Origin of the sequence: Mycoplana rhizolycopersici (genome assembly GCF_013378445.1) — a bacterium.
Taxonomy (GTDB): domain Bacteria; phylum Pseudomonadota; class Alphaproteobacteria; order Rhizobiales; family Rhizobiaceae; genus Mycoplana; species Mycoplana rhizolycopersici.
The window spans coordinates 1-55,983 of the sequence record NZ_JABXYK010000022.1; the positions used below are offsets into that span (position 1 = coordinate 1).

Annotated in this window: 54 protein-coding genes and 1 pseudogene (1 of these 55 only partly in view); 18 read left to right on the top strand and 37 right to left on the bottom strand. The window is 62.9% G+C overall.

Features of this window, described 5'->3' with window-relative positions:
* Positions 1-3,196 (bottom strand): cadherin domain-containing protein (locus HV823_RS23475; RefSeq protein WP_176952103.1); only part of this gene is annotated, 3,196 nt, incomplete at its 3' end.
* Positions 3,197-3,312: 116 nt separating this feature from the next.
* Entirely contained in the window at positions 3,313-4,083 is a 771-nt protein-coding gene (locus HV823_RS23480) for a heme acquisition protein HasA (protein ID WP_210270913.1), read from the bottom strand.
* Between the two features lie 855 nt (positions 4,084-4,938).
* Between HV823_RS23480 and HV823_RS23485 the strand changes: the two genes are divergently transcribed.
* Complete coding sequence (locus HV823_RS23485) at positions 4,939-5,895, top strand: sugar-binding transcriptional regulator (RefSeq protein WP_176952105.1); 957 nt, start codon at positions 4,939-4,941, stop codon at positions 5,893-5,895.
* 9 nt (positions 5,896-5,904) lie between these two features.
* Here the strand turns inward: HV823_RS23485 and dhaL are convergent, their stop codons facing one another.
* From dhaL to HV823_RS23510, 5 genes are all read right to left on the bottom strand, one after another.
* Positions 5,905-7,671: a dihydroxyacetone kinase subunit DhaL gene (dhaL, locus tag HV823_RS23490; protein ID WP_176952106.1), complete on the bottom strand. Its 1,767-nt coding sequence runs from the start codon at positions 7,669-7,671 to the stop codon at positions 5,905-5,907.
* A 37-nt stretch (positions 7,672-7,708) separates the two neighbouring features.
* Positions 7,709-8,671, bottom strand: coding sequence for an ABC transporter permease (locus tag HV823_RS23495; RefSeq protein ID WP_176952107.1), 963 nt, complete (start codon positions 8,669-8,671; stop codon positions 7,709-7,711).
* The gene (locus HV823_RS23500; RefSeq protein WP_176952108.1) at positions 8,661-10,160 is read right to left on the bottom strand and encodes a sugar ABC transporter ATP-binding protein; all 1,500 of its coding nucleotides are present in this window, start codon (positions 10,158-10,160) and stop codon (positions 8,661-8,663) included. Before HV823_RS23500 ends, HV823_RS23495 begins: the two co-directional genes overlap by 11 nt.
* Before the next feature lie 75 nt (positions 10,161-10,235).
* Positions 10,236-11,180, bottom strand: a complete 945-nt coding sequence (locus HV823_RS23505; RefSeq protein WP_176952109.1) for a substrate-binding domain-containing protein — start codon at positions 11,178-11,180, stop codon at positions 10,236-10,238.
* 143 nt (positions 11,181-11,323) lie between these two features.
* A complete protein-coding gene (locus HV823_RS23510; RefSeq protein WP_176952110.1) occupies positions 11,324-11,533 on the bottom strand; it encodes a hypothetical protein in 210 nt (69 codons plus the stop codon).
* 395 nt (positions 11,534-11,928) lie between these two features.
* Between HV823_RS23510 and HV823_RS23515 the strand changes: the two genes are divergently transcribed.
* A complete protein-coding gene (locus tag HV823_RS23515) occupies positions 11,929-12,354 on the top strand; it encodes a hypothetical protein (RefSeq protein ID WP_176952111.1) in 426 nt (141 codons plus the stop codon).
* Between the two features lie 50 nt (positions 12,355-12,404).
* On the opposite strand, the gene HV823_RS23520 is transcribed toward HV823_RS23515, so the two are convergent.
* The 7 genes from HV823_RS23520 to HV823_RS23550 form a co-directional block, all read right to left on the bottom strand.
* Entirely contained in the window at positions 12,405-13,055 is a 651-nt protein-coding gene (locus HV823_RS23520; RefSeq protein ID WP_176952112.1) for a GntR family transcriptional regulator, read from the bottom strand.
* Positions 13,056-13,254: 199 nt separating this feature from the next.
* Positions 13,255-14,157 (bottom strand): DMT family transporter, encoded by a 903-nt coding sequence (locus HV823_RS23525; protein ID WP_176952113.1) that lies wholly within the window; start codon positions 14,155-14,157, stop codon positions 13,255-13,257.
* Between the two features lie 9 nt (positions 14,158-14,166).
* A complete protein-coding gene (locus HV823_RS23530; RefSeq protein WP_176952114.1) occupies positions 14,167-14,604 on the bottom strand; it encodes a VOC family protein in 438 nt (145 codons plus the stop codon).
* A gap of 82 nt (positions 14,605-14,686) precedes the next feature.
* A complete protein-coding gene (locus HV823_RS23535; protein WP_176952115.1) occupies positions 14,687-15,475 on the bottom strand; it encodes an amino acid ABC transporter ATP-binding protein in 789 nt (262 codons plus the stop codon).
* Positions 15,472-16,251, bottom strand: a complete 780-nt coding sequence (locus HV823_RS23540) for an amino acid ABC transporter permease (RefSeq protein WP_343052025.1) — start codon at positions 16,249-16,251, stop codon at positions 15,472-15,474. Before HV823_RS23540 ends, HV823_RS23535 begins: the two co-directional genes overlap by 4 nt.
* 89 nt (positions 16,252-16,340) lie before the next feature.
* Complete coding sequence (locus tag HV823_RS23545; RefSeq protein WP_176952117.1) at positions 16,341-17,210, bottom strand: ABC transporter substrate-binding protein; 870 nt, start codon at positions 17,208-17,210, stop codon at positions 16,341-16,343.
* A gap of 99 nt (positions 17,211-17,309) precedes the next feature.
* Positions 17,310-17,810 (bottom strand): gamma-glutamylcyclotransferase family protein, encoded by a 501-nt coding sequence (locus tag HV823_RS23550; protein ID WP_176952118.1) that lies wholly within the window; start codon positions 17,808-17,810, stop codon positions 17,310-17,312.
* Positions 17,811-18,050: 240 nt separating this feature from the next.
* On the opposite strand from HV823_RS23550, the gene HV823_RS23555 reads away from it, so the two are divergent.
* The 6 genes from HV823_RS23555 to HV823_RS23580 all read left to right on the top strand — a co-directional run bounded on the left by HV823_RS23555 (position 18,051) and on the right by HV823_RS23580 (position 22,957).
* A complete protein-coding gene (locus HV823_RS23555; protein WP_176952119.1) occupies positions 18,051-18,320 on the top strand; it encodes a hypothetical protein in 270 nt (89 codons plus the stop codon).
* Between the two features lie 183 nt (positions 18,321-18,503).
* Positions 18,504-19,619: an ABC transporter substrate-binding protein gene (locus HV823_RS23560; RefSeq protein WP_176952120.1), complete on the top strand. Its 1,116-nt coding sequence runs from the start codon at positions 18,504-18,506 to the stop codon at positions 19,617-19,619.
* 91 nt (positions 19,620-19,710) lie between these two features.
* Entirely contained in the window at positions 19,711-20,604 is an 894-nt protein-coding gene (locus HV823_RS23565) for a branched-chain amino acid ABC transporter permease (protein WP_176952121.1), read from the top strand.
* Positions 20,597-21,487 carry an ABC transporter permease subunit gene (locus tag HV823_RS23570; protein WP_176952122.1) on the top strand — a complete coding sequence of 297 codons (891 nt, stop codon included), beginning with the start codon at positions 20,597-20,599 and terminating at the stop codon, positions 21,485-21,487. Before HV823_RS23565 ends, HV823_RS23570 begins: the two co-directional genes overlap by 8 nt.
* Positions 21,477-22,235 carry an ABC transporter ATP-binding protein gene (locus tag HV823_RS23575; RefSeq protein WP_176952123.1) on the top strand — a complete coding sequence of 253 codons (759 nt, stop codon included), beginning with the start codon at positions 21,477-21,479 and terminating at the stop codon, positions 22,233-22,235. The genes HV823_RS23570 and HV823_RS23575 overlap by 11 nt, the downstream gene beginning before the upstream one ends.
* Positions 22,232-22,957 (top strand): ATP-binding cassette domain-containing protein, encoded by a 726-nt coding sequence (locus HV823_RS23580; protein ID WP_176952124.1) that lies wholly within the window; start codon positions 22,232-22,234, stop codon positions 22,955-22,957. The genes HV823_RS23575 and HV823_RS23580 overlap by 4 nt, the downstream gene beginning before the upstream one ends.
* 132 nt (positions 22,958-23,089) lie before the next feature.
* On the opposite strand, the gene HV823_RS23585 is transcribed toward HV823_RS23580, so the two are convergent.
* From HV823_RS23585 to HV823_RS23610, 6 genes are all read right to left on the bottom strand, one after another.
* Positions 23,090-23,554, bottom strand: coding sequence for an Lrp/AsnC ligand binding domain-containing protein (locus tag HV823_RS23585; protein ID WP_176952125.1), 465 nt, complete (start codon positions 23,552-23,554; stop codon positions 23,090-23,092).
* A 607-nt stretch (positions 23,555-24,161) separates the two neighbouring features.
* Positions 24,162-25,691 carry an AMP-binding protein gene (locus tag HV823_RS23590; RefSeq protein WP_176952126.1) on the bottom strand — a complete coding sequence of 510 codons (1,530 nt, stop codon included), beginning with the start codon at positions 25,689-25,691 and terminating at the stop codon, positions 24,162-24,164.
* Positions 25,692-25,705: 14 nt separating this feature from the next.
* Positions 25,706-27,478 (bottom strand): ABC transporter permease subunit, encoded by a 1,773-nt coding sequence (locus HV823_RS23595; protein ID WP_176952127.1) that lies wholly within the window; start codon positions 27,476-27,478, stop codon positions 25,706-25,708.
* Positions 27,475-28,554: an ABC transporter ATP-binding protein gene (locus HV823_RS23600; protein ID WP_176952128.1), complete on the bottom strand. Its 1,080-nt coding sequence runs from the start codon at positions 28,552-28,554 to the stop codon at positions 27,475-27,477. The genes HV823_RS23595 and HV823_RS23600 overlap by 4 nt, the downstream gene beginning before the upstream one ends.
* Before the next feature lie 12 nt (positions 28,555-28,566).
* Positions 28,567-29,643 (bottom strand): polyamine ABC transporter substrate-binding protein, encoded by a 1,077-nt coding sequence (locus HV823_RS23605; protein ID WP_176952129.1) that lies wholly within the window; start codon positions 29,641-29,643, stop codon positions 28,567-28,569.
* A gap of 59 nt (positions 29,644-29,702) precedes the next feature.
* Entirely contained in the window at positions 29,703-30,476 is a 774-nt protein-coding gene (locus HV823_RS23610) for an enoyl-CoA hydratase/isomerase family protein (RefSeq protein ID WP_176952130.1), read from the bottom strand.
* Positions 30,477-30,626: 150 nt separating this feature from the next.
* Here HV823_RS23610 and HV823_RS23615 point away from each other — a divergent pair, with 150 nt between their 5' ends.
* A complete protein-coding gene (locus HV823_RS23615; protein WP_176952131.1) occupies positions 30,627-31,451 on the top strand; it encodes an IclR family transcriptional regulator in 825 nt (274 codons plus the stop codon).
* A gap of 117 nt (positions 31,452-31,568) precedes the next feature.
* Here the strand turns inward: HV823_RS23615 and HV823_RS23620 are convergent, their stop codons facing one another.
* The 7 genes from HV823_RS23620 to HV823_RS23650 are packed head-to-tail and all read right to left on the bottom strand — an operon-like array spanning position 31,569 to position 38,039.
* Positions 31,569-32,636: a 4-oxalomesaconate tautomerase gene (locus HV823_RS23620; protein WP_176952132.1), complete on the bottom strand. Its 1,068-nt coding sequence runs from the start codon at positions 32,634-32,636 to the stop codon at positions 31,569-31,571.
* A 31-nt stretch (positions 32,637-32,667) separates the two neighbouring features.
* On the bottom strand, positions 32,668-33,174 hold the full coding sequence (locus HV823_RS23625) for a tripartite tricarboxylate transporter TctB family protein (RefSeq protein WP_176952133.1): 507 nt from the start codon (positions 33,172-33,174) through the stop codon (positions 32,668-32,670).
* The gene (locus tag HV823_RS23630) at positions 33,171-34,160 is read right to left on the bottom strand and encodes a Bug family tripartite tricarboxylate transporter substrate binding protein (protein WP_176952134.1); all 990 of its coding nucleotides are present in this window, start codon (positions 34,158-34,160) and stop codon (positions 33,171-33,173) included. The genes HV823_RS23625 and HV823_RS23630 overlap by 4 nt, the downstream gene beginning before the upstream one ends.
* A gap of 25 nt (positions 34,161-34,185) precedes the next feature.
* Complete coding sequence (locus HV823_RS23635; RefSeq protein ID WP_176952135.1) at positions 34,186-35,700, bottom strand: tripartite tricarboxylate transporter permease; 1,515 nt, start codon at positions 35,698-35,700, stop codon at positions 34,186-34,188.
* 1 nt (position 35,701) lies between these two features.
* Complete coding sequence (locus HV823_RS23640) at positions 35,702-36,586, bottom strand: NAD(P)-dependent oxidoreductase (protein WP_176952136.1); 885 nt, start codon at positions 36,584-36,586, stop codon at positions 35,702-35,704.
* A 47-nt stretch (positions 36,587-36,633) separates the two neighbouring features.
* Positions 36,634-37,308: a 4-carboxy-4-hydroxy-2-oxoadipate aldolase/oxaloacetate decarboxylase gene (locus HV823_RS23645; RefSeq protein ID WP_176952137.1), complete on the bottom strand. Its 675-nt coding sequence runs from the start codon at positions 37,306-37,308 to the stop codon at positions 36,634-36,636.
* The gene (locus HV823_RS23650; protein WP_176952138.1) at positions 37,305-38,039 is read right to left on the bottom strand and encodes a PIG-L deacetylase family protein; all 735 of its coding nucleotides are present in this window, start codon (positions 38,037-38,039) and stop codon (positions 37,305-37,307) included. The genes HV823_RS23645 and HV823_RS23650 overlap by 4 nt, the downstream gene beginning before the upstream one ends.
* Before the next feature lie 111 nt (positions 38,040-38,150).
* Here HV823_RS23650 and HV823_RS23655 point away from each other — a divergent pair, with 111 nt between their 5' ends.
* Positions 38,151-39,383 carry a LysR family transcriptional regulator gene (locus HV823_RS23655; RefSeq protein WP_176952139.1) on the top strand — a complete coding sequence of 411 codons (1,233 nt, stop codon included), beginning with the start codon at positions 38,151-38,153 and terminating at the stop codon, positions 39,381-39,383.
* 122 nt (positions 39,384-39,505) lie between these two features.
* Here HV823_RS23655 and HV823_RS23660 read toward each other — a convergent pair whose 3' ends face one another.
* Positions 39,506-40,135 (bottom strand): TetR/AcrR family transcriptional regulator, encoded by a 630-nt coding sequence (locus HV823_RS23660; RefSeq protein WP_176952140.1) that lies wholly within the window; start codon positions 40,133-40,135, stop codon positions 39,506-39,508.
* A 252-nt stretch (positions 40,136-40,387) separates the two neighbouring features.
* Here HV823_RS23660 and HV823_RS23665 point away from each other — a divergent pair, with 252 nt between their 5' ends.
* From HV823_RS23665 to HV823_RS23680, 4 genes are read left to right on the top strand one after another with little or no spacing between them, the layout of a single operon-like run.
* Complete coding sequence (locus HV823_RS23665; RefSeq protein ID WP_246301913.1) at positions 40,388-40,777, top strand: MaoC family dehydratase; 390 nt, start codon at positions 40,388-40,390, stop codon at positions 40,775-40,777.
* Positions 40,778-40,788: 11 nt separating this feature from the next.
* Entirely contained in the window at positions 40,789-41,703 is a 915-nt protein-coding gene (locus HV823_RS23670) for an SDR family NAD(P)-dependent oxidoreductase (RefSeq protein WP_176952142.1), read from the top strand.
* On the top strand, positions 41,700-42,155 hold the full coding sequence (locus HV823_RS23675; RefSeq protein WP_176952143.1) for an acyl-CoA thioesterase: 456 nt from the start codon (positions 41,700-41,702) through the stop codon (positions 42,153-42,155). The genes HV823_RS23670 and HV823_RS23675 overlap by 4 nt, the downstream gene beginning before the upstream one ends.
* 13 nt (positions 42,156-42,168) lie before the next feature.
* Positions 42,169-43,371, top strand: coding sequence for an acetyl-CoA C-acyltransferase (locus HV823_RS23680; protein WP_176952144.1), 1,203 nt, complete (start codon positions 42,169-42,171; stop codon positions 43,369-43,371).
* Between the two features lie 92 nt (positions 43,372-43,463).
* Here the strand turns inward: HV823_RS23680 and HV823_RS23685 are convergent, their stop codons facing one another.
* From HV823_RS23685 to HV823_RS23715, 7 genes are read right to left on the bottom strand one after another with little or no spacing between them, the layout of a single operon-like run.
* Entirely contained in the window at positions 43,464-43,952 is a 489-nt protein-coding gene (locus HV823_RS23685) for a thioesterase family protein (protein WP_176952145.1), read from the bottom strand.
* Positions 43,949-44,926: a branched-chain amino acid ABC transporter permease gene (locus HV823_RS23690; protein ID WP_176952146.1), complete on the bottom strand. Its 978-nt coding sequence runs from the start codon at positions 44,924-44,926 to the stop codon at positions 43,949-43,951. Before HV823_RS23690 ends, HV823_RS23685 begins: the two co-directional genes overlap by 4 nt.
* A gap of 1 nt (position 44,927) precedes the next feature.
* Complete coding sequence (locus HV823_RS23695; RefSeq protein WP_176952147.1) at positions 44,928-45,815, bottom strand: branched-chain amino acid ABC transporter permease; 888 nt, start codon at positions 45,813-45,815, stop codon at positions 44,928-44,930.
* A 2-nt stretch (positions 45,816-45,817) separates the two neighbouring features.
* Positions 45,818-46,528 carry an ABC transporter ATP-binding protein gene (locus HV823_RS23700; protein WP_176952148.1) on the bottom strand — a complete coding sequence of 237 codons (711 nt, stop codon included), beginning with the start codon at positions 46,526-46,528 and terminating at the stop codon, positions 45,818-45,820.
* On the bottom strand, positions 46,521-47,315 hold the full coding sequence (locus HV823_RS23705; RefSeq protein WP_176952149.1) for an ABC transporter ATP-binding protein: 795 nt from the start codon (positions 47,313-47,315) through the stop codon (positions 46,521-46,523). The genes HV823_RS23700 and HV823_RS23705 overlap by 8 nt, the downstream gene beginning before the upstream one ends.
* On the bottom strand, positions 47,312-48,514 hold the full coding sequence (locus tag HV823_RS23710; protein ID WP_176952150.1) for an ABC transporter substrate-binding protein: 1,203 nt from the start codon (positions 48,512-48,514) through the stop codon (positions 47,312-47,314). The genes HV823_RS23705 and HV823_RS23710 overlap by 4 nt, the downstream gene beginning before the upstream one ends.
* 39 nt (positions 48,515-48,553) lie before the next feature.
* Positions 48,554-49,285, bottom strand: a complete 732-nt coding sequence (locus HV823_RS23715; RefSeq protein WP_176952151.1) for an enoyl-CoA hydratase/isomerase family protein — start codon at positions 49,283-49,285, stop codon at positions 48,554-48,556.
* Between the two features lie 120 nt (positions 49,286-49,405).
* Here HV823_RS23715 and HV823_RS23720 point away from each other — a divergent pair, with 120 nt between their 5' ends.
* The 3 genes from HV823_RS23720 to HV823_RS23730 all read left to right on the top strand — a co-directional run bounded on the left by HV823_RS23720 (position 49,406) and on the right by HV823_RS23730 (position 52,828).
* Positions 49,406-51,007: an AMP-binding protein gene (locus HV823_RS23720; RefSeq protein ID WP_176952152.1), complete on the top strand. Its 1,602-nt coding sequence runs from the start codon at positions 49,406-49,408 to the stop codon at positions 51,005-51,007.
* Positions 51,008-51,106: 99 nt separating this feature from the next.
* On the top strand, positions 51,107-52,264 hold the full coding sequence (locus HV823_RS23725; protein WP_176952153.1) for an iron-containing alcohol dehydrogenase: 1,158 nt from the start codon (positions 51,107-51,109) through the stop codon (positions 52,262-52,264).
* Positions 52,265-52,522: 258 nt separating this feature from the next.
* Positions 52,523-52,828 carry a hypothetical protein gene (locus HV823_RS23730; protein WP_176952154.1) on the top strand — a complete coding sequence of 102 codons (306 nt, stop codon included), beginning with the start codon at positions 52,523-52,525 and terminating at the stop codon, positions 52,826-52,828.
* 266 nt (positions 52,829-53,094) lie between these two features.
* Here HV823_RS23730 and HV823_RS27420 read toward each other — a convergent pair.
* A pseudogene (locus HV823_RS27420) lies at positions 53,095-53,391 on the bottom strand (transposase); the annotation flags it as partial.
* A 129-nt stretch (positions 53,392-53,520) separates the two neighbouring features.
* Between HV823_RS27420 and HV823_RS27280 the strand changes: the two are divergent.
* On the top strand, positions 53,521-54,039 hold the full coding sequence (locus HV823_RS27280; protein WP_343052031.1) for a transposase: 519 nt from the start codon (positions 53,521-53,523) through the stop codon (positions 54,037-54,039).
* A gap of 1,165 nt (positions 54,040-55,204) precedes the next feature.
* On the opposite strand, the gene HV823_RS23745 is transcribed toward HV823_RS27280, so the two are convergent.
* A protein-coding gene (locus tag HV823_RS23745) for a UxaA family hydrolase (RefSeq protein ID WP_176952155.1) crosses the window boundary here: on the bottom strand, positions 55,205-55,983 show its 3' portion. 751 nt of this gene lie beyond the right edge of the window; 779 of the gene's 1,530 nt are visible here — the last part of the coding sequence; the start codon falls outside the window, past its right edge; it ends in the stop codon at positions 55,205-55,207.

The following is a 55,983-nucleotide window of genomic DNA, read 5'->3' on the forward strand; positions in this document are numbered from 1 at the left end:
GCCTGTTGCCGGAAAGCTTGAACAGGCCGCCGGCATTGTCGGTCAGCGTGTAGGTCAGCGCCTTGCCTTCCGGATCCTTGGCCGAGAGCGTGCCGACCGTGGTGCCGACGGCGACGTTCTCCTTGACCGTCGACTTCGACAGGGCAAGCGACGTCGGGGCTTCGTTGACGTCCTCGATGGCGACGGTGAAGGACTTTGCCACCTTGTTGACGCCGTCGGAGACCTCGACGGTGACCTTGCCGGACTTGACCGCCTCGTAGTCGATCGCCTTGGCGGTGACGAGCTTGTTGCCGGAAAGCTTGAACAGGCCGCCGGCATTGTCGGTCAGCGTGTAGGTCAGCGTCCTGCCTTCCGGATCCTTGGCCGAGAGCGTGCCGACCGTGGTGCCGATGGCGACGTTCTCCTTGACGGTCGCAGCAGACAGCGACGGCGCAGTCGGCGCCTCGTTGACGTCCCGCACGGCGATGGTGAAGGTCTTGACCGACTTCGCCCCGGCGAGATCGGTGACTTCCAGTGCGACCTTGCCGGACTTGATTGCCTCGTAGTCGATCGCCTTGGCGGTCACGAGCTTGTTGCCGTCGAGCTTGAAGAGGCCGCCGGCATTGTCGGTCAGCTTGTAGGTCAGCGTACCCCCTTCAGGATCGGTGGCGGAGAAGGTGCCGACCAGGGTGCCTACCTTGACGTTCTCCTTCACGCTCGTGCCCGACAGCGACAGCGCGGTCGGCGCGGCATTGAGGCTGCTGACATCGGTGGTGCCGTCCGAGAACCGCAGCTTCTCGATGCCGGTCAGGCTGTCGGTGCCTTCGTTGACGTCACCCGTGCGCTTGTCGGTGACGGTGAGCGTCTTGCCGTCGGCCGAAAGCTTCAGCGTGTAGTCGGTACGCTTGCCCGAATAGACCGCGGTGTCGGTACCGGCACCGCCGCTGATCTTGTCATTGCCGAGGCCGCCCGACATGACGTCGTTGCCGCCGTTGCCGTTGATCGTGTCGTCGAAGCTGCTGCCGGTAAACGTGTCGGCACCGGCAGAGCCCTTGAACGTCTGGGCGTAGGAGGACAGGATAGCCTTGACGAAGGCGATTTCGGACGGATTGTCGGCATTATCGGTCCCGTGCATCCAGGCGGCGGCAAACGCGTTGGCCTCGCCGTAGATTCGCTCCATCAGGCCCGAGCCGTTGGAGACATCGAGCCCGGTGATGCTGAGGGCCTTCTCGCTGACCTCGGCGACATTGCCCGCATAGGTGCCCTTGCCGAAGGTCAGTTCTGTGACGGTGCCGCCGACCACGTGGACATCCTCGCCCGTCACCGGGTCCGTCCACCAGTAGGTGAGATCGTTGCCCTTCAGTGAGATCAGGGTGCCGTCGGAGCTCGTGTTGTAGACATATTCGCTTGAGGTCGCGGGCGCGAAGGTCACGCCTGCGGGAAGGCCACCGGTCGTCCTGTCATACATCTCGTCGAGATAGGTGTCCCAGTTGACGCCGCCGTGTTGCGCCATCAGAGCAGTGTCAGCATCGATGGTGATGGTGCCGCGCGCGGTGTCACCCGCCTCGGCGGCATCGATGACCTTGATGTCGATCGTCTTTTCGTGGCTGATGCCGTTGATGTCGGTCGCCTTGACTGTGATGGCGTGGCTGGCTTCGGCCTCGTAGTCGATCACGCCCTTGGTGACGACATAGTGGCGCGTTTCACCGCCGACGAGGCGGCTCCTGATCTCGAACATGCCTCCGGCATCGTCCGTCAGTTCAACGCTGACCGGCGTGAAGCTGCCATCGAATGTTTTAACATAGCCGAGCTCGGTGCCGGCTTCGACATTCTCGACCACACCGGCATAGTCCTTGCCGGTCGGCGCGCCGGTGAACTTGATGTGCTCGTCCTCAGCCTGGACATACAGGGTATGCTTGGTCTGGTTGCCCTCGCTGTCGGTGGCGACCACGACAAGCGCATATTGACCGTTTGCGAGCAGGCCGTTGCTGGTCCCTTGCTCATAGTCGAGCGGCTTCAGCAGCCGGACGCCGACCGTTCCGTCCTCGTTCTCAACCAGCTTGAATGTGGAAAGCGTGTTGTTCTCGTTCCTCTGATCCTGGGTCAGGTTGCTTCCCGTGTTGAGTGTTGGCAGCGACCAGGTGATCGCGTCTCCCTCCGGATCGGTCGCCAACAGCGTGCCGATAATAGCGCCGGTACGGTCTGCCTCGGTGACCGGCCGGAAAAGGTCAAGCGCGATATCGATCGGCGCTTCGTTGACGTCGGTGACATTGATCGTAAAGTCGGAAATCATGGAGTCTGCGCCGGCAGAGGCCTTGATCGAAAGCTTGTGGCTCGCAAGCGTCTCGAAATCCAGCCCGCCAGCGACGCGCAACTCATTGCCGACGATCGTGAAGAAGGCGTTGGCGACCGGGTTGCCGGCGGTGTTGACAATCGAATAGGTGATCGGAAGGCCAGCCGCATTCGTGGCTTCGAGGGTGCCGACGACCGTGCCGACAGCGGCATTTTCAGCCACCGAATCGGCGGAAAGCTGCGGCCCGGACACCTCGTTCACATTGACGATGCCGATCTCCTGCGTCTTCTGTGTGATGTTTCCCGCTTCATCCTGGACGTTGATGATGATGGTGTGGGTTGTCGCGGTCTCGTAGTCGACGGCGCTTTTCAGAACGAGGGTGGCAACGCCACCGCGCATCTGAAGCTCGAACTTGTCCGAGCTTGAAGGGTCGAGCGTGTAGCTCAGTGCTCCGCCTTCGGGATCGACGGCGGAGACGGTCGCAATTGCATTGCCGACTATGAAATCTTCGCCAATGCTGTTGGCGGCAACACCGTTGTCCGTCCGGTCGACCGCCTTTGTCAAAGTCACGCTGTGCGGCGGCTGATCCCCCTCATTGAGCTGGTCGGAGATCGAGATCGTGAAGGGATGAATGTCGAAGGTTGCGGGCGATCCGGTATCGCGGATCCGGATATCGATGTTGATCGTTCCGTTTTCCAAAGCTTCGTAGTCGATCGGGCCCTTGACAACCAGATTGCCGGTTGTCGCGCTGGTCCGTTCAATTGTGAAGTAGGGTGAGCTCATGACCTGGAGGCCAACGGCGCTGGTTGCCACGCCATCGGGATCCGACACCGTCACTGTTGCAACAACAGTTCCGACGGCGGTGTTTTCCTCCACGACCAGCGGCCATGGTTCAATCGTGACAATGGAATTTCCTGCGGCCATGGCGGCTCATTCCCTCTTATGTTCCTGGATAGCTCCGACTTCATGGAGAAGGTCGGTACGGGCAGCGGAGATCCAGCCCGCGCGCGCGGGCTGGAACGTATCAATATATCAACTAGTTAGGCGAGGAAGAGATCTGTCGAGGCGACCGTGGCGACTGCGATTTCGAAGTAGTCGCCAGAGGCGTCGAAGCCCAACAACAAACCGGAGTCGTAGTAGACGTCTCCGTCATCGTCGAGCGCGCTGTCCCAGGTGTAGTTCCAGCCGAGGCCGATCTTGTCGGTTCCGCTGGAAAAGTCGGTGATGGTGTCATTGTTGCCATGTGCGCCATCGGCAAAGATGAAGCTGTCGACGCCGGCATTGCCGGTGAAGGTGTCCGTGCCGAGGCCGCCGGTAATGGAATCGTTGCCGGAACTGCCGGTGAAGGTCAGGTTGTTGGCCGTGGTCTCGAACAGGTAGTTGCTGAGCGCCGTATCATCGCCAGCGGCGAGGCCGAACACAATGGAGTGGGCTGGATCCGTCGCCGTTGATGATCCGGTAATGTCGAGCCCTCTGATCGTCAACACGTTTCCGGAGTTTACTTCCGGCGGGACGAACACCGTCCATCCGGCTCCCGTTCCCCAATTCAGCGTGCTGCCGAAATCGATCGAATCCAGGCTACCCTTCAGAACGTGATCGCCGAACGGATCATAGGTCAACGACCCCTCTGCAACGAACGCGCCCGTGAAGCCGGAACCGGACTGGAAACCGAAGCTCGGATGCGGACCCGTCAGGTTTTCGAACCAGCCGCGGTTCATAGAACCGAAGCCACCACCAAAATCGGCGAGGTAGCTGTTCACATCAAGCCCGGCGCTGCCTGCGCTGCTTGCATCGATCGTAATGTTAGCCATTTTCATAATCCCTTGTGATGGCGCCCATGCGGCGCGCCAATCGATTGAGAGTTACTTCATGACCGGCCCGGGCCCTGACCGGTATCGGCTATAGGTCCTCGTGGACCCTAGCGACACCGCAGTTGGGCGTGCGGAGCTTCGACGATGCGGTGCGAGACAGCCTTCCGATGTGCCATGCATTTGCTCCTTGCGCACTGCATATGCGCGCAACCGTACGTGCAACTATCGATCGCAGACGATGCGAATCTTTAGAACGGAAAGACTTCGGCCCGGCCATCGCCATACACGTTCGCCGGGCGCATCACTGGACCGAAATGCACGCTAAGGTATTATGATTATCATAGTCAAGTATTATTCGTTCACGCCGGACAACCTTTTTCTTCCGCGCGTTCGAGATCTCCGCTGCCCTCGGCAGTTCCGGCGTTGATAGCGCCGCCAGGCCGCGCCCTACGACAACAATCCGAAACGCAAGCGCGGCAAGGCGGCCCGCTTCATGTCCCGTTCCTGCCCGCCCTTGAGAGCGGCTTGAGCCAATCCATCGACGAGAATGGAACGCTGCCCTTTCGAGCAAGTCTCGATGCGCGCCGCGACCTTGTAGATTTCGCGCAGCACATGTCTGAATTGACTACCGCGTCAGTCGCACAGGATGACGAGGCAGAAAACACGACCGTGACATCGGCTCCTCCTGCATCGCCAAGGCGAACGCAGTACCATCGGCATTCAACGCGACTGCACCTCCATCCGGTGCCGTGACGACACCCGGGATTGGAACGTGTGTCACCGAGAAGCCGGTTGCCCATCCCATCATAAGTGGCGTATCGAAAAGGGAACAAACTTGAGGGGATAGCGCGCTGCATGAGCGAGGATTGGGGACACTTCGACGAAGACCTGGAGCGCGCGCGTGTCGCCTGGCTCTATTTCATCGGCGGACAAACCCAGCAGGAAATCGCCCAGCGCATGGACATCACGCGGCTGAAGGTCAACAAGATCATCGGCCAGGTACGTGAGTCCGGTAGCGTGCAGGTCCATGTCAGCCTGCCTCTGACGGACTGCATTGAACTCGCCGAGAAGGTCTCCGCCCGTTACGGCCTGGCCGGCACTGTCGTGGTGCCCGATCTCGGCGACTACCTCGAGCAGAAGCGGGTGATCGGTGAAGCCGCCGGGTCACTTGCGAGCGAATTGATCGAAGGTCGCGACATGGGTGTCGGCATCGGTTCGGGGCGCACCCTGAGCTTTGCGGTCCGCAGCCTGCGCGCCCGGCCGAAGTCCGAAAGCTGGGTTGTGGGGCTGACCGGAGGCGTCACCAGCGGCTCGGCCACCAATACCTTCGAAGTCGCGACTGCTTTTGCGCGGGCGCTTGGCGTCGAATGTCACTACCTGACCGCACCAATCTACTGCGCCAATCCCGAAAGCCGCAACGCGATCCTTCTCAACGACGAACTGACGGATGTCCTCGCGCGGACCGAGATCGCCGATATCGGTATCGTTTCCTGCGGGGCACTGACGCAGGATACATCACTGACGCAGATCCGGGTGGTGAAGGACAATCTCGACGCGGTTCTGAAAGGCGGCGCCGTAGGGGAGTTCATGGGATGGTTTCTCGACGCGCGCGGCGAGCCGATCGATCATTTTCTGAACGACTCGATCATCGCCCTTCCCCCCGACAAGATGAAGCTCAAGCCCATTTCCGTGCTGGTTTCCGGCGGCATCCGCAAGATCCCGATCATCCGGGCGGTCCTGCGTGCCGGCTACGTCAACCGGCTCGTGACCAATGAAGGTGTCGCGCGGGCCCTTCTGCAAGGCCCGCGCTGAAGTCGCCCTTTATCCGAGCGCCTTGCGCAGGGCTTCCGTCATCGCGCGCAGCGTGACGAAGGTGGAGGCCGCGCCGGGGTCGATGTGGCCGATGGAACGTTCGCCGAGCTTCGCAGAGCGGCCACGGCGCGATTCCAGCGCCGCCGTCGCCTTCATGCCCGCTTCGCCACCGTCCCGCGCAGCGACCAGAACCTCGAGCGATGTCGCCCCGTTCTTCGCTGCCTGCGTCGCAGCTTCCACTGCCGGCACCCAGGCATCGATCATCGTCTTGTCGCCAGGCTCGGCACGGCCGCGATCACGAATGCCCTGGCAGGCTGCGCTCAGCCATTCGGCCATGCCGGTCCCATCGAGGTTCAGCCGGTCGCCGACTGCCGTGCCGGCGCGCAGGAAGGCGGTGGCATAAAGTGGGCCGGAGGACGCTCCGACCGCATCGAGGAATGCCTTCGCCATGCGCTTGCAGATGGCCTCGATCGTCTCGTCCTCCTGCGTATCCTCCAGCGCGTGCTGTACGGCCTTCCAGCCGATTTCCATCGTCACACCGTGGTCGCCATCGCCAATCACGCCGTCGAGTTCGGAAAGCCAGTTCTTCTCGGCGATGATCTGGTCGCCGACCGCGTGCATCATCGTCTTGAAGACTGCGGGGGTTACGTCGCCCTCGGTGATGAGGACGCGCGGCTTCTCCTGCACCGCCGCCGTACTCTCGGTCACCTTGACAGCCTTGCGGCTACGCGCCGCAACGTCCTCGGTCTTCTCGAAGGCGCCGACGACAAGCGCCGGCGTACGGCAGGGATGGTCAAGCAACGCCTGCAGCGTATCGTCGAGCTTCATCAGCGTCACCGAGGCTCCAGCCATCTCCAGCGATGTTGCATACTCGCCAACCCACGAGGCATGGATCTGGATGTCGAGGGCGTCGAGACGCTGTTTGACGCGACGGAAAATCACATAGAGCTCAATCTGCGAGGTCGCGCCGAGACCATTGACCAGAACGGCAACCCGTTCGCCGGCCTTGACAGCGAGCTCTTTCAGCACCGCATCGACAAGTTCGTCGGTCACTTCGTCGGCCGGCGCCAGCTTCTGCCGGCGAATGCCGGGTTCGCCATGGATGCCCATGCCGATTTCCATCTCGTCGTCGCCGATCATGAAATTCGGCTTGCCGGTCTGCGGCAGGGAGCAGGGGCTGAGCGCGACGCCCATCGACCGGGTCGCGTCATTGGCCGCCTGCGCGAGTGCTTCCACCCGCGCCAGTGGTTCACCGAGATCGGCGGCAGCACCGGCAACCTTGAAAACGAAGAAGTCACCGGCAATGCCACGGCGTTCGGATTTGCGCTCGACCGGAGCGGAGGCAACGTCATCGGCAACAGCCACGTGACGCACGGGGACGCCCGACTGTTCCAGCTCTTCCGCCGCCATGGTGAAGTTGAGGACGTCACCCGTGTAGTTGCCGTAAAGCATCACGACGCCGACGCCGCCATCCACGGCCCGGGCCGCCTCGACGATGTGCGACGGAGAGGGCGAGGCAAAGACGTTGCCGACGGCTGCGGCGTCGGCAAGGCCGCGGCCGACATAGCCGGCGAAGGCCGGCTCATGGCCGGAACCGCCACCGACGACGATACCCACCTTGCCGTCACGGGGGCCGTCCACCGCAACGACCGCACGGCCGGTCTGCCCTTCCACGCGCAGCATGTCCGGATGGGCGCCCACCATGCCTTCGATCATCTCCGCGATGATGTTTTCAGGCGCGTTGATCAGCTTCTTGGTTTTGACTTCCTGGTTCATTCTCTTGTCTCTCGTCAGATCGATGCGGCCGACTGCGTCAAGCGTCGCGGCGAAGATAGCGGCGGGAAATGGCGTCGAAGGAAATGGCAAGCACGACGATCGCACCCGAGACGATGCCCTGCCAATAGGGCGAGACGCCAAAAAGCACGATGATGTTCTCGATGATGGCGATGATGCCGGCACCGAAGATCGCACCGATCGGGCTGCCGATGCCGCCGGTCGTGGCGACACCGCCGATGACCGAGGCCGCGATGGGCGCCAGCACCCAGGTCTCGCCGATCGAAGGCTGTGCTGTGCCGAGGCGGGCCACCATCAGGACGCCGGCAAGGGCTGCGATCGCGCCGGCGGCGACGAACACGAGGAGGCGAACCTTGTCGACCTTGATGCCGAGCATACGCGCGCCGGCCTGGTTGTTGCCGATCGCGTACATGTAGCGTCCAAAGGGCGTCTTCAGCATGACGAAGGTGGCAATCGCAAGTGCAACGAGCATGATCACGAAGGGAACCGGCATGCCGAGGAAGTCGCCGCGACCGAGATACTGTATGTCGCGCGGGATGCCGGTGATCGCAACGCCACGCGTGAGAACAAGGTTCGCGCCGCCGAAAATGCCGGCGGTGCCGATCGTCAAGACCAGCGAATGGAGTCGCAGCACCGTCACCAGCAGGCCGTTGAGAAGGCCAAGGCAGGCGCCGAGCAGGATGGCCAACAGCATGGCCGAGTAGGGTTCGAGGCCGACCCGGATCATCAGAATGCCGGAGATGACGCCGCAAAGCCCGCCGATCACGCCGAGCGACAGGTCGAGTTCGCCGAGCACCATCAGCATGGACTGAGCGATGGTGATGAGGCCAACGAAGGCGAGACCGCGCGCGATAACCGAGAGGTTATAGGGCGTGAGGAAATAGGGAGAGATCAGCGCCGAAAGCGTGAAGATGACGGCCAGCGCGACGAAAACGCCGGCAAGCGGGCTGCGCGTCAGGAGCGCCAAGGGTTTAGTTTGCATCGGCTTTCGCCTCCGTGCCAAAGATGGCGCCTACGAGTGTTTCATTGTTTGTCTCGGCGGTGTCGAACGCGCCGGTGATGCGGCCATGGTGCATCGTGATGATGCGGCTTGCGCACTTCTTCAATTCGTCGAGTTCCGAGGACACGAGGATGACGCCGACGCCCTCCTCGGCCAGACCTTTCATGATCTTGTAGATCTCGGTCTTGGTACGGATGTCGATGCCCTTGGTGGGCTCGTCGAAGATCAGCACGCGCGGGCGCGTAGCCATGGCCCGGCCGATGATGGCCTTCTGCTGATTGCCGCCGGAAAGCTGCGAGATGCGCTTTCCCATGCCTGATGTACGGATGCCGTAGTCGTCGATGATCTTCTGGACGGCTTCACGCTCCCGGCCGCTGCTGATGCCAAGGGATCCCTTGGTCAGCGACAGGATGGAAATGCCGATGTTTTCGCGCAGCGACAGCAGCGGGAAGATGCCGTGATGCTTGCGCTCTTCCGAAAGGTACAGCATGCCACCATCGACCGATGCGGAGGTGTCGTTCAGCGCCCAGGGCTTGCCTTCGACCGTGACCTCACCCGCCTTGGCTTTGAGAAAGCCGAAGATCGTCTGCATGACTTCCGACCGACCAGCACCGACGAGACCGGCAAAGCCCAGAATTTCCCCCCGGCGCAGCTCGAAACTGACATCGTGGAAACGCGCGCCGGAAAGCCCACGTACATTCATGATCGTGTCGGTAACGGGGACTTGAGGGCGGAAATGTTCGTCGAAGGTGATATCGCGGCCGGACATGGCGCGGATCAGATCTGCCTCGGTGATGTCGGCGATCCTGCCGCTTTCGATCTTCTCGCCATTGCGCAGGACGGTATAATCGTCGCCGATTGAAAACACCTCGTCCATCTTGTGGCTGATGAAGACGATGGCGTGATCGCGGTCGAGCAGGCCGCGGATGACCTTGAACACACGGTCCACCTCCACGCGCGTCAGGGACGACGTCGGCTCATCGAGGATGAGAACCTTCATGTTGGCGTTGGTGCAGGCGCGTGCGATCTGGAGCAGCTGCTGGTCAGAGACGGAGATGTTCGCTACCAGCTCGCGCGGATTGGCCTCGATGCCGAAGCGGTCCAGATAGCTTATCGCTTCGTCCACGAGGGCCGTGCGATTGACGAGAAGTCCGCCATGTCCCGTCCGGCTGAACGGCATGAACAGGTTCTCCGCAACGCTCATCTGCGGAAAGAGATTTAGCTCCTGCGGCACATAGGCGACGTTCTTGTAGAGATCCGGTTCGTCGGCCGGATTGCGACCATCGATGAGAACCTCGCCGCGGGACGCCCGGTCGGTGCCGGTCAGGATCTTCACCAGGGTGGATTTGCCTGCACCATTCTCGCCTGCAAGAATATGCGTGCGGCCGAGTTCGATCGAGAGATCGACATTGTCGAGTGCGGTCACGCCGGGAAAGTCCCGGCCAAGGCCGCGGGTTTCAAGATAAGCCATGGGGCACCTCAGCGCCGTATTGAGATGGAAGAGGCGCGGGAAGCCCGCGCCTCGTGGCAGCCCGGTCGAGCCGGATCAGCCGTCCACGTTTTCCTTGGTGAGGAAGGCGTTGCCGGTGTCGAGATAGCCTGGAACCTTGGCGCCGGTGGCCTGCGCCCAGAGCAGCATGACGGACCAGTAGCCCTGGAGTTCCGGCTGCGAGGCGGACGAGCTGTCTGCGACGCCTTCGCGGATCATGTCGAGCATTTCGGGCAGGTTGTCGAGACCGACGAGCGTGACCTTGCCCTGCTTGCCGGCTTCGACGATCGCCTGGCCAATACCGATCGGACCGGCGGCATCGGACGCGACCCAACCCTTGAGGTTCGGGTTTGCCTGCATGATGGCGGCTGCCTGCTGCTGGGCCGTCTCGATGCTGTCGTTGTCGATGCCTTCGGCAACGACCTTGATGCCCGGATGCTCTGCAAAGACCTGGCGGTGGCACTCGGCACGGATCGAGTGGTTCGGCGCGGTCGGAACGCCCTGCATGATGGCGACTTCGCCTTCACCGCCGAGGACTTCGACGAGGCGTCGGGCAGCAATCTTCGCCTGCTCGCAGAAGTCGGAGCCAATGTAGGGGATCGCCATGCCTTCCGGCGGAACCGAATCGAAGATCACGAGCGGGATGCTCTGGGCCTGCGCTTCTTCGAGCGAGGCGCGGTTGCCGGACGGGTCGAGCAGGTCGAGCGCCAGGCCATCGGGCTGGGTCGCGAGCGCACTGTCGATGATCTGGTTCTGCTGAACAACGTCGGCGGACTGCGGTGCCGAGTAGATCACTTCGACATTCGAGCCGGTCTGCGCCTTGATTGCGGCAGCGGCAGCCTGCGCGCCTTCGTTCACCTTGTCGAACCACGGATGCACGACCTTCGGCACGACGACAAAGCGATAGCTGTCCTTCTTGGTGGTTCCGATTGCGTCCTGTGCCCAGGCGGCGACCGGCAGCGCAAAAGCAGCGCACGCCAGAAGCGTGACAAGTTTCTTCATAATGACCTCCCTTGGAGCAGGCGAAAATTCCTTCCCGCCCGAATGATGGAACGAGGGCTCCGCGTGGGGCTTGCTCCCAAAACCCAAAGCCCACGCGGCGATCAATACACATGTATTCTGGATTTTACAATAGTAATTGCACGTCACGAGATGGGCACGCCGAGGACGGTCGACCCGATAACCAGGAGGCTCTTTCGGATTGGCTGGATCTCCAGCGACAGGCCCTTCAGCAAACGGATGTCGATATCATCGCCAGGAACACCGCACGGCATCGTCATCGCGCCGTCGCCCCTGATCCAGAGGAAGCTGTGGAAATACATGCCGAGGATCGTCTTTATCTCGATTTTCGACATGGCGCGCAGCACACCCTGCCGGGCACCTTCATGGAAGACGCGGGCCCGCGACCGGCCGGCAGATGCCCAACCCGCAACTTGCCCTCGTCCAGCAATGGTGCCCGACAGCGAGGGCAGCCGTACTTGTTCTGGGAGCCGACTGATGCACCTTGATACCCTCAAAACCCCCGGCCCGACCATCACCGCACTGACGGCGCCCTTCTGGGCGGCCGCAGAGGAGGAACGGCTTTCATCGGCCTGTCGAGTACGGCCTCGCTGATCGCCGGCCTGTGCTTCCCGCTGTTCGCCCGCGAAGGGCCCTACCCGTTCCGCAAGGCCGTGTTCAATCCGCGGCAGATCGGCCGGGTCCTGTGCGATCGCGATCTCCTCCTGGTGAATGTCGGCTATTTCGCCACATGTGGGAACTCTACGCGATGTGGGCGTGGCTGCTCATCTTCATGCGGAGGGCGGCCGAAGGCACCCTTCCCCCGAACATGGCCTCGCTCATCACCTTTGCCCCCATTGCCGCCGGTCTCTTCGGGTGCGTGGCCGGCGGCCTCCTGTCGGATCGCTTCGGGCCCACCGCCACAACAGCCGGGCTGATGATCGTGTCCGGCCTGCGCGCCCTTATCATCGGCGCCTGGGCGATGATTGCGCTTCGCCGGTCACCGGCGGCCGTCAGGCCGGCGCTGATGAACTCTTTCGCCAAGATCGGCCTCTCCCTCCAGGCCGAGCGCTCGGGCTCGGGATCGCGAGCTTCGCAATCGTCACGCACCGCCTCATCAAGCGCGACCAGCATGTCCCGGCCGGCAAACGGCAGGAAATTGTGTGCGCCGCCCTAATTTCGGGACGCTTTGGGGATGGCTTTCGTAACGGTGGTGGCGCTGTGAGGTCACAAGTCGATAGCCGGCTCCACAATCGCCATCGTGGCCTCGACGTGATAGCGTGCCGCCCGCTCCGCTTCGTCTTCATTGCGGTCGACGAGCGCTTGAAAAATGCGCCGGTGCTGGAGGTTGGTTTCTTTAACCTCGGCCTCGGAAAACAGGATCGGCACCCGGAGCATCCAGTAGTGGAACTGCGTCCGTTCATGGAACTGGGCAAGGAACTGGTTCTTCGAGGCCGTGACGATCAGCTTGTGAAACTGGGTGTTGAGACTGTTCAGATCTGCGCGCGTCAACGTTTCACCAGGCTCCATGGCCTCGATCAGTCGGCCGAGCGTATCCAACTCGGCCTGTTCCGCATGGCGCGCAGCGAGCCTGGCGGTAGCCGCTTCGATCGCCGCCCGGCTTTCAAAAATGGCGCGCACCTGGGTCCGGTCGATCGTTTCGACAACCCAGCCTCGTTCGCGGCTCAGGAAGCCTTCCCCCTGGAGCAACAGCAGCGCTTCGCGCACGGGCGTGCGCCCGACGTTCAGGCGTTCACAAAGGTCGTCTTCGACCAGGCGCTGCCCAGGTTTCAGCTCTGCGCCGAGAATCATGCTGCGCAGGCGATTGCGAACGTCCGATGCAATGAACTCGCCCCCCGAGATCTTTCTTGATGCCATGGATCCTGTCCTTTTCTCAGTGGCCGGGTCTCCGATCCAGCGGAGGTAAATATATTTCTTCGTGTATGTAGCAACGACTTCCGACATTCAAGCGCCGGCGGACAGGCTTGGGAGATCATAAGGTCTTCTCACCCACTCTCCCCAGTTCCCGCAAACGCCGGCGCGCAGCATTGACGGCGCGTTGCACGAGCCCGTCGCTTCACACCGGTTGCCTCTCTCCCCGGCGGGCTACCAACCCGCTTGCAATAATCAATACCACCCCCGCAACCGTCATCGCGTCCGGTAAAGTGCCGAACACGAGGTAGCCGAAGCTCGTGGCCCAGAGGAGGTGGGTGTAGGAAAGTGGCGCGAGACGGGAGACCACTGCTTCCGGTCGGCGATAGGCGAACGCGATGGCAACATGCGCCGCTAGCCAAAGCACGGCCGTTGCTCCCAACAGCGCCGCGTCGATGACAGTCAATTCGTGAAAGACGAAGGGCAACGTCACACTCAAAAGAACGAAACCCGTCATGGAAGAATATGCAAGCGTGGTCGCCAGGCTGTCGCTCACGACCGCCCGTCGCGTCATGACCAGAGCTGTCGCCCAACACGCGGCAGACGCAATCGAAAACAGGGCGGCAGAGTTATAACCGGCAAGACCCGGACGCAGGATGACCATCACCCCGAGCAAGCCGCCGAAGACACCCACCCACCGCCAGGCGGGCACGCGCTCCTTGAGGATCAGTACGCACAGGAGCGTGACGAGGCAGGGGGAGATGAAGACGAGCGCCGTCGCCTCCGCCATTGGCTGCAAGTTGAGAGCCGCCACCAGCAGGATTGTCGCTCCAGCCATGCCGACGCCGCGGATGATCTGCGCGGCCGGAGCCGCACTGCGGGCAGGCCTGCCGAAACGAAGGCAGATGGCTGCCAGCAGAATCGACGCTGCCAGATAACGAAACCAGGCAATTTGCAAGGGGTGAAACGTCACCGACAGATGCTTGGCGATGACGTCCGACGCCGCAAACAGCAACATGGCGGCAAGGCACAGCAGGACGCTTTCGCGTCCTTGGACGACGGAGGACAGGCCGAAGCCAGCTCTCTCCGCGAAAAGGATTCGGGCCATCACTTGTGCTCAGGATTTGCGGACTTCGAGCACGATGCCGGCCTCTTCCCGCGTATCGAAATAACAGAAGCCCGAACCGTCTACGCGTTTGCCGCGAGCAACCACGCCGAGGCCGAGGGCGCGGCCCTTTGCCTCGGCAGCGTCTCGGTCCGCCACCTCGAAACCCAGGTGGTAGACACCCTCACCGCGTTCGTCGAGGAAGCGTTTCTGGGGGGAATCCAGGCTCCCCGGATCACAGAGCTGGATCTGCACGTTGTCGATGTCGCAACATTTGTAACGCATGGCGTCCGAGGCCGCCTTGTTGGGTACGTCGAATTCGAGATAGGCGCCCTTTTTCGGATAGTCGAACCAGGGGCCGACGCCGAGGCTCTCGTAGTAGGCGACGGTCTTCTCGAGATCGTTGACGACGATGCAGAGGTGATGCAGGTGCTGAAAGATTCCGGTCATGGGCTTCCTCATTCGGAATGGGAGAGGCTTCACCCGCGCCGGGAAGGCGCGTGCGGTCGATTGTGGAATGTCATGGGCCGGGCTAGTGGGCCGACAACAATCGCGCCAAAAACTGCCGGGCTCGTTCGCTCTTCGGCGCGGTGAAGAAGTCCTTCGAGGAGGCATCCTCTGCAAGGCCACCGCCCTCCATGAAGATCACCCGGTCGGCCACGTCGCGCGCGAGGCCCATGTCATGGGTGGCGATCAGCATGGTCTGTCCTTCCTCGGCGAGCCTGCGGATCGTTTCGACCACTTCCTGCGCCAGCTCCGGATCGAGCGCGGAGGTCGGCTCGTCGAGCAGGAGCACACGCGGCCGCATGGCGAGCGCCCTGGCAATTGCCACACGCTGCTGCTGGCCGCCGGAAAGTTCCGAGGGATAGGCGCCGGCCTTGGCCTTCAAGCCCACCTTATCGAGCAGGTCGAGCGCCAGCGTGGCAGCTTCCGCCTTCGACGCTCTCAACACGTGCACCGGGCCGCTCATCACGTTTTGTAGCGCCGTCATGTGCTTGAACAGGTTGAAGTGCTGGAAGACCATGCCGATCTTCTGCCGCTGGCGGCTGATGTCCGCGTCGGACAATTCATACAGAGCCTCTTTATCCAGCCTGTAGCCGATGAGGTCGCCATGAACGTAGATGCGGCCCGCGGAGATGGTTTCGAGGTGGTTGACGCAGCGTAGGAGGGTGGACTTGCCCGCACCCGAAGGGCCAAGCAGAGCCACGACCTCGCCCTGCGGCACGTCAAAGCTGACATCGGTGAAGGCCGAGACGGCTCCCCATTTCTTGGAGACGCCGACCATGGAGACGGCGTGGGACTGTTCAGGCGCGGTGCTCATCTTTGCGGGAAAACCTTTTCGAGGACGGTCTGGATCGCTGTCGCGAAGGCGGTCATGACGAGATACCAGAAGGCGGCTACGGCCAGCAGTTCGACGACCCGGAAGTTCGAGGAATAGATGTCGGTCGCAACGCGCAGCAGCTCGAGATAGCCTATGGCCGAGGCGAGCGAGGAGGATTTCAGCAGCATGATGTACTGGTTGCCTGCCGCCGGGATGATGATGCGGCCGGCCTGCGGGATGATGACCTGGCTAAGGACCTTCAGCTGCGTCATGCCGAGTGCCGTTGCAGCGGCCCGCTGGCCCTTGTCCACGGCCAGGATGCCGCCGCGGATGATCTCGCCCATGTAGGCCCCCTCCGCGAGGCTGAGCCCCGCAAGCGCTGCCAGGAAGGGCGTGACCACGGCGGTCGTCGGCGCATTGATCAGCGGGGCGTCCATGAAGGGCAGTGCCAGGTAGATGTTGGGGAACATGATCGGCACGGCGTTGAACCAGAACACAAGCTGGATCAGCATCGGCGTGCCGCGAAAGAGGTAGACATAGGTCGCCGAGATCGCCATTAGGATCGGATTGCCGCTGACCCGCATCAGGGCGACGACAAAGCCGATAATGCTGGCGATCACCAGCGCGAGCGTGCCGAGGACCAGGGCGTTGAAGGCGCCCATCACGATCATCGGGCTGAAGATGTACTCGCCAACGACCGAGAGATCGAGGATCCGCGTCCGGATGGACGCGATCACGATCGACGCGACGACGAACAGGGCAAAGGCACCCAGCACCCAAGAGCCCCACCGGCGCCTGTGAATGATGGGAAGGTCAGGAATTGATGGAACACTTGCGGCGGTCATTGCCATTGCCCTGCTGTATCTCAGTTGCGCTTGCTTGCCGGCAGGTTGATGGTGATCTCGGCCAGTGCGCCGCCACCAACACCCCACTTATCCATGATCTGCTTGTAGCTGCCGTCGGCAAGCATCTCGTCCGTTGCCTTCTTCACGGCATCGCGCAGCGCCGCCTGATCCTTTGCGAAGCCCCATGAGGTGATGTAGGGGGTCAGGATGTAGTTGCCGCCGACGATGGCGTACTTGCCGGGGAACTGGGTGCCCATGTAGGCGAGCGCCGGGAAATCACCGAGATAGGCATCGACGCGCTTCAGGTCGAGCTGCATGCGGGCATCGGGGGCGGATGGCAGCTGCTCGGCGCGGATCGCCTCCTTGCCGGCTGCGACGCACTTGGCCGAGGCAGCTTCCACCTTCTCCATGATCACGCGGCTGCCGAGAAGTGTGGCGACCGACTTGCCGCAGAAGTCGGCGATGGTCTTGTAGTTCGCGTCGTCCTCGGCACGCACCATCATGCTACCGCCGGACTGCATGTAGTTGACGAAATCGAGCTTCTGTTCGCGCTCCTCGGTATCGCTGATGCCGCCCGAGGCCATGTCGAAGCGCTTGGCCTCGATGCCGGGGATCAGGGCTGCGTATTCGGCCTGGACGTAGGTGAGTTCGAGCTTCAGGCGCTTGGCGATCTCGCGCAGGAGATCGGCGCTGGCGCCGGAAACCTCCTGGCTGCCCGGCTCGCGGAACTCGATCGGCGGGAACGTCTGCTGAGAGCCGACCGTCAGGGTCCCCCGATCCCTGATTTCGGACGGGACGAGCGAGGCCGCATCCTGGGCGAGCGCCGTGCCCGCCACAAACATCACGAGCGCCGAAACGGCAATGCCCTTGGCTGTACTTCCTGCTTTCATGTCTGATTCCCCTTTTCATTGACATTACGGTTGAGTGGCGGGGGAAGGCGACAGGATTCCGCCGCCTTCCACATTCGATCAGCGGGCGATCGCTCGCGGTCAGCGTGTGTCGGCGCCGCGTCCCGGGATGTTCGACGGATTGGGGCGGTCGGCGCGCGGGCAAGGCGCTGCAGCCTCGAAGACCGCGTTGACCTGGTCGATGTATTCCTGCGGGAAACCCCACTGCTTCAGACCGGCCGGAATATGCTCCCAGTAGAAGTTCGGCGGACGCATCGCGATACCAGGGGTGATCAGGCGGTAGGTCCAGCAGTCGTAGCTCTTGCCATCGTCGCCGTAGACCGTGACGCAGCAACGCTCGAAGTCGTCATAGTCTTCCTCGAAGTGCTTCGGATCGTGCTCGAATACGACGCCGAACGCCTTGTTGCCATAGGCTTCCGCGGTGTTGAGGAAGTGGCACCAGCCGCGATCGGTACGATCGCCGGCAGCATGGAAGCGTAGCGCGTGATTGGCGGCATAACCTTTGGTCACGGCCTTTGCCTGCGGCATGAACCGGGCGATTTCGATGTCGTGGAGCCAGGTGCAATAGGCGAAATAGTACATACGTAACCTCTTTCCGTGCGGGGCATTTTCGCCCCGACTCTCTGCTGAAGGATTTTATCGAAGGATCGGAACCGACTTGCGACGATCTCAAGCGGCCTCCCAATCGTTCGTATATTTGTTCGTATATTTTATCGTATATCTTGTCAAGCGGAGATGATTACGATTTGAAGAAGCAGGTCGGAAACGCCGGTTGGCGGGGCTCCCGCGTAGGCGCCCAAAGAATGGAATCGGAGGCGTTCGGTGCAGTTCAACGTTCACCACACGCATGCCTTTCCCGGCTGCCGGGTCAGTATCGATGGCGACCAAAGCGATGCGGGAGGAGACGCGACGGTCGAGTTCAGCGACGGCACCGTCACGACCGGCTCCCACGTCGCCGACGGGCCGGGCATCATCTTGTCGATCAGCCCCTATAGGACGGCGCGGGGCACGACGATCCCGGAAAAACGCTGGCAACTCAGGCGGTCCGGTGATGGCTGGAAGGTGAGCGCCCGCCTGCCTGCGCCGAACTGAGCCGCGTGAATCACCGCTTCCGACACCCGATGTAATATCAGCGGCATTCTCGGAGAAAGCACGAGGGAAGCGCCACCCGAGTATGCAGCCTCCGGGCAAGCATCAGATTATTCGTGTATTTCTACGATCGCAGGCAGCCTAGATTTCACCCGTCCCCGCAACGGAACGGAGAGAGGGTGAACAATGAAGACAACAGCACTTGCAGCGGCGTTCGCAGCACTGTTTGGCGGCCTCGTCGGTGTCACGCCGGCGATCGCCGAAGACATCACCATCGGCGCGGTCATTCCGCTGTCGGGCGCCAGCGCCACGACCGGCAAGGACCAGAGCCGCGGCATCGAGCTGGCCGTCAAGCAGGTTAACGCCAACGGTGGCGTGCTCGGCAAGCAGTTGAAGGTGATCGTCGAGGATTCCGGCGGCAAGCCGCAGACGGCAATCGACGCCGCCAAGAAACTCGTATCGGTCGACAAGGTGCCGATCGTCATCGGCGAGTACTCCTCGGGCAACACGATCCCGCTCGGACAGTACTTGGTCCAGGAAGGCATGCCGCATATCAATCCGGCCTCAACCAGCGGCTTGGTTCGCGACATCGGCGCCACCTCCTACAGCGTCGTCGGCCTCGACAACGTCTCGACCGAGTTCGCCGCTCAGGACGTTCTCGACCACGGCTGGAAGAAGGTTGCCGTGCTGGCAATGAACAACGCCTTCGGCCAGGGCGTCGCCGAGGAATTCAAGAAGCACTTCACCGCCAAGGGCGGCGAGGTCGCAACCACCGTCATGTACACGATCGGCCAGTCCACCTATCGCCGCGAACTGCAGCAGGTCGAGGCCGCCGAACCGGACGCTTACGTCTTCACCGCCTACGGTACCGAGGGCGCGCTGATCATGCAGGAAGCCTTCGAGCTCGGCATGCAGGAAGGCAAGCCCTGGTACTCCATCCTCATCACCATGATGAACAAGGATACGCCGGCCGAATTCAAGAAGGGCCTGATCGGTATGGACGTAGGCTACATCGGCGAAGGCGGTGACACCTACAAGACCGAGTACGAGACCGCCTATGGCGAGACCTTCCTCTCGGCCTATGGCGGCTACGCCCATGACGCCGTCCTCTTTTCCGCCGCCGCCCTGAACAAGGCCGGCAGCACCGACAAGGCGGCCGTCCTCAAGGCGATCGAAGACCTCGGCAAGGAGGGCGTGAAGGGCGCCACCGGCGACATCACGCTCGATGCCGACGGCCAGCGCACGCACCAGCCCTACCTGAAGTTCAAGGTCGAGGGCGAGAAGCTCGTAGCCTACGAGTGATCCGACCAGAGGGGCTGCCGGCAACGGCAGCCCTTTTCGCACGGTGTCTTGCGCACCACTGAAGCCCGCCGACCAACAGACGGACTTGTTAATGTTCCAATTCATCTTCGACGCCCTGATCAGGTCCGTCGACCTGGCGCTGATTGCCGTTGCGCTGAGCGCCGTCTACTCCCTGATCAAGTTTCCGAATGTCGCGCTCGTGCAGTACGCAGTTGTCGGCGCCTTCGTCGCCATGTCGCTGCACACCGCCGGCCTCCCGCTCCTTCTCGCCGGCCTGCTCTCCGCGTTCTTCGTCGGCCTGCTCGCCGTGGTCTTCAACATCCTCGTCTTCGAGCGGCTGTTGAAGGTCGATTCGGCGATAGCGCTCATCGGCTCGCTGGCGCTCAGCATGATCCTGTCGGCCGTGTTCCTCTTGACCTACGGGCCGACCGCCTACCGCTTCAAGCTGGAGGTCACGCCGGCCATGCGCGTCCTCGGCGCCCGGATTACCGATCACCAGATCACGACGCTCATCGTCACCGCGATCTCGCTTGGCCTGTTCGCGCTGATTCTGTTCAGGACGAGCCTCGGCCGGGAAATGCGGGCAACCGCTACGAACGGCGTGCTTGCGGCCGCAACGGGCATCGATACCCGGCGCGTGACCAACGTCGTCGTCTTTCTCTCCGGCATGCTGGCAGCGCTGGGCGGCATCACGCTCGCCATGCGCGGCAGCGTCAGCATCGACCTCGGCACCAACATGCTGCTGCCCGTCTTTGCCGCCGCCATCCTTGGCGGGCTCGGCAATGCGCTCGGCGCCGTCGTGGGCGCGATCGTGATTGCCGCCGCCGAAACCGTCGTCACCAACACCAACGTCGGACCGCTGGTCGGGGAAGACCTGTACTTCCTGCCGGCGAGCTACGCTCCGGTCGCCTCCTTCGCGATCCTGGTGATCTTCCTGCTCTTCCGCCCGCGGGGCCTTTTCGTCAGCGAGGTGAGCCGTGTTTGACTTTTTCATCCACGTGGCCTCCATCGCCTGCCTCTACGGCGTGCTGGCCCTCAGCCTCAATCTGCAGGCCGGCTTTACCGGTCTCGTCAATTTCGGCCTGATCGCGCTGTTCGGCTGCGGCACCTATGGTGCGGCGCTGGCAAGCGGCATGGGCTGGCATCCGCTGCTCGGCCTGCCCGCCGGCATCGCCATGGCAGCTCTGCTCGGCCTCTTCTACGCCCGGCTCGGCCGCAAGCTTTCCAGCGACTACTGGGGCATCGCCACGCTCTCGATTGCCGAGATCATCCGCATCTCGATCACCAACGAGCAGGCGCTGACCGGCGGCGCACAGGGCATTTCCGGCCTGCCGCTGCTGTTTGCCGGACTGAAGCCCTACGACGGCATGGCGCGGCTTGCGCTCTACGTCGTCGTGCTGGCGCTTGTCTGGCTCTTCTGCCAGCGCCTCGTGAAGAGCGCCTTCGGCCTGTCGATGAAGCTTATGCGCGAGGAACCGCAGCTAGCCCGCTCGCTCGGCTACGATCTCGACCGGATCCGCCGTGTGGTGATGCTCGTCAGTTCGGCCATCGCCGCCTTCGCCGGCTTCCTCTATGCGCACTACCTGACATTCGTCGGGCCGGACCAACTCGTCTCGCCCGAGACCTTCCTGATCTGGTCGATGGTCATCATCGGCGGCGTCGCCAACAACCGGGGCGTCATCGCCGGCGCCTTCCTCATGCAGTTCGCCATGGCCTACGTACCCTTCATCAAGGACGCGCTGGAACTGCCGACCGACTTCGTCGCCGCCGCCCGGCTCATCATCGTCGGCGGCGGGCTGCTCGCCTTCCTTCTGTGGCGGCCGAAGGGACTCTTCCCCGAGAAAGTAGGAGGCAGCAATGGCCGGTAACCTTCTGGAACTCAAGGATGTCTCCAAGGCTTTCGGTGCCCACAAGGTGCTCGACCGCATCAGCTTCGGCCTCAGTGCCGGCGAGATCGTCGGGCTGCTCGGGCCCAACGGCTCGGGCAAGAGCACGGCCCTCAACGTCATTTCCGGCTTCCTGCCGTCAGATGGCGGCGAGATCCGGCTGGAGGGCGACAACATCACCAACGTCTCGGCGCAGCGCATCACCGGCCACGGTCTTGTGCGCACGTTCCAGCTACCCTCGATGCCGCACCGCATGACCGTGCGCGAGGTGCTCCAGGCGGGCGCGAGCGGCAACGCAAGCCTCGCCTCGATGCTTAAGCCGTTCCGCTTCGACGACGAACTGGACGAGCTTCTGGAGTCGTTCCGGCTGACGCATGTCGCGGACCTGCCGGCAAGCGCGCTTTCCGGCGGTCAGAAGAAGCTTCTGTCGGTGGCAACAGCCTTGCGCAGCAAGCCGAAGCTGTTGTGCCTCGATGAACCGACCGCCGGCGTCCATCCCAACCTCCGCGCCGACATGGTGACGATCCTCAAGCGCTACCGCGACAAGGGCGTCGCCATCCTCGTCGTCGAACACGACATGCTGTTCATCCGCGAGCTCTGCTCGCGCTGCGTCGTGCTGGACCGCGGCGAGATCATCGCCGACTGCGCTCCGCGCGAACTGGAAGACAACGCGCGCGTCGTCGAGGCATACCTCGGCAAGGCCGTCGAGAAAGGAAAGGTGGCCCTGTGATAGAAGCAAAGGACATCAGGGCCGGATACGGCGACGGTGCCGACATCCTCACCGGGATCTCGCTTTCGGCCGACCGCCGTGAAATCGTCACCATCCTGGGCCCCAACGGCTGCGGCAAGTCGACCCTGTTGAAGACGATTGCGGGCTACGTGCGCCCGCGCGCCGGCAGCATCACCTTCGGCGGCACCGACGTGACCGCCGTGCCCATCCACGAGAAGGTGCGCCACCACAAGGTCGGCTACGTGCCGCAGACCGACAACGTCTTCGGAACGCTGACGGTGGCCGAGAACATCCTGCTCGGCGCACGCCAGCTTGCAAAGACGGAGAAGGAAAAGCGCTTCGCCGCGCTGATGGATCAATACCCTGCGCTGGCCGGCAAGAAGACCCGCAAGGCGTCCGCCCTCTCCGGCGGCGAGCGACAGATCCTCTCGCTCGCCCGCGCGCTGATCGCCGGCCCCGAGATCCTGCTCCTCGACGAGCCCTCTGCGGGCCTCTCGCCCCTGATGATGCACGAAGTCTTCGATGCGATCGGCGCGATCCGCGACAGCGAAGGGATGTGCATCCTCATGGTGGAGCAGAATGCCTTCGAGGCACTCGGCATCGCCGACCGCGCCTATGTACTCTCGCTCGGCCAGGTCGCGATGACGGCGAAGGCATCGGATCTGCTGGAAGATCCGGCAATGCGCAAGCTCTACCTCGGCGGAGAAGTCCACGCCGAGTGAGGCGGACCGGGTGTTGCGCACGCGCCGGATGCGCCGTCAGGCCTGTGACGGAAAAGGTCGCAGGCCTGACGGCGCATCTCAAGGTCCGGCTGTCGGTTGCACGTCGCAACGGCATCGCACCCGGCGTCGGCGTCAGAGCAGGATCGGCAGCGGGCTGTCGTTCTTGATCTCTTCCATGACGGCATAGGTGCGCGTCTCGCACACGCCCGGCCAGGCGAGAACCACCTCGCCGAGGAAGCGGCGATAGGCCACCATGTTCGTCAGGCGCGTCTTGACGAGATAGTCGAACCCGCCCGCCACCATGTGGCACTCGATGACTTCGGGCGCCTTGCGCACGGCCTGGGCGAACTTCTCGAAGACGTCCGGCGTCGTCTTGTCGAGCAGGACTTCGATGAAGACGAGGAGATCCAGGCCCATCAGGATCGGATCGAGCCGCGCGGCGAAGCCGGTGATGAACCCCTGGCGTTGCAGTCGCTTGAAGCGATCGCTCATCGATGTGGCGGGTATGCCGACTCGCTGGGCAAGGTCTGAATTGGAGATGCGTCCATCCGTCTGCAGGATGGTGAGTATCCGCCGATCGATCTTGTCCAAGGCCAAAGGGTGAAGCTCTCAAAAACCTGACATATATCGTCTCGTATATTAACTGTTCGATCCATTCAAGACCGGAGGTTGGCATTTTCATCCGCGATCGACGAAGCGACGGTCCTGCTGTCGCATCCACGGAAATGATGCGCCCGGTTCGCAGCTCCGACGACGATTGCAACCGCCGTCCGTAGCCCCTCCCAGCCTGTGGTCTGGTATCCGTATCCGGCCCCGCATGGCTTCGGTCCGTTTCCGGCATCGGGGCAACACGGAATTCGATCTGACGACATGTCGGCCGCCACCATCATCATCACGAAGGCATGGGCACCGTGGGCGCCATGGCGGGAAGAAGGACCTCCCACTGCAGTCTCAGGGCGATGGAACATCCTCAAGCCCTCGATGCGCCTGCAGCTCAAGAACGGCACATGAGACCAAATACCTGCGATAGCTGTGCAAGCATGTTTCCGACAGGCGCCCGGTCGTGTTCGACACGCAGTCGGGCACGTATCCTTTGCCTTAGGCGGATCCCGGCTGGCCGCCGACGAAATCGCCCTGACGATCGCCGAGCTCAGCGGCGCCGGCCGACCGTTCGGTTACAAGCTGGCCAAGCGCCGGTAGCAACTCACATGGCCAGCCGGTCCCAGCAATTGCTCAGCCCGGACGGCAGCTTGTGCTTCATGATCCGCTGGCTGGGCGTGCGCTCGAACTCGTCGACCACCGCGATGTAGCGCGGGTTCTGGTAGGCTGCCAGCCGTTCGCCGAGCCAGATGGAAAGCTCCGCGGGCACGATCGCGCTGCCGAGCTTCGGCTTGACGAAGAGCTTGATGTCCTGCTCGCCGATCTCGGCTGCGACGCCGATCATGGCGCAGTCTTCCACCGCCGGATAGGAGGCCACGACGTGCTCCACCTCCCAGGCGGACACGTTCTCGCCCTTGCAGCGGACGCTGTCCGTCAGCCGGCCGTGGAACCAGAGATTGCCGTCCGCATCGAAGGAGCCGGAATCGCCGGTGTGCAGCGCGCCGTTGCGGAGCGCCTTTTCCGTGGCTTCCGGATTGCGCAGATAGCCCTTGAACAAGGCACCCTCCAGTTGCGTGCGGACGACGATCTCGCCCTTCTCGCCGACCGGCACCGGCTTGCCGTTCTCGTCGAGGATCTCGACGGTGAACCACGGCATCGCCCGGCCGACGGCGCCGACGACGCCGTTGGCGTTGCAGGTCGTGATGCTCGATGCCTCGGTCATGCCGTAGCATTCGCGCATCTCGACACCGAAGCGTTCGCTGAACAGCGGCCATACTTCCTTTGGGCAACCGCCGCCCCAGGCGATGCGCACCGGATGCTTCTTGTCCAGCTCGCTCTCCGGCTGCTTCAGGAGGATCTGCGGGATGCCGCCGAGATAGTGGATATGTGTCGCGCCGTAGGTGCGGACCTGGTCCCAGAAGCGACTGGCCGAGAAGCGGTCGACCATGGCGAGCTGGATATCGTCGATGATCGGCAGGACGATGAGCTGCGCACCGCCGATGTGATAGAGCGGCTCCCAGACGAAGAACACGTCGCCGGCCTTCGCCAGAGAGAGCGTGCGCACCGCCTCGCCCGCAAGCCGGATCATGCCGTGGGTGACGAGCACGCCCTTCGGCCGCCCGGTCGTCCCCGAAGTGTACATGATCGAAAACAGGTCGCTGGCGGCTGGCGCGGGCTCATCGAAGCTCGCGTCCATGCCAAGGATCGCCTCGAGGGCACCGGAAGTCCTTTCATCCCCCGCGACGATGATCGCACCCGGATCGACCGCCGCGCCGCATTCCCGGACGGTCTGCATCAGGTCGGCGTCGCAGACGACGGCACCAGGCTCGCAGTGCTCCAGGATGTAGCGCAGCCCCTCGCCGCGAAGCTGGGCGTTGACCGGGACCCAGACGACTCCGGCCTTGGCGAGACCGAAGAGGACAGCGAGCGAAAAGCGCGAGTTGCGCATCATCACGGCGACGCGATCGCCGGATTTCAAGCCGCGCCGGCGCAGTTCGGCGGCAAAATTGCCGGACATCGTATCCAGCAGGCCGAAGGTGATCGGCTCGCCATTGAACCGCGCGAACACCTGGTCGGGCACGCGGGCAGCCTTGGTCTTGAAGCTTCCGATGAAGCCTTCGATCGATACAGTCATGGGAGATACTCTATCTATGCTTGGGAGGAGCGGCGGAGTCGTTCCGCCGCAAGGAGAAGTGTCGTCACGACGATGAAGACGACGACGGAGACCGCGGCCAGCGTCGGATTGAGCTGGAGGATCATGTCGTCCCACATCTGCTTGGGCAGGGTCGTCTTGACACCACCGCTGACGAAGATCGCGACCGTCAGTTCATCGAAGGAGGTGATGAACGCGAACAGGAAGGCGGCAGTCAGGCCGCTCTTGATGAGCGGGACCGTGACGAACCGCAATGCCTGGAACCTGTTCGCACCGAGCGTGGCTGCCGCCTGATCGAGGCGCCAGTCGTAGCTCTTCAGCACGGCGGCGATGGCGACGAAGGCAAACGGCAGCGCCAGGACGGTATGGCCGATGACCAGGCCGAGGTCGGTCGCCACAAGCCCCATCTGCGCAAACAGGTAGAACAGTCCGACGGCGATGACGATGCGCGGCACGATCATCGGGGCCAGGAAAAGTGCGAAGATGAGGCCGCGCCAGCGCGAATTGGACCGGGCGAGCGCCAGGGCGGCAAATCCGCCGATCGCCGTCGCAACAATGGCGGTCGCAAAAGCCACGCCGAACGAGCGGATCGTGGCGGATATCCAAAGATCCGACGTGAAGTAGGTGCGGAACCAGTCAAGGCCATAGCCCGGCGGCGGGAATTCGAGGAACTGCGAGCTGGTGAAGCCGATCGGCAATACAACGAGCGTCGGCAGCATCAGGAAGGCGAACATGAGTGCGCAGTAGAACCCGAGCATGCGCGCCGATATCCGCTGCCCCAAAACCCGGCTGGCACCGGCGCTGACGGCGCTGCAGGCAACTGAGAGTGCGTCCAGAATGGCAAGTCCAAGCCCACGCAGCACGCCCTTGCGCCCGGACTTTCCATCCGAAGGCTCTCCGGAAAGGCTGGAAAGCCCGAAGACACGGTCATACAGCCAGCAGGTGACGAGAGCAGTTGTCAGCATCAAGGCCGCCAGCGCGCCGGCGAATGCCCAGTTCAGGATCTCCTGGACCTGCACGATGATCAGCTGCGCCAGCATGGTCTGCTGGCGGCCGCCAAGCAGCGCCGGCACGATGAAGAACCCGAGCGAGGAGATGAAGGTCAGCAAGCCTGCCGCCGCCGCCCCGGGCAGCGACAGCGGGAAATAGACGAGCCAGAAGCCCTTGGCAGGCGTAGCGCCCAGCGTGCCCGAGGCCTGCGTCAGCCTGCGGTCGATGCCCGTCATCACCGGCAGCATGGTCAGCACGGCGAGCGGCGTCATGGCGTGCACCATGCCGACCATCACCCCGAACTCGTTGTGCAGCAACTCGAGCGGCTCGCTCAGAAGGCCCGTGCCCATGCCGATCTGGTTGATGACGCCCGTACGCCCGAGAACGATCACCCAGGCAAAGCTCTTGACGAGATAGCTGGTCCAGAACGGGACCATGACCAGCAGGATCATCGTGCCGCGCCTGTGCTCCGGCAGCCGTGCCAGCCAGTAGGCCAGCGGATAGCCGAAGAGGAGCGAGAAAAGCGTCGTCAGCGCGGCGATGCGGAAGGTAATCAGCAGGACGCGGAAATAGACGTCGGTCTCGAAGATGCGCGCGTAGTGCGCCATCGTCATCGCGCCGGTATCGGCGTCCTCAAGGCTGAGGCCCATCAGGCGGGCGACCGGCACGAGAAAAAAGACGGCAAGGAAGGCAAGGCCCGGCACAGCGAGCCAGAGTGGGCCGAAGCGGAAGCGTCGGGGCGCCGGCGAAACGGCGTGCGAAACAGCGGTCGTGCTCATGGCGTCACCAGTACAGCTGCTTCGGGCTTCCAGCTCAGCGTGACGTTCTCACCGAGCTTCGGCATGGGCTTGCCCGGCAGGACACGGACTGTCACGCGCTCGCCCGCCGCGACCTCGACCAGGAGCCGGGTTTCCGACCCGGCGTAGACGATCTCGGCCACATTTCCGCGGATTTCGTTTTCGCCGTCAGAGCCCAGCTCGATATGCTCCGGCCGTACGACGAGCGCCATTTCTGCGTCATTTGCAAGGTTGTCGCCGTCGATCCGCAGGCGCCCGCTGGGGGTGGCAAGATGGGCTGCGCCGTTGGCACCGCACTCGACGCGACCACGGAAAATATTGGAGATGCCGATGAAGTCCGCGGCAAACGCGGTGCGCGGGCGCGCATAAATCTCGTGCGGGGGCCCGATCTGCTCGACGCGGGCGTGGTTCATCAGGCAGATGCGATCCGACAGCGCCAGCGCCTCTTCCTGATCGTGCGTGACGTAGATGATCGTCGCGCCGGTCTTGCGATGGAGGTCCTTGATCTCGAACTGCATGTGCTCCCGCAGTTTCTTGTCGAGTGCGCCGAGCGGCTCGTCCATCAGGATAATGGCAGGCTTGTAGACGAAACAGCGGGCCAAGGCGACGCGCTGCTGTTGGCCGCCTGAAAGCTCGCGCGGGAAGCGGCCGGCGAGATGACCCAGTTGCACCATTTCCAGCGCGTTGGCCACCTGCTTCTGGATATCGGCGGAGCTCAGGCCCCGCATCTTCAGCGGAAATCCGATGTTCTCCGCCACTGTCAGATGCGGGAACAGGGCGTAGTGCTGGAAGACGAGACCGATGTCGCGCTTGTGCACCGGCGTCTGCGTCTCGTCCTTTCCGTCGATGAACAGCCGCCCCTGCGTTGGGGCGACCAGTCCGCTGACCATCTGCAGCAAGGTTGTCTTGCCGGAGCCGGAAGGCCCGAGAAGCGTCAGGAACTCGCCCGCTTCGACCGCAAGATGCGTGGGCTTGAGCGCAACGGCAGTGCCGTAGCTTTTTGCCAGTCCATCGACGAGGAGCTTTGGCTGATTGGCTTGATCGGGCTTCGCGAGCATGAGTTTTCTCCCTTATCCCAGGATCCAGGCGTTGAACCGTTCGGTCATTTCCGAACGATGGGCGCTCCACCAGTCTTCACGGGCAATCGTCATGAGCTTCAGGTTCGCTTCGGACGTCGGAAGCGCAGTCGCCCTTTCCGCCGGAATGTTCTCGTATGCCTTCAGGTTCGTCGGGCCGTAGGCGAGAAACTCGGTGAAGAGTGCCTGCTGCTTCGGATCGGCGCAGAACTTCACGAACTGGCGGGCAATCTCCGCGCGCGGGGAGCCCTTGGGAATGCCCCAGCCTTCGATGGAGTAAAGGCCCTGGTTCCAGACGATCTTGACCGGCGCGCCGCCGTCGATGACGGCCTGGGCGCGGGCGTTCCACAATGCGATCAGATCCACCTCGCCGCTCTGGATGAGCTGGCTCGACTGTGCGCCACCCGTCCACCAGACGTCGACATGTGGCTTGATCTTTTCCAGGCTCGCATAGGCGCGCTCGATGTCGAGCGGATAGAGCTGGTCGAGGGTCACGCCATCGGCAAGCAGGGCCTGCTCCAGCGTATCGATCGGGTTCTTGCGCAGCGCACGGCGGCCGGGGAATTTCTCGACGTTCCAGAAGTCCGCCCAGGACGTCGGCGCCTTGGCGGCATCGAACTTGTCGGTGCGATAGGCCATGATCGTCGAATAAACGTCGATGCCGAGCCAGACCGGCGTCAGGGAATCCGGCATCAGGCCGGGTGCGTCCGCTGCGGTGAGATTGATCGGCTCCAGAAGGTCGCGCTTTTCGAGAATGTCGCGCGCCGAAAGCGTCAGCGTGCAGACATCCCAGCTGTAGGACTGGGTCTCGACCATCGCGCGGAACTGTGCAGTCGGCTCGGCGTCGCGGGCGACGTTGATGACCTTGATGCCGGTCGCCTTTTCGAAGGGATCGTAAAAGGCCTTGCGGTAGCCGGGGCTGTAGGGTCCGCCCGGATCTGCGACGATGAGCTGCTCGTTGGCCCATGCCGTTCTCGTCAGGATGGTAGGGGCGGCCAGCGCCACGCCGAGGCCGCCTCCGATTTTCAGCAGGTTGCGGCGATCAATCAGCATTCGCTTGTCGTTGGTCATTCTTTTACCCTCTGGTTTATGGATTGTTGCGCCGCCTCCCGGGACGGCTTGCCGACCTGTCAGCTTGCCTTTCTGGCGGCGCGCTGAGCGAGGAAGAGCTCCATCATCCGCGCCGGTTCACCGGAAGCATACGCCTCCCGCTGGATGCGGACACCTGCTTCGAGGCAGTCGCGGAATCCGGCTTCGGTCATTTCCTTGAAGCGCTGCTTGTCCAGGCGCATGGCGACCGGAGGCTTTGCCGCGAGTTCGCGCGCAAGCGCCAGCGATTCTTCCATGACTTTTTCCTGTGGCACGATGCGGTTGATGATACCGATGGAATGGCACTCGTCCGATTCCATCAGACGGCCGCTCAGCGTCAGGTCGATGGTGCGAGCCAGGCCGATGATCTCGCGCATGATCCACGGACCGGTGGTGCTGGCGATACCCGAATTGATCTCGGGCTGGCCCATGCGGACGCCCGGATGGCCAATGCGGAAGTCGCAGAGCAGTGCAACCTGGAACGCCGAGCCGGCTGCCACGCCGTTCAGTGCGGCGATCAGCGGCTTCGACAGGGAACGCATCGCGTCATACAGGCGCTCCCACTCGCCGACCCACTCCTTGCCGCGCTCGGCGTCGAAAGTCTTAGTCTCGTTCAGGTCCTGGCCGGCGCTGAAAGCACGGTCGCCGGCGCCGGTGAGGATGATCGCCCGGATCTCCTCGTCCTTCTCGAAGGCCTGGAACGCCTCGACCAACTGCTTGCGCATGGGGCTGTGCCAGGCATTCAGGATTTGAGGGCGGTTCAGTGTGATGACGCCGACCTCGCCGTGCCGTTCAGTCAGGATGAAGCGATCCATGTTTCTCTCTCCGTTTCGATGCATTAACTATTGCAATGCGATAATTAATATGGAATAGTGTGTTCATATATATTTTTTATGTCAAGCGCTTTTCCGATATGCCGATATTCTGTTATCGGTATGTGCAAAGCGGCAGGGATCGTGGGGCAAATGGCGCGCAAGTCAGTCAAGGTGACGGCGGATGGCAACGAGGCAGCGGGAGAGGATCGCGATCCGCTTCTGGTGCAGTCGGTCGAGAAGGCATTCAGGGTGCTGAGGGCCTTCGACGGCACGCGTCCCAATCTCAGCCTGTCACAGATTGCCGACGAAGCCGGGCTCGACATGAGCGCTGCCCAGCGGTTCACCCACACGCTCACGAAGCTCGGCTATCTCGACAAGGATGCCGATACCAGGCGGTTCGAACTGACTGTAAAATCTTTGGATTTCGGCTATCACTACACGCGCGCCAGCAGTCTGGTGGAGCGCGGCATGCCCTACCTCCTGCATCTCAGCAAGGAGACAGAGGAGACGGTCAACCTCACCGTTCTCGACGGCACGGATATCGTGTTCGTCTCGCGTTTCATGAGCCGCCATGTACTGAACAACGACGTCATCACCGGCACGCGGCTGCCCGCCTATTGTACCGCCCCGGGCATCGCCATTCTCTCTTTCCTGCCCGAGGAGGATGCTTACGGGGTCCTCGAAAGGTCCCATCTTCACCCCTATACACCCCACACCACCTGGGAGATGGACGCACTGCGGGAGAAGCTGAAGAAATCTGCCGGACGGGGCTACGCGACCGCTTTCGAGGAATATTTCCACGGGGACCTGTCGGTCGCCGCACCAGTGCTTGACGCCAACGGAAAACCCTACGGCGCGATCAACATCGCGGTATCACGCAGTCGCTACACGCCGGAGGAGACCGAACAGCGTTTTTCGGCGCTGGTGACTGCCGCTGCACGATCCATCTCAATGGCCGGCGGCGCCCGAAGGTAGCAGAACAGCGCCTGGGCTCGTTTCCGGCTTCGGCAATCTCGTGGTGATAGACCGCACTTCGCGGAGCGCGGTCGTTATCTTGGCGTCACACCGAACACCGTCGGCCATTCCGGGAACCTACTCCGCAAACACTCGACCGTCGAAGAGCTTGCGCGTCGTCCTGAGGAAGGAGCACTCTTTGAGACCACCCGGCGCGTCCTCGTCGAGCAGCAGGAGAATCTCCAGGTTGCCAGTCGGATGCTCGACGGCAACGGTCTTGGCGACGCCATCGGGAAGCACGGCCATGGCTGCGGCGGGACTATCCGGGAACATGCAGGCCGTTGCCACGCTGAGCGCACCGAAGACGCCGATGGACGCGTGAACGCGGTGGGGAATGAAGCTGCGAGTCATGATGGCCCCGCCCCCCGTCGGCGGGGCGACGAGCGTCATCTTGGGCACGGACTTCTTCGCGACATCGCCGAGGTTCATCAGGGGACCGGCGGCGAGCCGGATGCGTTCGATGCGCGCCTTGGCGGCCTCGTTCGCCTCCAGTTCCTCGCGGCTTTCATAACCCGTCAGGCCGAAATCCGTGGCGCGCATCACAACGACGGGCATGCCATTGTCGATCAGCGTACAGGTAACACCGTCAATTTCCGTCGCCGCCGAGCCAGTCGGGAGCAGCGCGCCGCAGCTCGAGCCGGCAGCATCCGTGAAAGCGAGGTAGACGGGTGCCGACGATCCGGGTACGCCGTCGATGCGCGCTTCGCCGGCATAGACGGGGCGGCCGCCTTTCGTGGGGATGCGCGCCACGGCGGATTGAGCCGTGTTCTCCATGTAGATGCGGATGGCGGTTTCGCCCTCGCCGGCCTCCACCAGCCCACGCTCGACGGCAAATGCGCCGACGCCGGCAAGAATGTTGCCGCAATTCTGGCCGTCGCTGACGAGCGCCTGGTCGACGAAGACCTGGAGGAACAGATAGTCGACATCGAAGCCCGGCCGAACCGAGGCCCGCACCACGGCCACCTTGCTGGTCAAGGGGTCCGCGCCGCCGATACCATCGATCTGGCGCGGATCGGGCGAGCCCATGATGCGCAGCAGGAGCCGGTCGCGTTCCGCCGGGTCCGAAGGCAGGTCGTCGGCAAGGAAATAGGCTCCCTTCGACGTGCCACCTCTCATCATCATGCAAGGGATGCCATCCGGCGTCATGTCCGTCACTCCTATCGTTCTACAGTTCTGGTCAGGGAAGCGGAAGCTCGAGCAGCTTGCCGAAAAGCCCCCAGGCGATCAGCCAGAAGCCGGCGCCTGTAGCGACCGCCCGCACGAACGGCTTTTCTCCGGGGAAGAGGAGCGTCGCGACGCCCGTGCCGATGCCGAGGCAGAGCGCAAGGCCGATCCAGTTCGCGCTGAGTGCCACGGCGACGAAAAGGCCGAGCAGGCCGGCCACGCGCGCCACGTCGATCTTCTCGCTCGACCCGCCGAAGTCGGTGCCGCGCAGGACTTGAACCAAGTAGACAGCCGAAACGACGAGCCCGAAGACGGACACCTGCATGGGCAGCGAGCCCGGCCCGACATCGCCGCGTGAATGGCCGGCCGGAAGCCCAAGGCTCATGAAGAGGAAGCCCGCATTCCACGCGATGGCGATGCAGGCAGCAACGAGGTTCTGCCAGAAGTGCTTGCGGGTGGCCTCTCCCCCCGGCACGGGGGAGAGGTTGGAACCCGGAACAGCCGAAGCCTGGTTTGTCATTGGGCGTATCCGTTCGCCTTGAGGAACTCGAGCTGGCTGGCGAGATCGCTTTCAGCCCGCTTGGTGAATTCCTCTTCCTTCCAGTCCGGGCTGTCCTGGAACTGCTCGGTCTGGAACTTCTTCCAGTCCTCGGATGCCGTGACCTTGTCCACCGCGGCCTGGATGGTGTCGACAACGTCATCCGGCGTTCCGGCCTTCACGGCGATGCCGCGCCAGACCGCACCCTCGATGTCATAGCCGAGCTCCTTGAAGGTCGGCACGTCGGGCAGGAATTCGCTGCGCTTGTCGGTCGAGATGCCGAGCAGCCGGACATCGCCGCTCTTGACCTGGGCGAGGCCGGTCGACGGCGTCATCATCGCGGCATCGATGTGCTTGCCGAGCAGGGCGAGCGTCACCTTGCCGGAGGCGTCATGCGGGATCCAGCCGCTCTCGAAGCCGCCCGACTTCATCAGCTGGTAGAGCATGTACTGGTGAAAACCGCCGGGCGCATGGCCGCCGACTTTCAGCCCGCTCGGATTTTCCTTCATGTAGTTCACGAAGTCGTCCACCGACTTGAACGGACTGTCTGACAGGACAGCCAGCGAGGACGGTTCCGACTGCATGGCGCGCAGCATGCGGAAGTCCTTGAGCTCAAAGGGGATTAGCCCCTGGGCGATACCGAAGGTCAGCGTTCCGGTGAAGACGAGGATGTTGTAGCCGTCCGCCGGCTGCGTCATGATCTGGGAAACACCGACCGCGCCGCTTCCGCCCGGCCGGTTGTCGACCTTCACGGTCCAGCCGGACTCCTTTTCCAGGAGCTCGGCAAGCTTGCGGCCATAGGTGTCGAGCGCTCCTCCAGCACCCGCCCAGACCACCAGCGTCACGGACTTTTCCGGAAAACCTGCTGCGACGGCAGGGCTTGGCAGGGCGACGCTTGAAAGCGCAAGCGCCAGTCCCAGGGCCGAACCCGCCATCCGCGTGCCGAACGTTCTTCTGTTTATCGTCATGTCTTCTCCTCCATTGATACGGTGTCTAGTGCGCCGCGCCGTTCGCCGTTCCATCGAGCCGGCGCATGCGGCGTGCCTGGAGCCGGCGCCACAGCGGCGTCAGCAGGCTGACGAGGCTGAGGACGAGGAACAGCAGGCTGACGGGATCGGTGATGAAAATCATGTAGTCGCCCTGCGAGGAAACCAGCGCCGTGCGGTAGTTGGATTCCACGAGGTAGCCCAGCACCATGGCAAGGATGATGGGCGCGACGGGGAAGCGGAGCTTCTTCATCAGATAGCCGACCACGCCGAAGCCGAGCATCAGGTAGACGTCGAACATCAAGTTGCGGATGGCGAAGGCGCCGAGCACGGCAAAGGCCATGATGCCGACGGCGATGACCGCATCCGGCAGGCGCATCACCCGCGCCATCAGCGGCAGGAACAGGGAGCCCGCGGCATACTGCACCAGCGACGCGATGATCGTGCCGAAGAGGATCGCATAGACCAGCGACGGTGCCTCGGTGAACAATTGGGGACCGGGATGTAGGCCATGCATGATCAATGCGCCGACCATGATGGCGGTCGTCGGCGACCCCGGCACGCCGAGTGCGAGCAGCGGAACGAGCGCACCACCGACCGTCGCATTGTTGGAGGCTTCCGGCGCCGCGATGCCGTTGGCCGAGCCCTTGCCAAATTCTTGCGGATGGCGATCGCGAGCCCGCGCATAGTCGCGGGCGACCCAACAGGCGATGTTGCCGCCGACGCCGGGGAGAATGCCGAGCAGGGTGCCGATCACCGAGCCTGACAGCATGGACCGCCAGGTCTCCTTCCACAGCGCGCCTGACATGAAGACATGGCCGACCTTGTCCTTGATGACAGGGGCTGCGACGACACGGCTCTCGATCATGGCAAGCGCTTCCGACACGGCGAAGAGGCCGATGAGCGCGGCGAGGAACGGGACGCCCTCGTAGAGTTCGAACAGGCCGAAGGTGAAGCGCGGCGTGCCCGCGATGGGATCGATCCCGATCGTCGCAAGCGCGAGCCCGAAGGCCGCGCAGACAAGGCCCTTCACCAGCGAGCCGCCGGACAGGGCAGCGACCGAGGTGAGGCCAAAGATGCCGACGGCGAAATAGCCCGCCGGGCCGAATTTGAGGGCGAGCGATGCCAGCGGCATGGCCAGCAGCAGCAGGGCCAGGCCGCCGAACACACCGCCCACGGTCGATGCGGTCAGCGAAATCGAGATCGCCTCGTTCGCCTTGCCCTTGCGCGCCATGGCGTAGCCGTCGATGGCGGTCGCGGCCGCCGCCGCCGTGCCGGGTGTCGAAAGCAGGATTGCGCTGATCGAGCCGCCATATTCCGCCGAAGTATAAAGCGAGATCATCATCAGCATGCTCAGCTCAGGGCCGAGATTGTAGGTGAAAGGGATGAGAAGGCTCAGCCCGATCGACGGGCCGAGGCCCGGCAGTGCGCCGATGACGATGCCGAGCAGAGCCCCGATGATGAGGACCGCCAGACCCGAAAAGGAGAAGATGACGCCGAGCGACTGGAGAATGCCGTCCATCTCAGAGATCCTTTGCCAGGCGGCGTGCCAGCACGGGCACGAAACCGCGGTATCCGTCCGTCACGGCAAGGCCCTGATCCTTCAGCGCCGCATGAGCGGCTGCGATCGTCTCGCAGGCGGCCCGCGACATGGAAGCCTTCAGCCCGAGCGACTCGATGGTTTCGGCCGCCTCGGTCATCTCGGTCACGCGACGCGCGCCATGTTCGAAGGTTCGCGACAGGTAGTAGTCCGCGACCTGTCGCCAGTCGAGCCCGGGAAAGGTTTCCCCAACGGAATCGAGGATGCGTTCGGTGACGCCGGCCCGTTCCGCCGAGGAAAGCGCCTCGATCAGCAGCGCTTCCACGCCCTTGATCATCACCGAGCGGATCATCTTCAACGACGAGGCCTGGCCGGGCGTATCGCCCACGGCTTCGAGATTCATTCCAAGCGCGTTCAGCCGCTCGGCGACCTCGCCCGCCCGCTTGCCGGCAACCAGGATCGGCACCTTTTCCGCATAGGGCGGCACGCGCGCCATGACGGCGCCTTCGACGAAGCTTCCCTTGCCGGTCGCGATCTCCTTTGCAGCCAGCGCCTTCGTGTCGGGACCGACGGAATTGAGGTCGATGAAGATCGCCTGCTGCGAAAGATACGGCGCGGCCGACGCCGCGACGGCCTTGGTCGCCGCGCCGACGACGAGCGACAGGACGACATCTGCCGAGGCGATGCCGGCAATGTCGTCGAGCGGTTCGACGCTCCGTTGCGCGGCGATATCGCGCAATCCAGCAGAAGACGCCGGATCCTTGAAGCGCAGGTCGTAGGCGGCAAGCCGCGCGGCGTTGCGGCCGCTGAGGCCGCCGGCGATGGATTGCGCCGCCTCGCCGAAGCCGATGAAAGCTATCGTGGTCATTCGTCCTCCCGTGCGGAAAAGGTTCCTCCACCTTTCCCGGCTTCCGATCAATCGATGTAGGTCAGCCCCTTTGCCGCGAGCGTCTCGCGCATCTTGTAGATGTCGAGGCCGAGTTCGCCGGCGGCAAGCCGCGCGCGGGTCTGCTGCTCCTTGTCGAGCCTTGCCCGCGATGCCTCCAGCGCAGTTCCCGCCTTGGCCCTCGGCACGACCATCACCCCGTCGTCGTCGGCGATGATGACGTCGCCGGGCGTGATCGCGGCACCGGCACAGACGATCGGAACGTTGACGGAACCCAGTGTCGCCTTCACGGTGCCCTGCGCGGACACGAAACGTGACCAGACGGGAAAGCCCATCGCCTCGAGTTCCGCGACATCGCGTACGCCGGCCTCGATCACGAGGCCGCGCACGCCACGCACCTTGAGCGACGTCGCGAGCAGTTCGCCGAAATAGCCGGCGTCGCACGGCGAGGTGGGGGCGACGACGAGAATGTCGCCCTCGCGGCACTGTTCCACCGCTACATGGATCATCCAGTTGTCCGCCGGCGGGATCGAGACGGTCACCGCTGTGCCCGCAACCCGCGCGCCGCGCCAGATGGGACGCATATAGGACTGCATCAGGCCGACGCGCCCCATGGCTTCATGCACCGTTGCCACGCCGCATTCCGCAAGACCATTCACGGTGTCGAGCGGTGCACGGTCGATCGTGCGATAGACGACGCTCATGCCAGTGCTCCATGGCCGAGCGTGCCCGTCACATGCGGGAACACCGCTTCATAGGCCTCGCCATAGACAATCTTGTAGTCGGAATTGCGTGAGGCCTGGACCCCGCGCTGGAGGGCCACCCGGGTATAATATTCCCAGAGGTGCTCCTGCCCCTCCATGCACTTGATCGCCGCCAGCTTCTTCTCCCAGACCTCGCTGATGTCGAGAAGGAAATTGGGCTTCCAGTTGCACTGCTCCGGCTGGTGCGGCTCGAAGAGATAGACGGGCGGGGCACCGAGCACCGGCACCTCGGGCTTGTGGCCATGCGCCTGCGCAATGACCCGCGCGTGCTGGGCGAACTCGGTCGCCATCGGATGGTCGAAGTTATACGGATCCTGCCGGGAATGCGTCAGCATGAATTCCGGGCGGAGCGCGCGATAGAGATCGACCAGCCGGTCGAAAGCTTCCGGCGTGACCTGCATGGGATAGTCGCCGAGATCATAGAACTGGATATCGTGGACGCCGAGCGCCCGGGCCGCATTTTCCGCCTCGCGGCGGCGGTCCGCCTTCACGGCCTCGAGTGTCATGCCGGGCTTGCGCCAGAGCTTTGCCGACTCGCCCCGCTCCCCGAACGACAGGCAGACGACGGTGACGTCGTAGCCCTGCCTTGCATGCGCCGCGATCGCGCCGCCGGCCCTCCAGACGAAATCCGCCGAGTGTGCGCTGACGACGAGTCCGGTCTTGTTCTGCATATCCATGCTCCTCCGATTTTCGAGGGGGACACTGGCACCGATCGGGTCCCCGGTGCTAATACGAAAGCTGTGCTGCGTTATAGCTTTTTGCGAATCCGCCTAAGGAGCAACATGTTCGCCAGCGACCTCAACCTTCGCCACCTGCGTGTCTTCATGCACGTGTGTCAGACGGGCAGCCTCAACCGTGCCGCTGCGGAACTGAACGTGTCCCAGCCTTCTGTCACGGTGGCGCTGGCCGGCATCGAGGCCCGCTTCGGCACGCGGCTCCTCGACCGGTATGCTGCCGGCAGCCAGCCGACGGCGGCCGGCGAGGTCCTCCTCGCCAGGCTGCGCCGCATGGACGACCAGCTCACCACCGCGCTCGGCCAGGCGCTCGGCGCCAGTTCGCAGCGCGACCCGGCCCTGATTTCCAAGACGCTGGCCCGCATCGGCTTTCGCCAGATCGAGGCCCTGATCGCACTTTCCGGCAGCGGCTCCATAACCGAAGCTGCCCGCAGCGGCGGCGGCTCGCCGGCAGCGCTGCACCGGACCCTGCACGAATTGCAGGCGAATGTCGGAAGGGCGATCCTTGTCCGCAGCCCGAGCGGCGTGGCGCCGAACGCAGTCGGCCAGAGGCTCGCCATGCGTTGGCGCGTGGCCCTGACCGAGCTCGAACAGGCGGTCGATGAATTGCGGGAGCTCGAAGGCCGCATGGAGGGACGTATCAAGATCGCCAGCCTGCCACTTGCCCGCACCCTGCTGCTCGCCCGCGCGATCAACCCGCTGCTGGCGGCCTATCCCAACGCCCGGGTCGAAATCGCCGATGGTTCCTACGAGCTCCTCTCCCAGCAATTGCGCATCGGCGCGAGCGACATTCTCATCGGCGCGCTGCGCACGGGAAACGATCTTGCCGGCCTGAGGACGGAGGCGCTGTTCGACGATCCCTATGCGATCGTCGGGCGGCCTGGGCATCCGCTTCTGGCGCGCGCTGTTGAGGCATCACTCGACGACCTTGCTCGGCAAGAATGGGTGGCTCAGCGCCCGGGAACGCCTATACGCGCAGCATTCGACGCCTTGTTCGAGAAATGCCGCACCCCTCCCCGCGCCAGCATCGAGACAAGCTCCCTCGTTCTCACTCGCGCCGTTATCCTGGAGAGCGACCGTCTGTCGATGCTTTCTCGCCGACAGATCGCCATTGAAGAACGAGAGGGTCTGCTCAAGTGCATACCCGTTGCCGATGACGTGCGCCACCGGCTTGGTACACGGACGATTGGCATTACCATGCGCGAAAACTGGCTACCGAGCGGGCTGCAGTCCCGTTTCCTGGAGCAACTGAGATCGCAGCCAACTCTGCCCGATTCTTGAGGGATTTGGCCTTGAGCGGAACCGAACCGTGAGCCCCATCACTTTTGGCCTGGACCCATGTCCTGATCTATCGCTTTTGCGCACCGGCAGCGGAAACTGGGTCTTTGCCGGATGAGCAGAGGTCAGCTGCGAATACCGTCGATCTGGGTCGTGACGATCCGTTCTGCGAGCATCTGGCGATCCGCCTCTGTCTCGTCGGGCGCCGGGCGATACCAGACGGAGAGCCAGTTGATGGCGCCGAGCATGGCCTTGGCGCTGATCGATATATCGACATTGCGGATCGACCCGTCGTCGACACCCTCCTGCAGCACCTGCTTGAACAGGCTTTCGAAGCGCCGGCGGATGGCGATGAGATCGTCCAGCGTGCGCCGCTGGTCCGGGGTGGTGGCGGCCATACGGTGCATGTGCACGCCCTGGACGACAACGGCCTCGAATGCGGCATTGGCCATCATTGCCATGGCATGCGCGGTCAGCATGGCCCTCAGGCGAACGACGCCCGTGCCTTCAATTCCCATCACCGGCTCGACCGCTTGAAAGAGCCGCTCCATGCCCTCGCGATGCACGTCGAAGAACAGATCGGTCTTGGAGGAATAGTAGTGATAGATACGGCCCTTGGTGGCGCCGAGGCGGCGTGCGACGTCATCGATGCTGGTTGCGGAAAAGCCCTGCTCCATGAAGCATTGAGCGGCTGTCTCTAGGATATCCGCATTGCCGGTCCCGTCTGTCCTGACCTGGCGGCGATTTTCGATCATGGGCAGCTCTCCTTTGATTTGACTATAGTTATGGCCCGCTCCGGAAAGCAACTGCCTGCGTTTGTCGGCGGAAAATGCCACTGGACAACCCGAACCGCAAGTGCATACTACCGAGTATGTTGTGAACGAGCGCGATATTTTGCGCGCCCCTCGCTCCACATGATCTTCAGGAGGAACAGGACCTTGCACACTCTCCCCTCGGCCGAAAACGGCGTGAGTGCCGATGCCGCGGCACCCCTCGTCACGGACTGGATGCGGATCGATCAGGACTTGATCGACCGTTTTGCCGATGTCGTCGATGACCATCAGTTCATTCACGTCGACCCCGTGCGCGCTGCCCATGAGAGCGCCTTCGGCGGCACCATTGCCCATGGCTTTCTCGTGCTTTCGCTGCTGACGAAACTTAGCCGACAGGTCTTTGCGGAGCCCGCCGCGGGAGCAGCCGAGATCAATTACGGCTTCGACAAGGTCCGTTTCCTGGCACCGGTCAGGTCCGGCGCACGCATTCGCGCGCGCTTCGATCTTGTCGCCAGCCAGCAGAAGGGGAGCGGCACCCTCGCCACCTATGCCGCCACCATGGACATCGAAGGCCAGCCCAAGCCGGCACTTGCCGCTGACTGGCTGGTACTGACAACGAATTGAGGACCGGGACTATGAGCATTTCCTTCGAAAACCGCGTTGCCATCGTCACGGGTGCCGGCGGCGGTCTTGGCCGCGCCTATGCGCTGGAACTTGCCGCACGCGGCGCCAAGGTCGTCATCAACGATTTCGGCGGCTCGCGCGACGGGAGCGGCGGATCGAGCGAGGCGGCTGAAAAGGTGGTGGCGGAAATCCGCGAAAAGGGTGGCCACGCCATTGCCGACGGCGGCAACGTGACCCGTTTCGAGGATATGCAGGCGCTCGTCGCCCGAACGCTTGCCGAATTCGGCCGTATCGACGTTCTGATCAACAATGCCGGCATCCTGCGCGACAAGACCTTCGCCAAGATGTCGACGGAGGACTTTCGCGCCGTCGTCGATGTGCATCTCATCGGATCGGCCAATGCGACGAAGGCTGTCTGGGAGGTCATGCGGGCGCAGGGCTATGGCCGCATTCTGATGACCTCCTCGACTTCTGGGGTCTACGGCAATTTCGGCCAGTCGAACTACGGTGCGGCCAAGGCCGGGCTAATCGGCCTGATGAACGTCCTGCATTTCGAAGGTGCCCGCTACGGCATCAAGGTCAATGCCGTCCTGCCGACGGCGGCGACCCGGATGACCGGCGACATGATGGACGAGGAGATGCTGCGCCATCTCGCGCCGGAAAATGTCGTTCCCGCCGCACTCTTCCTCGTCGGCGAGGAAGCTCCGAGCCGCGTCGCGCTTCTGGCCGGCGCCGGCACAGTGGCGCGCATGGCGATCGTTGAAAGCGAAGGCGTCTACCTGCCGGCAGGCAGGCGCACGCCGGAGGCGGTGGCCGAAGCCTTTGCGACCATATCCAGCCTCGACGGCTCGATCGAGACCGAAGCCGGGCTCGCCCATGTCGATCGCATCATCGCCAACGCCCGGACCGCGGAGGCCAAGGGATGACGGCAGCACCGGCGCGGGCGACCGCACATCGCAGGCAGGAGTATCGCCGGTTCTTCGACATGGAGACCCGCTGGAACGACATGGACCTCTACGGCCACATGAACAATGTCGTCTACATGGAGTACTTCGATTCCGCTCTCAACCGCGTGCTGATCGAGGCCGGCGCGCTCGATCTTCATGGCGAAGGTCCAATCGGCGTGGTGGCCCAGAGCTATACCAACTACTTCTCCGAGGTTTCCTATCCCGACCGCGTCACGGTCGGGGTTCGGGTCGATCGGATCGGCAATACCAGCCTGTCGTGGGGCTTTGCGCTTTTCCGCGAGGATGAGGACCACGCCGCAGCACAGGGCGGTTATGTCCACGTCTATGTCGATCGCGAAACCCGCAGGCCCGTCGCCCTTGGCCCGCAGCATCGGGCTTTGGCGGAGCGCCTGCTGGTTTCGAAGGATTGAGGAGGAGATCGCCATGAGAGAAGCCGTCATCATATCCACCGCCCGCACGCCGATCGGCAAGGCTTATCGCGGGGCATTCAACGACACGACCGCCCCCATGCTTGCGGGCCACGCCATTGCGCACGCGATATCGCGCGCCGGGATCGATCCTGGCGAGGTCGACGATGTCGTTCTGGGGGCAGCCCTCCAGCAGGGCACGACCCACATGAACATCGGCCGGACCGCGGCGCTGAGGGCGGGCCTGCCCGTCACTGTCGCCGGCCAGAGCGTCGACCGTCAATGCGCCTCGGGCCTGATGGGCATCGCGATTGCGGCCAAGCAGATCATCGCGGACGGCATGACTGTCACGGTCGGTGGCGGCGTCGAGCAAATATCGCTGGTGCAGAACGAACGCATGAACACGGATCGCTGGCGCGATCCCTGGCTCATGAAGAACCTGCCTTCGACCTATGTCAGCATGATCGAGACGGCAGAGTTCGTTGCCGACCGCTATGGCGTCTCCCGCGAGGCACAGGATGCATACGCCCTGCAATCGCAACAGCGGACGGCGCAGGGCCAGGCAAACGGTCGCCTCGATGCGGAGATCGTGCCGCTCGAAACGACGATGCTGGTCAGCGACAAGGCAACCGGCGAGACGTCGTCGAAAGCAGTGACGCTTGCCAGGGACGAAGGCAATCGCCCGGAGACAACGCTAGAGGGACTGTCCTCCCTGAAGCCGGTGTTTGCCGGCGGCGAGATCGTGCCGGAAGGCCGTTTCGTCACCGCGGGCAATGCCTCGCAACTCTCCGATGGCGCCTCGGCATCCGTGCTGATGGAGGCCCGCGAGGCGGAACGGCGCGGCCTGTCGCCACTCGGCATCTATCGCGGCATCGCTGTTGCCGGCTGCGCGCCGGAGGAGATGGGCATCGGGCCGGTCTTTGCCGTGCCGAAGCTCCTCGCGCAGCATGGCTTGAAGATCGATGACATCGGCTTGTGGGAACTGAATGAGGCCTTTGCCTCACAAGTCCTCTATTGCCGCGATCGCCTCGGCATCGACAATGAAAAGCTGAACATCAACGGCGGAGCAATCTCGATCGGCCACCCCTACGGCATGTCCGGCGCGCGCATGGTCGGCCACGCGCTGATCGAAGGCCGTCGTCTCGGTCTTCGCTATGTCGTGGTGACGATGTGCATCGGCGGGGGCATGGGCGCCGCCGGCCTTTTCGAGATCGCCTGACAATAGGGCCAACTCGGCCCACCACGAACGACAATGCCCCGGACATATTGGATGCGTCCGGGGCATTGTCGATTTCAGTCTTGAAAGAAGCCTCAGCCGCGCGACAGCCCGATCCGTCTGCTGAGCCAGGCGGGGCGCTCGATGTCGCTATGGGCTTCTAGATCGGTCATCAGCCGCTCCAGCGATCGTTCGGGCAGCGACGCCGAACGTGGCATTCCCTCCGCCCGCGACACATGCATCAGCACCTGTTCGCAGAGAGCCAGTTCTTCGCCGGCTGAATTGACCAGGCGCATGAAAAGATGCAGGCGCTTTGCGTCCGCCGCAAGTACTAGAATATCGACATGGAGCGCTTCACCGGCGTGACACTCCTTGAGGAAGCCGATGCGGATGTCGAGCGTGTAGAGCGTGGCTGCGGTTTCCGTCCGGTAAGCCTCGTCGATTCCGATCCGGTCCATATAGGCGGTGGCCGCATCGGAAAACACGATGCCATAGGCGTAGTCGCCCATATGGCCGTTGTAGTCGACCCAGGTGTCGCAGACCGAGGCGGAGAGAATGCGCAGCAGGCCGCGGTCCTCGCTCATCGGCGCTTCCATCTGACAATCGCGGCCTCGATCTCACCGACGATGCCGCGGCGGAAGGTGAGCACGCAGAGCATGAACGTCGCGCCGGTGATGACGGTGACCGGGAATTCGGAGGTGGCGAGCACGTTCTGCAAGGTCACCACGAGACCCGCCCCGACCACCGGCCCAAGCAACGTGCCGATGCCACCCATCAGCGTCATCAGGATCACCTCACCCGACATTTGCCACGTCACGTCGGTCAGCGTCGCGAACTGGAAGATCAACGCCTTTGTCGATCCGGCAAGACCGGCAATGGCTGCCGACATGACGAAAGCCGACAGCTTGTAGGCATTGACGGACAGCCCGAGTGAAATTGCCCGTGTCTCGTTTTCGCGGATCGATTTCAGGATCGCGCCGAAAGGCGAATTGACGATCCGCCAGATGGCGAAGATGCCGAGCAGGAAGATGCCGAGCACGAAATAATACATGTTCATCGTCTGGCCGAGATCGATGAAGCCGAGGAGCTTGCCGCGCTGCACGCCCTGGATCCCGTCTTCGCCGCCGGTAAACGGCGCCTGCAGGCAGAAGAAGTAAAACATCTGCGACAGCGCAAGCGTGATCATCGCGAAATAGATGCCCTGCCGCCTGATGGCGAGAAAGCCGATGACTGCGCCGATCACGATGGCGCCCAATACGCCGGCAAGGACGGCGAGTTCGGGTGGAAAGCCCCAGACTTTCACCGCATGGGCCGTCACATAGGCAGCGCCTCCGAAAAACGCCGCATGGCCGAAGGACAGAAGCCCCGTATAGCCGAGCAGCAGGTTGAAGGCCGAGGCAAACAGTGCAAAGCAGAGGATCTTCATGACGAAGATGGGGTAGAAGAACATCGGCGCGGCAACCAGCGCGGCAAAGCCGATGCAGACGGCGAGGAGCCGCAGGGGGGCGCGGCCAGCCGCCGGCCCTACGAAGGGTTGGGACAGGGACGTCTCGGTCATGTCACGCTTCCTTTCCGAAAAGTCCGGCCGGGCGAACCAGAAGCACCACGGCCATGATGACGAAGACGACGATGTTGGACGCTTCGGGATAGATCACCTTGGTCAGCCCCTCGGCGAGGCCGAGCAGATAGCCCGTCGCGATCGCGCCGAAGATCGACCCCATGCCGCCGACGACGACCACGGCAAAGACGATGATGATGATGTTGGAGCCCATGACCGGGCTTACCTGGTAGATCGGCGCGGCGAGTATGCCGGTGAAGCCGGCCAGTGCGCAGCCGAAGGCATAGGTGAACGTCAGCAGCAGCGGCACGTTGACGCCGAACGCCTGCACGAGCGTCGGATTTTCCGTCGCCGCCCGCAGGTACGAGCCGAGCTTCGTCCGCTCGATCAGGAACCAGGTGCCGATGCAGACCGCAAAGGACGCAACGACGACCCATGCGCGGTAGTTAGGCAGGAACATGAAGCCGAGATTGGTGCCGCCGGCAAGGCTGGGCGGAACCGCGTAGGGCTGGCCGGAGGAGCCGTAGAAATAGCGGAACGTGCCTTCGATGAAGAGCGCCAGCCCGAAGGTGAAGAGCAGGCTGTAGAGGTGATCGAGCTTGTAGAGGCGCGACAGCATGGTGCGTTCGAGCACAGCACCGAAGAGCCCGACGATCAGCGGCGCGACGATCAGCGCTGGCCAGTAGCCGATGCCCGCGAAGGCGAGCAAGAGGTAGCCGACGAAAGCGCCCAGCATATAGAGCGCCCCATGGGCGAAATTGATGATGCGCAGCAGCCCGAAGATGACGGCGAGGCCGAGGCTGAGCGCCGCATAGAACGAGCCGTTGATCAAGCCGACCAGAAGCTGGCCCAGGAGCGCCTGGACGGGAATTCCGAAAATCATCGTCATGGTCAGACTCCGAGCGCCCGGTTGAGTGACTGGATACGATCCGGCAACTGCGCGGTGGTGAAGCTATCGGTGACCTGGCCGTGATCCATCACGTAGAAGCGGTCGGCGATCTTGGCCGCAAAGCGGAAGTTCTGCTCGACCAGAAGGACGGTCAGCCCGCGCTGCTTGAGGGCAAGCAGCATTTCGCCGATGCGCTGGACGATGACAGGCGCAAGCCCTTCGGTCGGCTCGTCGAGCAGGATCAGTTTGACACCGGTGCGCAAGATACGAGCGATCGCCAGCATCTGCTGTTCGCCGCCGGACAGCTTCGTTCCGGGACTCGAGCGGCGCTCCAGCAGGTTGGGAAAAAGCGCATAGATTTCCTCGACCGACATCCCGCCCCTGTCGACGGCTGGCGGCAACATCAGGTTCTCCTCGACCGTCAGCGTCGCGAAGATCCCGCGCTCTTCCGGCACGAAGCCGATGCCGGCATGGGCAGTGCGATGCAGTGCCAGCTTGAGCACATCCTGCCCATCGAAAGCGACCGAACCGGTGCGCTTGCGAATGATACCCATGATCGCCCGCAAGGTCGTGGTCTTGCCCACGCCGTTGCGGCCGAGAAGAGTCACGGTTTCGCCCGGCCAGATATCCAGATCGACGCCATGCAGCGCGTGGCTTTCGCCGTACCAGGCATTGAGCCCCCGCACGGACAGAAGCGGTTGCGAACTATGCATCTTCATTTCCCATATAGGCGGCGCGAACGCGCGGATCGTTGCTGACGGTCTCATAGTCGCCGGTCGTCAGGATCTCGCCGCGCTGGAGCACGGTCACGTCGTGACAGATCTCGGAGACGACCTTCAGATTGTGCTCGACCATCAGCACGGCGCGGTCCTTCGCGACTTCGCTGATCAGGCCGGCCATGACGGAGACGTCCTCCTGACCCATGCCGGCCAGAGGCTCGTCGAGCAGAAGCACTCTGGGGTCGAGCGCCAGCGTCGTTGCAATCTCCAACGCCCGCTTGCGGCCATAGGAAAGGTCGGAGGCGAGGCGGTGGCGCATGTCCTGCAAACCCACCCGTTCCAGAAGCTCGAGCGCCTGCCGGTCAAGGTTGCGAAGCGAGCCGAGCGAACGCCAGAACTGGACCGCCTGACCGTTCGGGCGCTGCAGGGCCACCCGGACATTCTCAAGCAGCGTCATCTGCGGGAAGGTCGCCGAGATCTGGAAGGAGCGCACCAGCCCCATGCGCGCGACTTTTGCCGGCGCAGTCCGCGTGATGTCGGCGCCATCCAGACTGATCGTGCCTGCCGTCGACGGAATGAACTTCGTCAGCAGATTGAAGACGGTGGTCTTTCCGGCGCCATTCGGCCCGATCAGGGCGTGAACGCGGGCGTGATGGACGTCGAGATCGACATTCCTGACCGCCTGGAAACCGCCGAATGTCTTGGATAGACCCCGTGCCGACAAAACGGCACGAGGCTTTTCGACATGGGCGTCTCCGAAGGGGAGCACCGCAACCGTCATTTCTTGACCAGCGGGCATTCGCTCTTGTCGAGCGGGCGGAAGGCCTGATCGCCGGGGATGGTGCGAATGACCTTGTAGTAATCCCACGGACCTTTTGACTCCTCAGGCGTCTTGACCTGTACCAGGTACATGTCGTGAACCATGCGGCCGTCTTCGCGCAGATGGGCATTGCGGGCGAAGAAGTCGTTGATGTCCATGGTACGCATCTTGTCGATGGCAGCCTTGCCGCTGACGCTGCCAGCCGCTTCCGCCGCCTTCAGGTAGTTCATCACCGAGGAATAGACGCCGGCATGAACCATGGTCGGCATCTTGCCGTTCATGCGTTCGCCGAAGCGCTTGGACCAGGCGCGGGTCTGGTCATCGAGGTCCCAGTAGAAGCCCGTCGTCAGGGTCAGGCCCTGGGCGGTTTCAAGCCCGACGGCATGGACATCCGACAGGAACAGCAGCATGCCGGCGATACGCTGGCCCGAAGCAGTGATGCCGTATTCGGCCGCTTGCTTGAGAGCCGTCATCGTGTCGCCCGAAGAGTTCGCAAGCGCAACGACGTCAGCGCCCGAAGACTGGGCCTGTAGCAGATAGGACGAGAAATCCGTTGTTTCGCGCGGATGGCGCACCGTGCCGATCACTTCGCCGCCTGCCGCAAGCACAGCTTCCGAAGTATCGCGCTCAAGCGCGTGGCCGAAGGTATAGTCGACAGTGATGAAGTACCACTTCTTGCCGCCTTCTTCGGTGATCGCCCGACCCGTACCGTTGGCGAGCGCGTAGGTGTCCCAGGTCCACTGGGCCGTCGTCGGCGAGCAGGCCTTGCCCGTCAGGTCCGAGGAACCGGCGGTCGACACCAGGAAGGCGGTATCAGAGTTGCGAGTAATTTCCTGAACGGCCATGGCGACCGACGAGGTCGGCACATCTACGATGGCCTTGACGTTCTGCTCGTCGATCCAGCGCCGGGCGAGCGTCGAGCCGATGTCCGGCTTGTTCTGATGGTCGCCGACGATCACCTCGACAGGTTCCCCCAGAAGCTTGCCGCCGAAATCTTCGACCGCCATCTGGGCGGCCACGACCGAGCCCTGGCCGGCCAGGTCGAAATTCATGCCCGACATGTCTGTCAGGACGCCGAGACGATAAGGCTCGGCGAGAGCCGGCATCGACGCCAGCAAGGCTGCCGTCGCTGCGGCAAGGATAGTTGACTTGAATTGCATGCGTTTCCTCCTCTTGAATTGCTTAGTGTTGCAGCGCCGTCAGCCACCTTGCTCCGTCAGGGTGCGCGATAGGTAGAATTGGTCCTGCTCGAAACCGGCCGCCCAGTTTGCCCTGAGGCTGGCGTCGATCGAGCGCTTGGTCATGCGAAGTGCGGCGGGCGGGCAAAGGGCAACCTTGTCGGCCAACGCGCTGGCCGCATCGACCGCTCCGCCCTTGGCGGAAACCTCGTCGCAGAGGCCAATGGAAAGAGCTTCTTGCACCTCGATACGCTGATCGGTGAACAAGGCCCGCTTGGCCCGGTTCGCACCGATCAGGTCCGAAAGCAGAGGCAGGCCGCTCCAGCCGAGCGTCATGCCGAGCTTCACCTCGGGAAAGCGGAAATAGGCGCCCTCGCCAGCGACACGAAAATCCGCCGCCAAGGCCAGGATCGCACCGCCGCCGATGGCCGCGCCCTCAATGGCTGCGATCGTGACCTGGGGCAAACGCAGCCAGCGTTCGCACATGCGCCCTCCAGCCGCCATGGCACGGCTGCGCACCACCGGATCGGCATCCTTCTGCCACAGCCGATCGTCTTCGAGGTCGACACCGGCCGAGAACCGCGTCTCCGTTCCAGTCAGAACTACGACCTGCACGCCGGTATCGTCGGCAAGCTCGTCGGCGACGGCAGTCAGGGCCTCGATCGCTTCCATATTGAGAGCGTTCGCCTTGCCTCCACGATCGTAGCGAACCAGCGCCAACGGTCCATCTCGCTCTATGCTGACGACAGTCAAAAACCCCTCCCGTGGTAAAACCGCTTTGACATACTACCGAGTATGTTGCATATTCATTTCGACTTTGCAACGGGCTCTTTTCGTGCTTTGTCGGGGATGCCCTGGAGGAGGATTTTAAGAATGACGGACGTGGAAAACGCGCTGAACCGCGATCGATCGGTGCTGCGCTATCTGCTGGATCACTATGCGCAGGAAACACCGGACGCCCCGTTCGTGCACTTCTGGCCTTCGGTGAAATGGGACTATCGCACTGCGCGCGATAAGGTCCGCCGCCGTGCGGCAACGCTTTATGCCCATGGAGTTCGCCGCGGCGATCATGTCCTCTGCTTCATGGGAAACGGACCGGACCTTCTCTCCACCTGGTTTGCGATCAATTATCTCGGCGCGGTCTACGTGCCGATCAACACCGGCGCACGCGGGCGGCCGCTGGAACACATCCTCTCGGACGCGGATGCCCCGCTGATGATCGCTGAAGAGGCGCTGCTCGACAGGTTGGACGGCATCTCGCCGGGCAAGCTGAAGAAGGTGCTGACCGTGGCTGGCGGGGGCGCTTCCGCCATACGGCATGGCGTGGAAATCATCCCGCTCGCAGATGTCTCCGAGATCGATGAAGCCGCTCTGACCCTCGATCGCCCGATCGAGCCATGGGACACGCTGGCGATCATGTACACTTCCGGCACGACCGGAAATGCCAAGGGGGTCGTCACCTCCTATGTCCAGCTCTATACGATGGGTCCCGATGCCTTCGATTGTGTCGAGCCGGATGATCGCTGCATGATCTGCGGGCCGATCTTCCATTGCGGATCGACCCTTTATGTCTATGCCATGCTCGCCCGTGGCGGCTCGATCGGCATGATGCGCGAATTCAAGACGCAGGATTTCTGGCCGGCGGTGCGCGATACGGGCTCGACCTTTGCGCTTCTACTCGGGGTGATGGCGAGTTTCCTCCTGAAGCAGCCGCCAACTGGAGATGACCGGAACCACCCGCTGCGCCGGGTCTTCATCACGCCCTTCGGCGAGGATGGACCGCTCTTTGCCGAGCGCTTCGGCGTGGATGCATGGACGATCTACAACATGACCGAGATCGCAAGCCCGCTGCATGCAGGCCCGGGCATCACGGAAAAGGGGATCGCCGGAAAGCCGCGCCCCTGGTACGAGTTGCGTATCGTCGACGAGAACGACATGGAGGTGCCGGATGGCACAACCGGCGAGCTCGTCATCCGCTCACATCGCCCCTGGGCCTTGATGAAGGGATATTACAACAACCCGGCAGCGACCGTTGAAGCCATGCGAAACGGCTGGTTCCATACTGGCGATGGTTTCCGTCGCGATGGCGAAGGGCGCTACTTCTTTGTCGACCGGCTGAAGGACGTCATCCGCCGTCGCGGCGAAAACATCTCCTCCTTCGCGCTGGAAGGCGAAGTCACGACCCATGACGACGTCAAGGAATGCGCGGCCGTCGCCGTGCCGAGCGAACATTCCGAGGACGAGGTGCTGATCGCCGTCACGCCGGTCGAAGGGCACAGCATTGATCCGGTCGTGCTGATGACCTTCCTCGCCGATCGGCTGCCCCGCTACATGGTGCCGCGCTACCTGCGGATCGTCGACGCACTTCCGAAGACGGCAAGCGGCAAGATCCAGAAGCACATGCTGCGGGCGGAGGGCATTACGCCAGACGTCTATGACCGCGAGGCGGCCGGGCTAAAACTTCGCCGCGCCTGAGCCCGAAATGAAATCCCTCTTCTCCCGGCCGCGAGCCTGGAGCGCCAACAGACAATCGGCGCGTGCCAAGCGCCGCGACGGACGGACGGAACCACTGCCATGAGCAACTTCTTCTTTAACACCACGAAATCGATCGTCGCGGAAGCGGGCGCCAGCGCACGGATGGCTGAAATCGCGGGTCGCCTGCTCGGCGACCGCGTCCTTGTCGTCACGGACAAGGGCGTGCGTGGCCTTGGCCTTGCCGACGCGGCCATCGCCTCGCTCGAAGCGGCCGGCATGGCCGTCGCCATTTTCGACGAGGTGGCTGCAGATCCACCGGAAAGCAACATTCTGGCCCTGCTCAAGGCCGTCAATGCGCATGAGACGACAGGTATCCTTGCGATCGGTGGCGGCTCGCCGATGGATGTCGCAAAGGTCGCTGCCCTTCTGGCGGGCGGTGGCGAAAGCCTCGCCGACGTGTATGGCGTCAACATCGCAAGGGGACCGCGCCTGCCGCTGGTCCTCGTGCCGACGACTGCGGGAACCGGTTCTGAAGTCACGCCGATCGCCATCATCACGACAGGCGAAGCCGAAAAAAAAGGCGTCGTCTCGCCGCTGCTTCTGCCGGATATGGCGATCCTCGACGCCGACCTGACCCTTGGCCTGCCGCCCGCAGTCACTGCGGCGACCGGGATCGATGCCATGGTGCATGCCATCGAATCCTATGCCTCGACATCGCCCAACAACAATCCGATCTCGCGCGGCCTTGCCCGGCAAGCACTGCAGCTTCTGGGAGCCAATATCCGCGAGGCGGTGTTCAATGGCCGCAACCGCGATGCACGCTCCGCCATGCTGCTCGGATCGCTTTTAGCCGGCCAGGCTTTTGCGAATTCGCCGGTTGCCGCTGTACATGCGCTTGCCTATCCCATCGGCGGGCATTTCCATGTTCCCCATGGCCTTTCGAACGCCCTGGTGCTGCCGCATGTGCTTCGCTTCAACCTGCCGGCCGCGAGTGATGTCTATGCGGAGATCGCCGCCGATGCATTTCCCGAGCTGGCCGGCGTTCCAGTCGCCGACCGGGCCCAGGCCTTCATAGAGGCATTGGCCAATCTTGGACGCGCGCTGAAAATCCCCCAGACCCTGAAGGAAGTGAGCATCCCCTGTGACGCACTGGCGATGATGGCGCGGGATGCGATGAAGCAGACACGCCTTCTCGTCAACAACCCCCGGCCGCTGACCGAAGAGGACGCCTTGGCAATCTATGAGGCTGCGTATTAACAACGTCGTCGGCAAGCATCAAGGTTGGGCACTACCGTACCTCAATCAACGATAGTTGGGTCATGACTGCCTGCAGCACCGGCGGCAGGTCGTCTGTCTGTCGCCGCACCGCGGGCGTTTCCTTCGGGCGCTCATGTTCGTCCCACTGGGAATCGTAGATCATCGGATCAAGAGAAGGTCCGACCGTGCAAAGTTTGAGTTGACCGCTTTAAATGGCGAGGCGACACTTCCAACCTACAGCAAGGCCGGAGGAAAACGATGGACGAGCCAGACCGCTGGCGTCACATGGCAAGTGCGCCGAAAGACGGCAGTCGCATTCTCATCACGATCCGCCCGTCGGAGCAGGGCCCGGCAGAAGTTGACCTCGCGTATTGGTCGAATGGCGATCAGGCAGGCCCAGAAGGCTGGCGCTCCTCTGATTCCTCGCCAGGCCGAATCATCGAATATGCCGAACCGGAATTGAAGTGCTGGATGCCCATGCCTTCAGCCAATCTCGATCGCACATCCCTGCCCTCCGCCTGGGAAGGCGACGACGCCCGGGAACTCGACGGGTCAGGGATTTGAAAACTAGCGCCGCCATGTTGCGACGTTTGCGGGTGGTAAAATCAAGCTGAGGACCACCCCCGCCAACTCGAGAGGCGGATTTCAGGCTCGAGCACAACGGCTAGAAAGCTGCGCGGGCTTCGCATGCGTTCGGGTCTGAGCGTTCGGCCGGGTGACTGATCATCGATCCACAGCGACGCGCTTCGCCATCCGGCGAACGCGCAATCCGCTCGCCAAGACGCGCTACCGCTGTATCCGGCCTCCAAGTTGTTCGCGGCAGGTGCGCCCTTCAGATCGTCAGGGGCGGTCAGAAGTTTAGGATTGACGCGCGTTGCACCTAGCGTCTTGCGAATTTGCCGCATCGACTTGCGGACGGAATCCAGGAATGCACGGCTGGAATTCTCCATCAGATGCCTTCGATCAGCGGCCTGCACTGCATCCGGCAGCGCCTTTGCCGCGGCCAGCCCGCAAGCGCCGCCGCGATCGCGAGCAATGATCTGGATTTGAGGATTTCCCCGCAACCAGGCCTCTGCCGTCGCTGGCTCACGGTCGGGCAGTAGACGGATCGGCCGCCGACGCTCTAAAGCATTGTTACAACTGCATCAAAACTGAGTCAGAGCCAAAATTGGCCCCCTTGTGGAGTGCGCCCCTGAGGGTGGACAGATAGGCTTGGTGAATTGACCGGGGTTGACGGGTTTCCGAAAGTGGAACCCATGGCAAGACATCGTAGTCACAGTATCGAATTCAAACGGCAAGTCGCGCAGGAGTTCATCGCGGGCGAAACGCTGCATGGTCTGGCCAAGCGCCACGACGTGTCGCGCAACTTTATCCGGATTTGGGTTCGTAAGTATGAGGAAGGCGCGTTCGATGAAGACGCTCAGGCCGCCGACCCCATCCCGGAGTACGAAGCCCGCATCGCCGCGCTCGAACGTCTCGTCGGTAAACAGGCGCTGGAACTGGAGTTTCTAAAGGGGGCTCTGAAAAGCGCACCCCGGCCGAGAAGCGGAGCTACATCCGTCATCACCGGCCCGCTGCGATCTGCGTCGCTAAGGATGCCTGCTGATGGGTATTGCACGCTCAACCTATTACGACAGACCGGAAAGGATGGCCGACGATACCGCCGCCGTCGAAGCGATGTTGGCGACGAGTTCGAGTTCTATGGCTACCGCCGCGTCGGTGCGTCCTTGCGGCAGCAAGGCCCCATCGTGAAGCACAAGAAGATTCGCGCCTGATGCGTGGACACGATCTGCAGCCGAAGACCAGGCGACGGTTCATCGCCACGACTGACAGCGATCACGGCGGCCCGATCTTCCCGAACATAGCGAAGGACCTCACCCCGACCCAACCAGCTCCCAGGAATGCCCCGGTGTGCCGATCGCATCGGTCGACGCGCGAAGTCAGGTCGTCGGCACGACCCAGTTCACCGTCGCCAGATCAGTGGATCCTACGAAATCGCCTTTTGCCGCTGTAGAACGGCACGATCTCCTCCGCCAGTGCCAGACCTTCCTTCGGCTCGAGTTGCGGCCGATATAGCGATTTCCTTCATCGTCGAAGACGTAGATCCCCTCACCGCCCGTGATCACATGAGGCCCAACCTCCTGGTGCACCGCAAGGTTCGTATAGGGATGAACAAGTGTCTCCTTGTCCAACGCGTGAAGAGAGATAAGAGCCGACGCCGCATGAAAGGCGCAGCAGGCCTTGGGAGGTGCGTGATGTGGATCGCGGTTTGTCAGCACAGTCGGGTGGCGTCCCGGAGGGTTCGAGGTGACGAAGAGAGGGATATGGCGAGAAAACCCAAACACAGAGAAACGCCGAACAGCAGGCGCGTCAGCAGAAGGCCGGGTAAAACGCCGCCCTTCCCGTGACGACATTGCCCGAATGCTTCTCTGGCAGTTGATCGTTGCGGCCCGTCGTCGGCGCGATAGCCGTCTTGTGCTCGACGACTTCTCAATGAAGTCGTCGAGGGCCTGGAACGCCTAGGATTCGATGTTCCGGAAAGCGAGACTGTCTTTGAGGAGCTGATCGCAAAATATGCGGATGGCTTGTTCCCGTTCCGCCCAAAGCGCCACCTGCAACAAGAGTAGGGTCACCCGACATTTTTCTTGTTGGCCCGTTCGCCTTCACACTTGCCTTTCCAGCTTACCCATTATGGCTGCCTCGGCTACCCTGGAAGTCCAACTCCGGGAAACGACGTTTGCTAATCTACGGCTCTCTTCTCCCCATTACTTCCTATAACGACGTTTGCAGGTGAAACGAATATTGGTGAGGTTAAAGGCTCGGGCGGGTTCAGCTGCGTGCAGATCGCACGGCTTCAAGCCGCCTGAACCAAAGCCTCAGTTCCACATCTTGAATGCGTAGCGTCAACGTTACAGTGCCGTGAGAATCGCTCACCAGCATTTACGTTACGACGCTGACTTGCCACGGAACGAACTCGTCTTGGCCATAGCCGAAGAGTTCGCTCTTGGATGGCTTGCCGGACGCGCAATCAAGGATCATCTGGAAAATCTCTTCGCCAAGTTCTTCGATGGTTGCAGTGCCGTCAATGATCGTCCCGCAGTTGATGTCCATGTCCTCTTCTTGCCGATTCCAGGTCGCGGTGTTTGTTGCGAGCTTCAGCGAGGGCGAAGGCATGCAACCGAAGGCGGAGCCGCGGCCGGTAGTGAAGCAGATGAGGTTTGCGCCGGACGCAACCTGACCGGTCGCCGAAATCGGATCGAAGCCCGGCGAATCCATGAAGACGAACCCCGTCGCCGTGACGGGCTCGGCATATTGATAAACGCCATTGAGCGGTGTGGTGCCACCCTTGGCGACGGCACCAAGCGACTTTTCCAGGATCGTCGTCAGGCCGCCAGCCTTGTTTCCGGCGGACGGGTTGTTGTTCATCTCCGCGCCGTTGCGGGCGCAGTACTCCTTCCACCAATCAATGCGATCGATGAGCCTGCGGCCCACCTCTTCGCTGGAGGCGCGGCGCGTTAGAAGATGTTCGGCGCCGTATACCTCCGGCGTCTCGGAAAGGATGGCCGTGCCGCCGTTCTTCACCAGGAGATCTACCGCCGCGCCCAGCGCGGGATTGGCCGTAATGCCGGAATAGCCGTCCGAGCCGCCGCATTGGAGGCCGACGACGATGTGGGAAGCGGCCAGCGGCTCGCGCTTGACGTCGTTGATCATCGGCAACA

What these genes read in the sequence shown, in the direction of transcription:
- HV823_RS23480 (WP_210270913.1), bottom strand. Translation starts at nt 4,083, where the DNA reads ATGGCTAACATTACGATCGATGCAAGCAGCGCAGGCAGCGCCGGGCTT.
- HV823_RS23485 (WP_176952105.1), top strand. Translation starts at nt 4,939, where the DNA reads ATGAGCGAGGATTGGGGACACTTCGACGAAGACCTGGAGCGCGCGCGT.
- dhaL (WP_176952106.1), bottom strand. Translation starts at nt 7,671, where the DNA reads ATGAACCAGGAAGTCAAAACCAAGAAGCTGATCAACGCGCCTGAAAAC.
- HV823_RS23495 (WP_176952107.1), bottom strand. Translation starts at nt 8,671, where the DNA reads ATGCAAACTAAACCCTTGGCGCTCCTGACGCGCAGCCCGCTTGCCGGC.
- HV823_RS23500 (WP_176952108.1), bottom strand. Translation starts at nt 10,160, where the DNA reads ATGGCTTATCTTGAAACCCGCGGCCTTGGCCGGGACTTTCCCGGCGTG.
- HV823_RS23505 (WP_176952109.1), bottom strand. Translation starts at nt 11,180, where the DNA reads ATGAAGAAACTTGTCACGCTTCTGGCGTGCGCTGCTTTTGCGCTGCCG.
- HV823_RS23510 (WP_176952110.1), bottom strand. Translation starts at nt 11,533, where the DNA reads ATGTCGAAAATCGAGATAAAGACGATCCTCGGCATGTATTTCCACAGC.
- HV823_RS23515 (WP_176952111.1), top strand. Translation starts at nt 11,929, where the DNA reads ATGTGGGAACTCTACGCGATGTGGGCGTGGCTGCTCATCTTCATGCGG.
- HV823_RS23520 (WP_176952112.1), bottom strand. Translation starts at nt 13,055, where the DNA reads ATGGCATCAAGAAAGATCTCGGGGGGCGAGTTCATTGCATCGGACGTT.
- HV823_RS23525 (WP_176952113.1), bottom strand. Translation starts at nt 14,157, where the DNA reads ATGGCCCGAATCCTTTTCGCGGAGAGAGCTGGCTTCGGCCTGTCCTCC.
- HV823_RS23530 (WP_176952114.1), bottom strand. Translation starts at nt 14,604, where the DNA reads ATGACCGGAATCTTTCAGCACCTGCATCACCTCTGCATCGTCGTCAAC.
- HV823_RS23535 (WP_176952115.1), bottom strand. Translation starts at nt 15,475, where the DNA reads ATGAGCACCGCGCCTGAACAGTCCCACGCCGTCTCCATGGTCGGCGTC.
- HV823_RS23545 (WP_176952117.1), bottom strand. Translation starts at nt 17,210, where the DNA reads ATGAAAGCAGGAAGTACAGCCAAGGGCATTGCCGTTTCGGCGCTCGTG.
- HV823_RS23550 (WP_176952118.1), bottom strand. Translation starts at nt 17,810, where the DNA reads ATGTACTATTTCGCCTATTGCACCTGGCTCCACGACATCGAAATCGCC.
- HV823_RS23560 (WP_176952120.1), top strand. Translation starts at nt 18,504, where the DNA reads ATGAAGACAACAGCACTTGCAGCGGCGTTCGCAGCACTGTTTGGCGGC.
- HV823_RS23565 (WP_176952121.1), top strand. Translation starts at nt 19,711, where the DNA reads ATGTTCCAATTCATCTTCGACGCCCTGATCAGGTCCGTCGACCTGGCG.
- HV823_RS23575 (WP_176952123.1), top strand. Translation starts at nt 21,477, where the DNA reads ATGGCCGGTAACCTTCTGGAACTCAAGGATGTCTCCAAGGCTTTCGGT.
- HV823_RS23590 (WP_176952126.1), bottom strand. Translation starts at nt 25,691, where the DNA reads ATGACTGTATCGATCGAAGGCTTCATCGGAAGCTTCAAGACCAAGGCT.
- HV823_RS23595 (WP_176952127.1), bottom strand. Translation starts at nt 27,478, where the DNA reads ATGAGCACGACCGCTGTTTCGCACGCCGTTTCGCCGGCGCCCCGACGC.
- HV823_RS23600 (WP_176952128.1), bottom strand. Translation starts at nt 28,554, where the DNA reads ATGCTCGCGAAGCCCGATCAAGCCAATCAGCCAAAGCTCCTCGTCGAT.
- HV823_RS23605 (WP_176952129.1), bottom strand. Translation starts at nt 29,643, where the DNA reads ATGACCAACGACAAGCGAATGCTGATTGATCGCCGCAACCTGCTGAAA.
- HV823_RS23610 (WP_176952130.1), bottom strand. Translation starts at nt 30,476, where the DNA reads ATGGATCGCTTCATCCTGACTGAACGGCACGGCGAGGTCGGCGTCATC.
- HV823_RS23615 (WP_176952131.1), top strand. Translation starts at nt 30,627, where the DNA reads ATGGCGCGCAAGTCAGTCAAGGTGACGGCGGATGGCAACGAGGCAGCG.
- HV823_RS23620 (WP_176952132.1), bottom strand. Translation starts at nt 32,636, where the DNA reads ATGACGCCGGATGGCATCCCTTGCATGATGATGAGAGGTGGCACGTCG.
- HV823_RS23625 (WP_176952133.1), bottom strand. Translation starts at nt 33,174, where the DNA reads ATGACAAACCAGGCTTCGGCTGTTCCGGGTTCCAACCTCTCCCCCGTG.
- HV823_RS23630 (WP_176952134.1), bottom strand. Translation starts at nt 34,160, where the DNA reads ATGACGATAAACAGAAGAACGTTCGGCACGCGGATGGCGGGTTCGGCC.
- HV823_RS23635 (WP_176952135.1), bottom strand. Translation starts at nt 35,700, where the DNA reads ATGGACGGCATTCTCCAGTCGCTCGGCGTCATCTTCTCCTTTTCGGGT.
- HV823_RS23640 (WP_176952136.1), bottom strand. Translation starts at nt 36,586, where the DNA reads ATGACCACGATAGCTTTCATCGGCTTCGGCGAGGCGGCGCAATCCATC.
- HV823_RS23645 (WP_176952137.1), bottom strand. Translation starts at nt 37,308, where the DNA reads ATGAGCGTCGTCTATCGCACGATCGACCGTGCACCGCTCGACACCGTG.
- HV823_RS23650 (WP_176952138.1), bottom strand. Translation starts at nt 38,039, where the DNA reads ATGCAGAACAAGACCGGACTCGTCGTCAGCGCACACTCGGCGGATTTC.
- HV823_RS23655 (WP_176952139.1), top strand. Translation starts at nt 38,151, where the DNA reads ATGTTCGCCAGCGACCTCAACCTTCGCCACCTGCGTGTCTTCATGCAC.
- HV823_RS23660 (WP_176952140.1), bottom strand. Translation starts at nt 40,135, where the DNA reads ATGATCGAAAATCGCCGCCAGGTCAGGACAGACGGGACCGGCAATGCG.
- HV823_RS23665 (WP_246301913.1), top strand. Translation starts at nt 40,388, where the DNA reads ATGCGGATCGATCAGGACTTGATCGACCGTTTTGCCGATGTCGTCGAT.
- HV823_RS23670 (WP_176952142.1), top strand. Translation starts at nt 40,789, where the DNA reads ATGAGCATTTCCTTCGAAAACCGCGTTGCCATCGTCACGGGTGCCGGC.
- HV823_RS23675 (WP_176952143.1), top strand. Translation starts at nt 41,700, where the DNA reads ATGACGGCAGCACCGGCGCGGGCGACCGCACATCGCAGGCAGGAGTAT.
- HV823_RS23680 (WP_176952144.1), top strand. Translation starts at nt 42,169, where the DNA reads ATGAGAGAAGCCGTCATCATATCCACCGCCCGCACGCCGATCGGCAAG.
- HV823_RS23685 (WP_176952145.1), bottom strand. Translation starts at nt 43,952, where the DNA reads ATGAGCGAGGACCGCGGCCTGCTGCGCATTCTCTCCGCCTCGGTCTGC.
- HV823_RS23690 (WP_176952146.1), bottom strand. Translation starts at nt 44,926, where the DNA reads ATGACCGAGACGTCCCTGTCCCAACCCTTCGTAGGGCCGGCGGCTGGC.
- HV823_RS23695 (WP_176952147.1), bottom strand. Translation starts at nt 45,815, where the DNA reads ATGACGATGATTTTCGGAATTCCCGTCCAGGCGCTCCTGGGCCAGCTT.
- HV823_RS23700 (WP_176952148.1), bottom strand. Translation starts at nt 46,528, where the DNA reads ATGCATAGTTCGCAACCGCTTCTGTCCGTGCGGGGGCTCAATGCCTGG.
- HV823_RS23705 (WP_176952149.1), bottom strand. Translation starts at nt 47,315, where the DNA reads ATGACGGTTGCGGTGCTCCCCTTCGGAGACGCCCATGTCGAAAAGCCT.
- HV823_RS23710 (WP_176952150.1), bottom strand. Translation starts at nt 48,514, where the DNA reads ATGCAATTCAAGTCAACTATCCTTGCCGCAGCGACGGCAGCCTTGCTG.
- HV823_RS23720 (WP_176952152.1), top strand. Translation starts at nt 49,406, where the DNA reads ATGACGGACGTGGAAAACGCGCTGAACCGCGATCGATCGGTGCTGCGC.
- HV823_RS23725 (WP_176952153.1), top strand. Translation starts at nt 51,107, where the DNA reads ATGAGCAACTTCTTCTTTAACACCACGAAATCGATCGTCGCGGAAGCG.
- HV823_RS23730 (WP_176952154.1), top strand. Translation starts at nt 52,523, where the DNA reads ATGGACGAGCCAGACCGCTGGCGTCACATGGCAAGTGCGCCGAAAGAC.
- HV823_RS27280 (WP_343052031.1), top strand. Translation starts at nt 53,521, where the DNA reads ATGGCAAGACATCGTAGTCACAGTATCGAATTCAAACGGCAAGTCGCG.